The sequence below is a fragment of the Arthrobacter sp. BL-252-APC-1A genome (assembly GCF_009696625.1).
Taxonomy (GTDB): domain Bacteria; phylum Actinomycetota; class Actinomycetes; order Actinomycetales; family Micrococcaceae; genus Arthrobacter_B.
Genome location: NZ_VULS01000008.1, coordinates 1 through 57,077 on the forward strand (window position 1 = coordinate 1; position 57,077 = coordinate 57,077).

General features: G+C 64.7%; 50 protein-coding genes and 1 pseudogene (1 of these 51 running past the window's edge). 14 read left to right on the forward strand and 37 right to left on the reverse strand.

What is annotated here, in order from left to right:
* Positions 1-108: 108 nt before the first annotated feature.
* The gene (locus tag FYJ28_RS17715) at positions 109-555 is read right to left on the reverse strand and encodes a DUF1772 domain-containing protein (RefSeq protein WP_154579494.1); all 447 of its coding nucleotides are present in this window, start codon (positions 553-555) and stop codon (positions 109-111) included.
* Positions 552-1,064 carry a hypothetical protein gene (locus FYJ28_RS17395; protein ID WP_229780443.1) on the reverse strand — a complete coding sequence of 171 codons (513 nt, stop codon included), beginning with the start codon at positions 1,062-1,064 and terminating at the stop codon, positions 552-554. Before FYJ28_RS17395 ends, FYJ28_RS17715 begins: the two co-directional genes overlap by 4 nt.
* A 375-nt stretch (positions 1,065-1,439) precedes the next feature.
* Between FYJ28_RS17395 and FYJ28_RS12365 the strand changes: the two genes are divergently transcribed.
* Positions 1,440-2,426 carry an AraC family transcriptional regulator gene (locus FYJ28_RS12365; RefSeq protein ID WP_154579496.1) on the forward strand — a complete coding sequence of 329 codons (987 nt, stop codon included), beginning with the start codon at positions 1,440-1,442 and terminating at the stop codon, positions 2,424-2,426.
* 10 nt (positions 2,427-2,436) lie between these two features.
* Here the strand turns inward: FYJ28_RS12365 and FYJ28_RS12370 are convergent, their stop codons facing one another.
* Both FYJ28_RS12370 and FYJ28_RS12375 read right to left on the reverse strand, forming a co-directional pair.
* Complete coding sequence (locus FYJ28_RS12370) at positions 2,437-3,462, reverse strand: S66 family peptidase (RefSeq protein ID WP_154579497.1); 1,026 nt, start codon at positions 3,460-3,462, stop codon at positions 2,437-2,439.
* Positions 3,463-3,710: 248 nt separating this feature from the next.
* A complete protein-coding gene (locus FYJ28_RS12375) occupies positions 3,711-4,118 on the reverse strand; it encodes a VOC family protein (RefSeq protein ID WP_154579498.1) in 408 nt (135 codons plus the stop codon).
* Between the two features lie 69 nt (positions 4,119-4,187).
* Between FYJ28_RS12375 and FYJ28_RS12380 the strand changes: the two genes are divergently transcribed.
* The gene (locus tag FYJ28_RS12380; RefSeq protein WP_154579499.1) at positions 4,188-4,778 is read left to right on the forward strand and encodes a TetR/AcrR family transcriptional regulator; all 591 of its coding nucleotides are present in this window, start codon (positions 4,188-4,190) and stop codon (positions 4,776-4,778) included.
* A gap of 288 nt (positions 4,779-5,066) precedes the next feature.
* On the opposite strand, the gene FYJ28_RS12385 is transcribed toward FYJ28_RS12380, so the two are convergent.
* The 7 genes from FYJ28_RS12385 to FYJ28_RS12415 form a co-directional block, all read right to left on the reverse strand.
* Positions 5,067-6,209 (reverse strand): ABC transporter substrate-binding protein, encoded by a 1,143-nt coding sequence (locus tag FYJ28_RS12385; RefSeq protein ID WP_154579500.1) that lies wholly within the window; start codon positions 6,207-6,209, stop codon positions 5,067-5,069.
* Positions 6,210-6,281: 72 nt separating this feature from the next.
* Positions 6,282-7,133: an ABC transporter permease gene (locus FYJ28_RS12390; protein ID WP_154579501.1), complete on the reverse strand. Its 852-nt coding sequence runs from the start codon at positions 7,131-7,133 to the stop codon at positions 6,282-6,284.
* The gene (locus FYJ28_RS12395; RefSeq protein ID WP_152227728.1) at positions 7,130-7,990 is read right to left on the reverse strand and encodes an ABC transporter ATP-binding protein; all 861 of its coding nucleotides are present in this window, start codon (positions 7,988-7,990) and stop codon (positions 7,130-7,132) included. The genes FYJ28_RS12390 and FYJ28_RS12395 overlap by 4 nt, the downstream gene beginning before the upstream one ends.
* A complete protein-coding gene (locus tag FYJ28_RS12400) occupies positions 7,987-8,877 on the reverse strand; it encodes an ABC transporter permease (protein WP_152227725.1) in 891 nt (296 codons plus the stop codon). The genes FYJ28_RS12395 and FYJ28_RS12400 overlap by 4 nt, the downstream gene beginning before the upstream one ends.
* Positions 8,874-9,890, reverse strand: a complete 1,017-nt coding sequence (locus tag FYJ28_RS12405) for a TIGR03842 family LLM class F420-dependent oxidoreductase (RefSeq protein WP_154579502.1) — start codon at positions 9,888-9,890, stop codon at positions 8,874-8,876. Before FYJ28_RS12405 ends, FYJ28_RS12400 begins: the two co-directional genes overlap by 4 nt.
* Positions 9,891-9,898: 8 nt before the next feature.
* Entirely contained in the window at positions 9,899-11,320 is a 1,422-nt protein-coding gene (gene hydA / locus FYJ28_RS12410) for a dihydropyrimidinase (RefSeq protein ID WP_154579503.1), read from the reverse strand.
* Positions 11,321-11,356: 36 nt separating this feature from the next.
* A complete protein-coding gene (locus tag FYJ28_RS12415) occupies positions 11,357-12,205 on the reverse strand; it encodes a nitrilase-related carbon-nitrogen hydrolase (RefSeq protein ID WP_154579504.1) in 849 nt (282 codons plus the stop codon).
* Positions 12,206-12,592: 387 nt separating this feature from the next.
* On the opposite strand from FYJ28_RS12415, the gene FYJ28_RS12420 reads away from it, so the two are divergent.
* The 4 genes from FYJ28_RS12420 (at position 12,593) to FYJ28_RS12435 (ending at position 17,841) form a co-directional block, all read left to right on the forward strand.
* Entirely contained in the window at positions 12,593-13,564 is a 972-nt protein-coding gene (locus FYJ28_RS12420) for a putative F420-0 ABC transporter substrate-binding protein (RefSeq protein ID WP_229780444.1), read from the forward strand.
* Positions 13,557-14,615, forward strand: coding sequence for a putative F420-0 ABC transporter permease subunit (locus FYJ28_RS12425; protein ID WP_154579506.1), 1,059 nt, complete (start codon positions 13,557-13,559; stop codon positions 14,613-14,615). The genes FYJ28_RS12420 and FYJ28_RS12425 overlap by 8 nt, the downstream gene beginning before the upstream one ends.
* Positions 14,612-15,421 (forward strand): ABC transporter ATP-binding protein, encoded by an 810-nt coding sequence (locus tag FYJ28_RS12430; RefSeq protein ID WP_154579507.1) that lies wholly within the window; start codon positions 14,612-14,614, stop codon positions 15,419-15,421. The genes FYJ28_RS12425 and FYJ28_RS12430 overlap by 4 nt, the downstream gene beginning before the upstream one ends.
* 221 nt (positions 15,422-15,642) lie before the next feature.
* Entirely contained in the window at positions 15,643-17,841 is a 2,199-nt protein-coding gene (locus FYJ28_RS12435) for a S8 family serine peptidase (protein WP_326831688.1), read from the forward strand.
* Between the two features lie 118 nt (positions 17,842-17,959).
* Here FYJ28_RS12435 and FYJ28_RS12440 read toward each other — a convergent pair whose 3' ends face one another.
* From FYJ28_RS12440 to hisS, 3 genes are all read right to left on the reverse strand, one after another.
* Positions 17,960-18,901, reverse strand: coding sequence for a coenzyme F420-0:L-glutamate ligase (locus FYJ28_RS12440; protein WP_229780445.1), 942 nt, complete (start codon positions 18,899-18,901; stop codon positions 17,960-17,962).
* Positions 18,898-19,902, reverse strand: a complete 1,005-nt coding sequence (locus FYJ28_RS12445) for a TIGR03557 family F420-dependent LLM class oxidoreductase (protein WP_154579509.1) — start codon at positions 19,900-19,902, stop codon at positions 18,898-18,900. Before FYJ28_RS12445 ends, FYJ28_RS12440 begins: the two co-directional genes overlap by 4 nt.
* 63 nt (positions 19,903-19,965) lie before the next feature.
* The gene (hisS, locus tag FYJ28_RS12450) at positions 19,966-21,309 is read right to left on the reverse strand and encodes a histidine--tRNA ligase (RefSeq protein WP_154579510.1); all 1,344 of its coding nucleotides are present in this window, start codon (positions 21,307-21,309) and stop codon (positions 19,966-19,968) included.
* 212 nt (positions 21,310-21,521) lie between these two features.
* Here hisS and FYJ28_RS12455 point away from each other — a divergent pair, with 212 nt between their 5' ends.
* The 3 genes and pseudogenes from FYJ28_RS12455 (at position 21,522) to FYJ28_RS12465 (ending at position 24,205) form a co-directional block, all read left to right on the forward strand.
* Positions 21,522-21,815 (forward strand): hypothetical protein, encoded by a 294-nt coding sequence (locus tag FYJ28_RS12455; RefSeq protein WP_154579511.1) that lies wholly within the window; start codon positions 21,522-21,524, stop codon positions 21,813-21,815.
* Positions 21,816-21,964: 149 nt separating this feature from the next.
* Positions 21,965-23,449, forward strand: a pseudogene (locus FYJ28_RS12460) (DUF349 domain-containing protein).
* 216 nt (positions 23,450-23,665) lie between these two features.
* Entirely contained in the window at positions 23,666-24,205 is a 540-nt protein-coding gene (locus FYJ28_RS12465; protein WP_154579512.1) for a hypothetical protein, read from the forward strand.
* Between the two features lie 14 nt (positions 24,206-24,219).
* On the opposite strand, the gene FYJ28_RS12470 is transcribed toward FYJ28_RS12465, so the two are convergent.
* From FYJ28_RS12470 to pdxT, 9 genes are all read right to left on the reverse strand, one after another.
* Positions 24,220-26,397: a RelA/SpoT family protein gene (locus tag FYJ28_RS12470; RefSeq protein ID WP_229780446.1), complete on the reverse strand. Its 2,178-nt coding sequence runs from the start codon at positions 26,395-26,397 to the stop codon at positions 24,220-24,222.
* Between the two features lie 387 nt (positions 26,398-26,784).
* On the reverse strand, positions 26,785-27,807 hold the full coding sequence (gene secF, locus FYJ28_RS12475; protein ID WP_055240953.1) for a protein translocase subunit SecF: 1,023 nt from the start codon (positions 27,805-27,807) through the stop codon (positions 26,785-26,787).
* Positions 27,807-29,675, reverse strand: a complete 1,869-nt coding sequence (gene secD, locus FYJ28_RS12480; RefSeq protein ID WP_154579513.1) for a protein translocase subunit SecD — start codon at positions 29,673-29,675, stop codon at positions 27,807-27,809. The genes secF and secD overlap by 1 nt, the downstream gene beginning before the upstream one ends.
* An 81-nt stretch (positions 29,676-29,756) precedes the next feature.
* Positions 29,757-30,221, reverse strand: a complete 465-nt coding sequence (gene yajC, locus FYJ28_RS12485) for a preprotein translocase subunit YajC (protein WP_055240952.1) — start codon at positions 30,219-30,221, stop codon at positions 29,757-29,759.
* Positions 30,222-30,405: 184 nt separating this feature from the next.
* Positions 30,406-31,467, reverse strand: coding sequence for a Holliday junction branch migration DNA helicase RuvB (gene ruvB, locus FYJ28_RS12490; protein ID WP_154579598.1), 1,062 nt, complete (start codon positions 31,465-31,467; stop codon positions 30,406-30,408).
* 19 nt (positions 31,468-31,486) lie between these two features.
* Positions 31,487-32,116: a Holliday junction branch migration protein RuvA gene (ruvA, locus tag FYJ28_RS12495; protein ID WP_055240950.1), complete on the reverse strand. Its 630-nt coding sequence runs from the start codon at positions 32,114-32,116 to the stop codon at positions 31,487-31,489.
* A gap of 83 nt (positions 32,117-32,199) precedes the next feature.
* Positions 32,200-32,808, reverse strand: coding sequence for a crossover junction endodeoxyribonuclease RuvC (gene ruvC, locus FYJ28_RS12500; RefSeq protein ID WP_055240949.1), 609 nt, complete (start codon positions 32,806-32,808; stop codon positions 32,200-32,202).
* 7 nt (positions 32,809-32,815) lie between these two features.
* Positions 32,816-33,571, reverse strand: coding sequence for a YebC/PmpR family DNA-binding transcriptional regulator (locus tag FYJ28_RS12505; protein ID WP_154579514.1), 756 nt, complete (start codon positions 33,569-33,571; stop codon positions 32,816-32,818).
* A 3-nt stretch (positions 33,572-33,574) separates the two neighbouring features.
* On the reverse strand, positions 33,575-34,282 hold the full coding sequence (pdxT, locus tag FYJ28_RS12510; protein WP_154579515.1) for a pyridoxal 5'-phosphate synthase glutaminase subunit PdxT: 708 nt from the start codon (positions 34,280-34,282) through the stop codon (positions 33,575-33,577).
* A gap of 66 nt (positions 34,283-34,348) precedes the next feature.
* On the opposite strand from pdxT, the gene FYJ28_RS12515 reads away from it, so the two are divergent.
* Both FYJ28_RS12515 and FYJ28_RS12520 read left to right on the forward strand, forming a co-directional pair.
* The gene (locus FYJ28_RS12515) at positions 34,349-35,617 is read left to right on the forward strand and encodes a Mur ligase family protein (protein WP_154579516.1); all 1,269 of its coding nucleotides are present in this window, start codon (positions 34,349-34,351) and stop codon (positions 35,615-35,617) included.
* Positions 35,614-36,354, forward strand: a complete 741-nt coding sequence (locus FYJ28_RS12520; protein ID WP_154579517.1) for a type 1 glutamine amidotransferase — start codon at positions 35,614-35,616, stop codon at positions 36,352-36,354. The genes FYJ28_RS12515 and FYJ28_RS12520 overlap by 4 nt, the downstream gene beginning before the upstream one ends.
* A 599-nt stretch (positions 36,355-36,953) precedes the next feature.
* On the opposite strand, the gene FYJ28_RS12525 is transcribed toward FYJ28_RS12520, so the two are convergent.
* The 3 genes from FYJ28_RS12525 to FYJ28_RS12535 all read right to left on the reverse strand — a co-directional run bounded on the left by FYJ28_RS12525 (position 36,954) and on the right by FYJ28_RS12535 (position 39,694).
* A complete protein-coding gene (locus FYJ28_RS12525) occupies positions 36,954-37,496 on the reverse strand; it encodes a dihydrofolate reductase family protein (RefSeq protein WP_154579518.1) in 543 nt (180 codons plus the stop codon).
* A 99-nt stretch (positions 37,497-37,595) separates the two neighbouring features.
* Entirely contained in the window at positions 37,596-38,081 is a 486-nt protein-coding gene (locus FYJ28_RS12530; protein WP_326831689.1) for a GNAT family N-acetyltransferase, read from the reverse strand.
* A gap of 362 nt (positions 38,082-38,443) precedes the next feature.
* Complete coding sequence (locus FYJ28_RS12535) at positions 38,444-39,694, reverse strand: CapA family protein (protein WP_154579519.1); 1,251 nt, start codon at positions 39,692-39,694, stop codon at positions 38,444-38,446.
* Between the two features lie 115 nt (positions 39,695-39,809).
* Between FYJ28_RS12535 and FYJ28_RS12540 the strand changes: the two genes are divergently transcribed.
* Together FYJ28_RS12540 and FYJ28_RS12545 are read left to right on the forward strand one after the other, a co-directional pair.
* Positions 39,810-41,834 carry a M3 family metallopeptidase gene (locus FYJ28_RS12540; protein ID WP_154579520.1) on the forward strand — a complete coding sequence of 675 codons (2,025 nt, stop codon included), beginning with the start codon at positions 39,810-39,812 and terminating at the stop codon, positions 41,832-41,834.
* Positions 41,835-41,839: 5 nt separating this feature from the next.
* Positions 41,840-42,556, forward strand: a complete 717-nt coding sequence (locus FYJ28_RS12545; protein ID WP_055240940.1) for a GNAT family N-acetyltransferase — start codon at positions 41,840-41,842, stop codon at positions 42,554-42,556.
* Between the two features lie 120 nt (positions 42,557-42,676).
* Here the strand turns inward: FYJ28_RS12545 and pdxS are convergent, their stop codons facing one another.
* The 9 genes from pdxS to FYJ28_RS12590 all read right to left on the reverse strand — a co-directional run bounded on the left by pdxS (position 42,677) and on the right by FYJ28_RS12590 (position 55,041).
* The gene (gene pdxS / locus FYJ28_RS12550) at positions 42,677-43,588 is read right to left on the reverse strand and encodes a pyridoxal 5'-phosphate synthase lyase subunit PdxS (RefSeq protein ID WP_055240939.1); all 912 of its coding nucleotides are present in this window, start codon (positions 43,586-43,588) and stop codon (positions 42,677-42,679) included.
* Between the two features lie 69 nt (positions 43,589-43,657).
* The gene (gene pgsA / locus FYJ28_RS12555; protein WP_326831690.1) at positions 43,658-44,308 is read right to left on the reverse strand and encodes a phosphatidylinositol phosphate synthase; all 651 of its coding nucleotides are present in this window, start codon (positions 44,306-44,308) and stop codon (positions 43,658-43,660) included.
* 3 nt (positions 44,309-44,311) lie between these two features.
* The gene (locus FYJ28_RS12560) at positions 44,312-44,935 is read right to left on the reverse strand and encodes an HIT family protein (protein WP_154579521.1); all 624 of its coding nucleotides are present in this window, start codon (positions 44,933-44,935) and stop codon (positions 44,312-44,314) included.
* 18 nt (positions 44,936-44,953) lie between these two features.
* Positions 44,954-46,966 (reverse strand): threonine--tRNA ligase, encoded by a 2,013-nt coding sequence (thrS, locus tag FYJ28_RS12565; RefSeq protein WP_326831691.1) that lies wholly within the window; start codon positions 46,964-46,966, stop codon positions 44,954-44,956.
* A gap of 69 nt (positions 46,967-47,035) precedes the next feature.
* Positions 47,036-50,527, reverse strand: coding sequence for a DNA polymerase III subunit alpha (locus FYJ28_RS12570; RefSeq protein ID WP_154579523.1), 3,492 nt, complete (start codon positions 50,525-50,527; stop codon positions 47,036-47,038).
* A 10-nt stretch (positions 50,528-50,537) separates the two neighbouring features.
* Positions 50,538-50,849, reverse strand: coding sequence for a DUF6504 family protein (locus FYJ28_RS12575; RefSeq protein WP_154579524.1), 312 nt, complete (start codon positions 50,847-50,849; stop codon positions 50,538-50,540).
* 155 nt (positions 50,850-51,004) lie between these two features.
* Positions 51,005-52,585 (reverse strand): MDR family MFS transporter, encoded by a 1,581-nt coding sequence (locus FYJ28_RS12580; protein ID WP_154579525.1) that lies wholly within the window; start codon positions 52,583-52,585, stop codon positions 51,005-51,007.
* The gene (locus FYJ28_RS12585; protein ID WP_154579526.1) at positions 52,585-54,360 is read right to left on the reverse strand and encodes an MDR family MFS transporter; all 1,776 of its coding nucleotides are present in this window, start codon (positions 54,358-54,360) and stop codon (positions 52,585-52,587) included. The genes FYJ28_RS12580 and FYJ28_RS12585 overlap by 1 nt, the downstream gene beginning before the upstream one ends.
* A gap of 87 nt (positions 54,361-54,447) precedes the next feature.
* Entirely contained in the window at positions 54,448-55,041 is a 594-nt protein-coding gene (locus FYJ28_RS12590; RefSeq protein WP_154579527.1) for a DUF2087 domain-containing protein, read from the reverse strand.
* A 109-nt stretch (positions 55,042-55,150) separates the two neighbouring features.
* Between FYJ28_RS12590 and FYJ28_RS12595 the strand changes: the two genes are divergently transcribed.
* Positions 55,151-56,452, forward strand: a complete 1,302-nt coding sequence (locus tag FYJ28_RS12595; protein WP_154579528.1) for a CoA transferase — start codon at positions 55,151-55,153, stop codon at positions 56,450-56,452.
* Between the two features lie 13 nt (positions 56,453-56,465).
* Here the strand turns inward: FYJ28_RS12595 and FYJ28_RS12600 are convergent, their stop codons facing one another.
* Together FYJ28_RS12600 and FYJ28_RS12605 are read right to left on the reverse strand one after the other, a co-directional pair.
* On the reverse strand, positions 56,466-56,807 hold the full coding sequence (locus FYJ28_RS12600) for a chorismate mutase (protein WP_154579529.1): 342 nt from the start codon (positions 56,805-56,807) through the stop codon (positions 56,466-56,468).
* A gap of 10 nt (positions 56,808-56,817) precedes the next feature.
* Positions 56,818-57,077, reverse strand: the 3' end of a protein-coding gene (locus tag FYJ28_RS12605; protein WP_154579530.1) for an MMPL family transporter. Its footprint extends 2,011 nt past the window's final position; only the last 260 of its 2,271 coding nucleotides appear in the window; the start codon falls outside the window, past its right edge; it ends in the stop codon at positions 56,818-56,820.

Below are 57,077 nucleotides of genomic sequence, written 5' to 3' on the forward strand. Positions count from 1 at the left end.
TTGCGGGCGACCGCGACGACATCGCGTCGGAACTCTTCGGGAAAGGCTTTGGGCATGATGAACATCCTTCCACCCGCAAGGATCAAATCCTCACAGGCAAAGTGTCAATCAAACCTTCAGCAGTCCCTTTTGTATCCATTGTGTACCTGCTATGAGAACGGCGGCTGTGGCTAGGGCGGCACGTATGGTGTTTGCCGTGGTCCATCGCCGTTGATATGCCGGCCAGAAGCTGACCCCTTCGCGTTCAAGCCGACGGTTAAGCGGAACGTTGACTCCTATGGTGACGATCGTGCTGGCAATAGATGCGCTAGCAAGGACTAGATCGCCGACGGCGCCACGTGACGCCGCGGACATGGCAAGTCCGAGGGCGGAGACGGAGGCTGAGCCGAAGATCAGGATGAACGGTCCACGTTCAGCCGCGCGGTTTATCGTGATCATTGTGTTCGACGCGCCTTGGTCATCGATTCGGTGCAATGCTGGCATCACCATTACAGAAAAGGCCGTATAGACGCCTCCGACGAGCCCGGCTCCCACCACTGCGGCGGCCTGGATCATGACCACACCCCGGACATAGCCGTCGCCCTTGCGTACGCGCTAAACGATGACGCCGGTCGGCCCAGCATGTTTTCGACGCCGACGGTGAGCGACGCGTTGCGTCCATCGAGAATCTCCGTGAAGAGATGCGCGAGCGGTTCAGCTTCATCCGCCGGTACACCGTCCTGGGCGAGGTCAGCTATAAAAGTAGGGACGTCAACACTGAGGTAAGTGACCTGCCGCTTACACGCGTCGGTGAGAATGGCGGCGGTTTGAGCAAAGGTCAACAGCTCCGGGCCGGATAGCTCATAGGTGGCATCCTCAGGAATTGTGCAGGTGAGGGCCTGAACTGCGGCGTCGGCGACATCGTCCAGATCGACAAACGCCTCGGGTACGTCAGGTGCTGGCAGCTGCAGGAGGCCCCTCCGGACCGGGCCGGTGAGAAAGTGCTCGGAGAAATTCTGTTGAAACCAGGAACAGCGCAGAACTGTTGTCGGTACCCCGCCTTCGCGCAGAGCCGATTCGCTCATCCTGGCTCCTTCTTCGCCGCGGCCGGAGAGCAAAACAAGCCGTTCAAGACCTGCTGCTGCCGCAAGTCGCCCGAAATCCCTCATTTTCTCGGGGACGCCGGGGAACGCTAGATCGGGTGTGAAACACACATAGGCGGCAGTGGTTCCGTGAACGGCACCCGACCAGGTGTCTGGTTGATCCCAGTCGAACCCAGTGCGGCGTGAGGCCAACCGTGTTGGAACTCCATTGGTGGAAAGTCGGCGATGAATACGTGCCCCGGTGCGCCCGGCACCTCCGAGAATAAGGATTGTCATACCCCCAGTGAACCGCCATCTGGCTGGACGAAGAATGGCCTAGGCTCGCAAATATCTTCGCGATCGTCTAGCGTCCCGAGTATGGACCCTTTGACGCACTTCCTCGATGGGCCCCGCGCCGCAAGGGCTTTCGCGCTTTCTATGCAGATGACCGCACCCTGGGGCATCACGGTTCGAGACAACGCCGCACTAACTGTTCTCGCTGTGACCTCGGGGCAAGCCGTAGTTGATGGCGCGCTGCTTACGGAAGGTGACGTTGCCCTGATCCGCGGCCCTGAACAGTATGAGGTGACCGACACAGCGGCCAGCACACCGACGATAGACATTGGTCCCGGTCAGCAGTGCACCACCGTCGACGGACACGATCTCCGCGAGGATTTCCGTCACGGCGTCCGACGATGGGGAAACGCAGAGGACGGTGAAACAACCCTCCTCGTGGGAACGTATGCACGCCGCGATGAAGCCGGCGGTCTCGTCGCCCGCGCCCTCCCCCGGCTCGCTGTTGTCCCGCGTGAGCAAGCCGATCACACGCTTGTCGACCTGCTCGTCCGTGAAATTTCACAGGACAACCCAGCCGCCCAAGTCGTCATTGATCGCCTCCTAGACGTTCTCGTCATAACCACCATCCGCCGCTGGATCGAAAGCTCCGAGCGTTCAACCGCACCAACTTGGCTGACGACCACCGATCCCATGGTCATTGATGCACTGGAACTGCTCCACGCCGCCCCCGAGGCTCCCTGGACCGTGGAAAGCCTCGCCCGCCGCGTCAACACCTCACGGGCTTCTCTCGCCGCGCGCTTCCGAACAAGCGTCGGCGAGCCACCCATGGCCTACCTCACTCGTTGGCGCTTTACCCTCGCGAGTGACCTCCTGCAAACACCGGACACCACCGTCGCGCATGTCGCCCGCAGCGTCGGCTACAACAACGCCTTCTCCTTCAGCACAGCATTCAAAAGGCACCTGGGAATCACACCATCCGAGTTCCGCCATCATCGCCCACTCCTCTCGAACGGAATATCGGAACCAAACATGCACCCTACCCGGAGCGCCTTTATACCGATCGACTAATGGGGCGGAGTTAGCTTGCTAGGTGCTGGACGATGATGCCGTGGCCGTCGCTGAGCTTGATGTCGGCGAGAGCACCGTTAATCAGCGGCATCTGAGGGGGTTGGTGTCCGATGTCGAAGTCAAAAATGACCGGTATCTCGAGGTCTCCGAGTGCGCGGTCCAGGGCTTGTGCCTGGTTCAAGCCACTGGTTTCGGCCGCGCTACTGCGACCGATGAGGATGCCGGACGCATGACGGAACCAGCCTGCCAGACGTAAGGACCAAAGCATCCGGAGTACGGATGGCGCATCGGAGCCGGCCGACTCAAGATAAACAATCATGCCCTCCGGTGCGTGGCGCTGAGCGAATCCAGGAACGTCTCCAAACCGCGAGCCGGCTAGGAGGGAGACAGTCTCCAGACAGCCACCGATGAGTCGCCCTCGCATCCTAACTGGCCCACCATCCAGAGATCGCCACTGAGTAGGGGTTTCATAGGCGGAGTCGCGATCAAGAGGTTCATCGTTCCAATCAACCCAAGGGCGTGAGCGGCGGTGGGGAGCCGAATGCTGTATGAACGAATCGCCCTCCGTCACACCGGCGACTTCCGTCCAGCGTTGGAACTCCGTTGGTAACTCCCAGGGTTCATCCATCAAGTTCGCCCCGTGAAGCGTGGCTACTCCGGTGAGGATGGTGAGCGGCATCAGCAGGGTTGAGATGTCCGACCAGCCGACAAACCAGGTTCCTTCCTCGGCGATTGCATCCCAGTCGAGGTGTTCCACGAGCTCGATTGCGAGTTCTCCACCCCACGGCGGTAGCACTGCACCAGCAGCCCCTGCGAAAGCTGCTGCTAGATCTTCCGCCCGCTCCTGTGCCGTAGCAGGCATGAGGCCGCCGACAGTGGCGTGGGGACGCAAATGAGGGTCGAAGCCATCGCGCTTCAGCGCGTTGGTAGCGGAGTACAACCGCTCGTGCAGCTCCTTCGGGACACCCATGGATGGGGCGGGTATCTCAATTCGATCTCCGCTCTGAAGCGGCTTGGGGTCATGGATGGCAACCATCGCTCAAAGGTAGCAACCCGGGCCACGTCCTCATTCCTTTTAGCGGACCAAGAACTGACCGTGTTCGTAAACCGCTCCTTCTGCGTACACCCTCCACGGACGGCGGGCTGCGCGTTCATCCCGTGAATCCACCACAGCACCAGGAGCGGCATCTCCAGATAGCGCGGCAGGAGCGTCCGTAACGGATGGCTCAGCGTGAATGCATCGCGCTGCCGCGCATCCTGTAAGCGACTGCAGGTAGTAATGATTCACGCCGAAGCAATGAAAGCATCAGCGAATTCTGCTGCGGGCGGGATTTCTTCGATCACGTCGACCAGGATCTGACCGGGCGCCTCGACGATGAAGTGGCGTTGTCCGAAAGCCTCGTCTCGTAGCTCGAGCTTCATGGACACTCCGGCCTTCCGCAGTCGCGTGTACTCACTGGCCGCGTCATCCACCTCAATATTCAGGAGGACGCCATGGCAAGGAAGCCGGAAGCCTTCCGGGATGGTGGGGTGGGTGCAGTCAAGCACAGCAAGTTCGTGTGCTCCGTTACGGAGGCTGACATACCAGTCAGTGGTGAAAGCCACCTGGAAGCCGAAGTGGTTTGTGAAGAAGTCTGCTACGCCGGGCGGGTTCTCAACCTGTAGGACGGGATAGAAGCTTTTGATCGACATGAAGTCTCCTTACGTACAATGTGAATGTAAGGAACTATACGTACACACTGAACGTAAGGAAAGACTCCCATGCCCCGTGCTTCTGCGGTGGATGCCGCTTTCACTGCTGAGAAAGTTCTCAGCGCCGCTTCTCAGTGCTTCGCGGCTTACGGGTTCCATGCGACGTCGGTGGAGCAAATCGCGAGATCGGCAGGGGTGACCAGGGGGGCCGTTTACCACCATTTCGACGATAAGGTCGGCTTGTTGAGAGCGGTGGTGCGCGCCGGCCATAGACGCGTCGCCTCCCATATAGTCGACAATGCTGAAGTTGCTCGAGGGGACATTCTTGCGTTGCTGCGGGCAGGTTGCCATGCGTTCGTTGATGGCATTACGCAGGACGAAGCAGCCCGGGTCATTCTGGTTGATGGGCCGGCAGTACTTGGTTGGACCGAATGGCGTGCTCTTGATGCAGAGAACTCGATGCAGGAGCTCCACGAGGCCATCGCGCTTCTCGCTCCCGCTGCTGACGTCGAAGCTCTCACCCGGCTCCTATCGGGAGCTATGAATGAAGGCGTGCTGTGGCTGATCGAGCGTCCCGATGACCCTGATGCCCGCGCTGCTGTCCACCGAACTCTAGACCAGCTGGTCAACGCGGTTGGGAGACCATCTACCCGTCCGTAGACCGGTCCCTCACCGCAGCACCGCTCCGACACCCGACACCCGGCACCCGGCACCCGGCACCCAACAATCCCAGGACTCCCGAGTCGCATATACTCCGCCCGCATTGATTCGCGGTGAGGGTAGCTCAAACGCTACAGCTTTTGACCGGTGAACATCCCGACTGGCCCAGCCGCACTGCACCACAAAAAAGCCTGGCCGGCACACCACCATCAGCCACGGCCGCCCGGCGGGCGGACAAGAAGCCGAACTAGCGATGCGCCGGCCAGGCCGGCACGGGTTCAAACCGGGTCAGTTCCCTCCGGGCTGAAGCTCAACCTCAATCGGCGCGAAGTCGGCACCCTTGGTGTCTACGCCTTCTTCCTCCAGCTCGGCCAGCGCCTTCTCCACGTACTCGTTGGTCCAGGACGTGGCCGGCGGCTCCTCACTGATGATCGTTGCACCAGTTTCGTTCTTGGTGCCCAGCGCGATCTCAACCGTCTGTTCCCACGCAGCCTCATCGATCAGGCCGACGCCGTTCGTGGACGGCCAGATCAGCTTGGACGTTTCATTGGTCATCCACAGCTGGTGGCTCGTGCCCAGCGTGGACCCGGCCCCGGTCACGATCTCCGCCGCTTCCTCGGGGTTGTCCTTCGCATACGCCCAGCCTTTGATGGCGGCCTTGATGAAGGCAACCGTAGTTTTCTGGTACTCCTCGTCATCCTCGAGCCGCTGTGTGTCCGCCCAAATGGCGTCCTGGAGCATTGCGGTTCCCTCTTCGTTCCGGTCGATGACGGTGAGGTCCTCCGGCTGGTACAGCTCACCCGTATCGGGGTTCTCCGTCTCCAGCACCTGCGCGTATTCGTTGTAGGTCATGGCCTGCGCGGCGTCGATGTCCCCGGCGAGGAAACCGTTCATGTCAAAGGCCTGCTGGATCAGTTCAATGTCATCGATCTCCACGCCGGCCTGCTGCATTCCGGCGAATAGCTCCCATTCGTTGCCGTAGCCCCAGGAGCCGACCTTCTTTCCGGCCAGGTCCTCTGGACCGTCAATGCCCGAGTCCGCCATCGCGACCTGCAGGGTAGCGCTTCGTTCGAAGATCTGCGCCACGTTGGTGATGGCAGCGCCCTGCTCGATCGAGCCGAGAACCTTGGGCACCCAGGAGATAGCGTAGTCGGCGTCGCCCGAGGCCAGGACATCCTGCGGCACAATATCGGCACCGCCTTCCAGGATTTCGACGTCGAGGCCCTCCTCCTCGAAAAAGCCTTGGTCCAGGGCTGCGTAGTAGCCGGCAAACTGGGCCTGCGCGAACCACTGCAGCTGCAGCTTCACCGGGGTGAGTTCATCGGCAGCGGCCGAGCCATCCCCGGATTCCCCGCCGCAGCCTGCCAGCGCCAGGGCAGTGACGGCCAGCCCGGAGGCCAGGATGGTGAGCGGTTTCCTTCGTGTGTTCATTTGCTTCCCCTCATACGGGCGGTTAGTGCGGACGGAGTGGTGCGGTGAAACATCTATGGAGCGGCGCCCGGCTCAGGAGCCGCCGGTGTGCCGGGAAAAGTACTTCTCCAGCGCGGCCGTGACCGCGTAGAACAACAGTCCAAGCAGGACGGCGCCAAGCACGTAGGCCCAGGCCAGCGTGTAGTTGCTGCTCGACGCCGCTGAGGTCACCGACTTGCCCAGGCCACCTACCGGACCGCCGAAGTACTCGGCAATCAGTGCCGAGACGACGGCCAGCGACGACGCAATCCGCAGGCCGGTGAACATGTACGGCACTGCACTGGGCAGAGTGACGCTGCGGGTGATCTGCCACTTCCCGGCGGCATAGGAACGCATCAGGTCCCGGTGCACCGGCTTCACCTGCCGGAAACCGCGCAGCGAGTTGACGTAGACGGGGATGAAGACGGCGATTCCCGCCACGATCTGCCGGGTGGCCTGCTGGTCGGCACCGAACATTGTGTAGAGCACCGGAGCCAGCGCCACGATCGGAATGACGGAGAGCGCCACCACCAGCGGTGCCGCCAGCCGGTCCAGCACCGGCACAGCAGCTGCGGCCACAGCGGCTGCGACCCCCAGCAGGGCTCCAACCACCAGCCCGACGGCGGCGTTCACCCCGGTCACGACGGCGGCGCCCAGCACGTTCGCCAGGTTGCCGGCGAAGGCTTCGGCGATTGCCAGCGGTCCCGGAACGATGAACGGCTCAATCTGCAGCACCCAAACCGCGCCCTGCCACACCAGGAGTGCCGCTGCCCCCAGCAGCAGCGGCGCAGCGAGGTGGCGGCCAAGCCCGGACAGACGGCCGGGATCGATGCCGGCTGCTCCACGAGTTTCCGCCGGCGCACCCGCTGCCGGTGCGGCCGGCGGGTCCTGGACGATCCTGCTCATCGGGTTTCCGCTCCCCGGACCGCAGCAGGTTCGGCCCCGTGCAGCGCCTCACGCACTGTCCGGATCGCCTCGTAAAAAGAAGCCTCCTCGCGAAGTCCCGCACCGCGGGCGCCGGCTGAGCCCAGCGTGATGTCCACGATCTCCCGGATTTCACCCGGCCGTGGAGACATCACCACCACCCGGTCGGAGAGGAACACGGCCTCCGGAATTGAATGGGTGACAAAAACGACGGCGCAGCCCGTCTCCGCGCAGATGCGGACCAGTTCGTTCTGCATCTTTTCCCGCGTCATCTCATCCAGGGCTCCGAAAGGCTCATCCATCAGCAGCAGCTTGGGTGACTCAGCCAGCGACCGTGCGATGGCCACCCTCTGCTGCATACCGCCGGAGAGCTGGTCCGGGTAGTGCTCGCCGAAGTCGGAGAGGCCTACCATCTCCAGCAGTTCATCCGAGCGCGCCCGGCGGGCTGCCGGGGCGGCGCCGTGGGTCTGCAGAGGCAGCTCAATGTTGCCGCGCACGGTCCGCCAGGGCAGCAGCCCTGCCTGCTGGAAAGCGATGCCGTAATCCTGGTCCAGCCGGGCCTGCCGCGCACTCTTGCCGAACACGCTCAGCGTTCCGGAACTGGGTGCATCCAGATCCGCGATCAGCCTCATCAGGGTGCTTTTGCCACAGCCGGAGGGACCGATCAGGGAGACAAACTCACCGGCAGCTACGCTCAGGCTGACGTCCCGCAGTGCCTGCACCGGGCTGCGTCCGGCGCCAAAGATGCGGCCAACAGAGACCGCGTGAACCGCGGGGACCGGAACCGCTCCCCCGTCCGCCGTCGCCGTCCCGCCCATTGAATCCGTAGTGCTGTTCATGCTGCCTGCTCTCCTCTGCGGTAGCGGCGCAGCAGTGCGCCGATCAAAGCAACGAATCCCACCGCGGCCAGGCCCAGCACCACGGCGCCGAAGATTGGCGCCCAGGGCTTGCCCGGGTCACCTCCCGCGGCGGCGGCGAATTCGACGATCATGCGGCCAATACCGCCGCGGAGCCCGATTGAAACCTCCGCCACCACTGCCCCGATCACCGCGTTGGCGGCCGCGAGCCGCAGTGCAGGGAGCAGGTACGGCACGCTCGCCGGGAGCCTGAGCCGCAGGAAGGTCTGCCACCAGCCAAGGGCATAGGTGCGCATGAGGTCCTCGTGTGCCTTCTCCGGGGCGTTGAAGCCGCGCAGCGCACCAATGGCCACCGGAAAGAACGCCAGGTAAGCGGAGATGACGGCCACGGACATCCAGTTCTCCCACGTGAACGGGCCAAACTCGAGCTGTGACCCCCACCGGCGGACCAGCGGAGCGATCGCGATCAGCGGCACGGTCTGGCTCAGGATGATCCAGGGCAGCATCGCCGAGTTGGCGCTGCGGAAGCGCTGCATCAGCATGGCAAGCCCGAGCCCCACCACAACGCCCAGCAGCCAGCCGGCACCGGCGATGCCGAGGGTAAAACCGGCCGCCTGCAGCACGGCCACCCACATGGGTCCGGCGCCCGAGGCCGAGGATTCAGGTGCCAGGAGCCGCTCAAGCATGGTCCAGGAATGGGGCATGGCCAGGTCCGTGGTCCGGGGCAGCAGCGGCATGCCGCCGACGCTAACCCCGGACGCCGGGCCAACAGCTTTGTACCCCTCCCAGAGAAGGACCGGCAGCAGCACCCCGCCAATCCCCCACGCGATCGCGGAGGGGCGCCACCGCCGTCGTACTTCCGTTTTCATGCCTTCGCAGCCACCTGGTCCCGCAGGGCAGGAATCACCGTCTCCCCGTAGACGCGCAGGGTTTCCTCCTTGTTGTCGTGCTGGAGGTAACCGGCAAACTGCGTGACGCCGAGGGCTTTGAGCTTTTCGAGCTTTTCCATGTGCTCTTCGGCGGTGCCCAGGATGCAGAACCGGTCCACGATTTCATCCGGCACAAAGTCGGCATGGGTGTTCCCGGCACGGCCGTGCTCGTTGTAGTCGTAGCCCTGGCGCCCTGCAATGTAGTCGGTCAGCGCCTGCGGCACGGAGGAATCGGACCCGTATTTGGACACGATATCCGCCACGTGGTTGCCCACCATGCCGCCGAACCAGCGGCACTGGTTGCGCATGTGTTCCCGGTTGGTGCCGATGTACATCGGCGCTGCGACGCAGAATTCGATGCTGTCCGGGTCCCGGCCGGCGTCGGCCGCGGCCTGCCGGACAGTACGAATCATCCACTCGGCAATGTCCACGTCCGCCAGCTGGAGGATGAACCCATCCCCCACCTCCCCGGTGAGCTTCAGTGCCAGCGGACCGTAGGCCGCCACCCAGACCTCCAGTTCCGAGCCCTTGCTCCACGGGAACTGCAGGGTGGCGCCGTTGTATTCAACCGGCCGGGAGTTGGCCAGTTCCCGGATCACATGGATTGCCTGGCGAAGCGTCTTCAGCGTGGTGGGAGCCCCGTTGGTGACCCGCACCGCGGAGTCTCCCCTGCCGATCCCGCAGACGGTCCGGTTGCCGTACATCTGGTTCAGCGTGGCGTAGGTCGACGCCGTCAAGGTCCAGTCCCGGGTGGCGGGGTTGGTGACCATCGGCCCCACCTTGATGGACCGGGTTTCGGCCAGGATCTGGCTGTAGATCACGTATGGCTCCTGCCAGAGCAGGTGTGAATCGAAGGTCCACACGTAGTCAAACCCGTGTTCCTCCGCTTTCTTGGCAAGCGCCACCGTCCGCTGGGCGGGAGGATTGCACTGCAGTACCGCACCGAATTCCATGTTTCCCCCTAGACCAGGTACTGGCTGGTTGCGCGGCGGACATACTGCCCGTGGCCCTTGCTGCCCAGGTACTCGTTGTTGTTGACGACCACCCGGCCGCGGGACATCACCGTGTCCACGTGCCCTTCGATCTCGTAGCCCTCCCACGCCGAGTAGTCCATGTTCATGTGGTGGGTTTTCTCCAGCCCGATCGAGGTGTGCCCGTTCGGGTCGTAAATAACGACGTCGGCGTCTGCTCCCGGGGCAATCACGCCCTTGGTGCCATACATGCCAAACATGCGCGCCGGCGTCGTGCTGGTGATCTCCACCCAGCGCTCCAGGCTGATTTTTCCGTCCACGACGCCCTGGTACATCAGGTCCATGCGGTGTTCCACCGAGCCGATGCCGTTGGGAATCTTCGAGAAGTCCCCCACCCCCATGTCCTTCTGTCCCTTCATGCAGAACGGGCAGTGGTCAGTGGCGACCATCTGGATATCGTTGGTGCGCAGCGACTGCCACATGTGGTCCTGGTGGTGCTCGTGCTTGGACCGCAGCGGCGTGGAGCAGACCCATTTGGCGCCCTCGAACCCTTCCGCACCAAGCTGGTCCTCGAGCGAGAGGTAGAGGTACTGCGGGCAGGTTTCACCGAAGACGTTCTGCCCGTTGTCCCGGGCTGCCGCGAGCTGCTCAACTGCCTGTTTTGCGGAAACGTGGACGACGTAGAGCGGTGCTCCGGTCAGGTTGGCCAGCATGATGGCCCGGTGGGTGGCTTCCTCCTCCATCTGCCAGGCGCGTGCAACGCCGTGGTAGTAGGGGTCGGTTTTGCCCTGGGCCAGAAGTTCGGTGACCATCGCGTCAATCGCAGGACCGTTTTCGGCGTGCATCATGGTCATCAGTCCGGTCTCGGCGCCGACCCGCATGGCTTTGTAGATCTGCGCGTCGTCGCTGTAAAAGACGCCCGGGTATGCCATAAAGAGCTTGTAGCTGGAGACTCCTTCGTCCGGGAGGGTTTCCATCGCCTTGAGCGAGTCGTCGTTGACGTCGCCGATGATCTGATGGAAGCCGTAGTCGACGGCGCATTGTCCTGCGGCTTTTTCATGCCAGGCTGCCAGGCCATCCATGACCCGTTCGCCGTAGCGCTGGATGGCGAAGTCAACAATGGTGGTGGTTCCGCCCCAGGCTGCTGCACGGGTTCCGGTCTCGAAGGTGTCGGAGGCTTCGGTGCCGCCGAAGGGCATCTGCATATGGGTGTGCGCGTCGATTCCGCCGGGAATCACGTACTTGCCGGTGGCGTCCAGGACAGTGTCCACGGAACCTGCCAGGTCGTGTCCCAGCAGGGTGGATCCGGGTGCCAGGACCGCGGCGATTTTCACTCCGTCCACCAGGACATCCGCAGCGCTGCGGCCGGTGGCGGTGACGACGGTGCCACCGGAGATCAGTGTTGTTGCCATAAAGCGTTTCCTTGCCTTCCTCTGTGCTGTCCGGGCTTACGGTGCGGTGATGGGGTCGTAGGCATCCGGACGGCGGTCCCGGTAGAACTGCCAGTTGTTCCTTGCGGTGCGGACCAGTTCCATATCGAGGTCGCGGATCATCAGTTCTTCCCCGTCCCGAGCGCCCACCTCACCGACGTAGTTGCCCTGCGGGTCGGCGATGTAAGAGGTGCCGTAGAAGTCCACTGCCTCCTCGCCGAATTCGTTGGTTTCCTCCCCTACCCGGTTCGGGACCACCACAAAGTAGCCGTTGGCCGCCGCGGCAGTCGGCTGTTCAAGTTCCCAGAGACGGTTGGAGAGTCCTGGCTTGGAAGCATTCGGGTTGAAGACCAGCTGGGCGCCGTTCAGTCCCAGCACCCGCCAGCCTTCGGGGAAATGCCGGTCGTAGCAGATAGTGACGCCGACTTTTCCGACGGCGGTGTCGAAAACCGGCCAGCCGAGGTTTCCCGGACGGAAATAGAACTTTTCCCAGAACTTCTCCACGTGGGGTAGGTGGTTCTTCCGGTATTTGCCCAGATACGTTCCGTCCGCGTCGATCACGGCTGCGGTGTTGTAGTAGACACCGGGCTGCTCCTCCTCGTAGACGGGAAGGATAATCACCATGTTGTGCTCGGCTGCCAGTTTGGAAAACCGTTCCGTCAGCGGCCCCGGGACTGCCTGCGCGTATTCGTAATACTTGCTGTCCTGGACAATTCCGAAGTACGGGCCGTGGAAGAGTTCCTGGAAGCAGATGACCTGCGCACCTTCCGCTGCCGCCCGGCGGACGAAGTCCTCATGCTTGGCAACCATGGACTCTTCATCCCCGGTCCAGGTGGTTTGGGTCAGTGCGGTTCGAACGATCGTCAAAACATCCTCCACATTCCGGCGGCTCAGCCGCCCGTTTCGCAAAAGGCCGCGAGGGCTTTTCACCATCTTTTGGGCTAAACATTTCTCCTGCGTTTCGGAGGCATTAAAGCTGCGGTGCAGCCCGGTTCTCCGTGCCCGCCATCCTTGGCTACGCGGACGAGTTCTGCAAGAGTGTAGAAATCGCCGCCGGTGCGCTTTCATCCCGGCAGGCGGGCAACCGATTTCCGGCCGGATTGGCCGGGGCTCAGCAGGCCTTGATTTGGGCCCAGCCGCACCTCTTCCGCGGGCACGGCAGCCCAGCGGAACCACCGCCCGGATCACTTCCACCTGCGAGGTTTTATGATTCCCCCGTCTGATGTCCCACCCGGTTTCCTGCGCCCTGCCGCGTTGGCCGCACTCACCGTACTGGCGCTTACCGGCTGCGCCGGCCCGCCCGCAGATTCAGCGCAGGCTCAGCGCCCGGAAACTCCGGATTCCTCCCTCAATGCCGGGTTCCCGCTGGAACTGGATAACTGTGGAACCGCCGTCTCCCTGGATGCCCCGCCGGAACGGGTGGTCACCATAAAGTCCACCTCCACCGAGCTGCTCCTGGCCCTGGGCCTGGGCGAGAAGATCGTAGGCACTGCCTTCGCTGACGGTCCGGTGCCCGAAGCGTGGGCAGACGCCCACGTTCCCCCGGTCCTTGCAGAGAAGGTGCCTTCCCATGAAGCTGTCCTGGGCCTCGCCCCGGACCTGGTTTTTGCCGGCTGGGAATCTAACTTCTCAGCCGACGGCGCTGGGGAACGCGCCCAGCTCGATGAACTGGGCGTAGCCAGCTACGTCTCCCCCGCCGCCTGCCAGGGAGACGGATACCGGCCCAGCCCGCTGACTTTCGACGACGTCTTCGCCGCCATCGAGGAGGCCGGAGACCTGTTCGGAGCTCAGGAAGCAGCCGCTGACCTGGTTGAGGCACAGCGTGCGGAACTCGAGGGGCTCACGCCCTCGGACAAGGGACTAAGCGCCCTCTGGTACAGCTCCGGGTCCGACACCCCCTACGTAGGTGCGGGAAGCGGTGCACCGCAGCTGCTGATGGAATCCGCAGGCCTTGAAAACATTGCTGCCGGAATCGATGCGGGCTGGAGCCCCTACTCCTGGGAGGCCGTTGCCGAGGCGGACCCGGACGTCATTGTGCTCGTTGATTCTGCCTGGGGCAGCGCAGAGAAGAAGAAGTCCGTGCTCGAATCCCATCCCGTCATTTCCCGGCTCTCTGCCGTTCAGGAAGGGCGCTACCTGGTTGTGCCCTTCGCCGCATCGGAAGCGGGAGTCCGCAACGTTGAGACCGTACGTTCCCTGGCCGAGCAGCTGGCTGCCCTTGACTGAGACCATCGCCCGCCCCGGCGCACCCGCCGTCGAACAGCCCGCCCGGAGACCACGCTCCCGCCGTCCCTGGCTGGTCGGCGCGGCCCTCTGCCTGGGGCTTGCCGGTGCCGGGCTCTGGGCACTGACCGTCGGACCTGCCGGGCTCGGGGTGCGGGATGCATGGCTGGCGCTGACTGCTCCGGGCAGCGGATCGCTGACGCCGCTGCAGGAGGCGATTGTCCGGGACCTGAGGCTGCCCCGGGTCCTGACGGCCGCGGCCGTTGGCGCGGGACTTGCCCTGAGCGGGGCCGTGATCCAGGCACTGACCCGCAATCCGCTGGCAGACCCGTACCTGCTGGGGCTAAGTTCCGGGGCCAGCCTGGGAGCTGTTTCGGTGCTGCTGCTGGGCGCCGCCGTCGTCCTTCCCGTTGCGGCGTTCGCCGGAGCCATGCTGGCGATGGCCGCCACGCTGACCCTCGCCGGCGCGTTGGGCTCCATCACTCCAACCCGCACCGTCCTAGCCGGACTGGCGGTCTCTTCGCTGGCTGCAGCCGCGGCGTCGTTTGTAGTGTTCTGGACAGCGCAGGGCGACTCCTACCGCGAAGTGCTCGGCTGGCTGATGGGATCCCTTGCCGGAGCCACCTGGTCCAGTACGGCGATCGCCCTTCCGGCACTCGCCGTCGTCGGGATTCCGCTGATGTTCTGCGGCCGGCTCCTGGACGCTTTCTCCTTCGGTGACACCGCTGCCTCGGCGCTTGGCGTGCCGGTGCCGGCCGTGCGGTGGACCCTGCTGGGGGCCACTGCCCTGCTGACCGGGGCGATGGTGTCCGTGAGCGGGTCCATTGGGTTTGTGGGCCTGGTCCTGCCGCACGCCGTGCGGATGCTGGCCGGAGCGTCCCACCGTTCCCTGCTCCCGCTTTCCGCCCTTGCCGGTGCCCTGTTCCTCGTGCTGGCAGACACCGCGGCCAGGACGGTATTCGATCCCCGGGAGATACCGGTGGGGATCGTGACGGCCCTGATCGGAGCCCCCTTCTTTATCCTGCTGCTGCTACGACGGCGGAGCGGGGCATGAGCGCCCGGACGCCGGGAACCGTCGTCACAGCCCGCCGGGACCTGTCAGCTGAGCGGGTGCGGGTGGTCCGGGGCGGCAGGGTACTGGTGGATGGGGTGGACTGCACCCTTGAACCCGGCACATTCACGGGACTGCTGGGCCCAAACGGTGCAGGAAAATCCACCCTGCTTCATCTGCTGGCCGGCATGCTTGGGCCCGATGGCGGAACGGTACGGTTCGGGGACCGGGCGCTTTCGGCAACGCGGTCGCGGGAGCGGGCACGCAGCATCGCACTCGTGGAGCAGTCCCTGCCTGCCGAGACCGGTCAGTCCGTCCGTGAAGTCGTGGCGCTTGGCCGAACCCCGCACCGCGGCCTGCTCGCCGGAGACAGCCCGGAAGATTTGGACGTGGTGGAGCGCGCCCTGGTGGCGGCCGGCGTCGTCCATCTTGCAGACCGCGCCTATTCCACGCTTTCCGGCGGCGAACAGCAGCGCGCGCAGCTGGCGCGTGCCCTGGCCCAGGAACCCTCAGTGCTGCTGCTGGATGAACCCACCAATCATCTCGATGCGTCCGCCCAGCTGGAAACGCTGGAGCTGCTGGAGGGACTGGCTGCCCGCGGGACGGCCGTGGGGGCAGCGCTGCACGACATCAACCATGCGGCGGCCTCCTGTTCCCACCTGATCGTGCTTCTAAGGGGGAAGGTCGTAGCGTCCGGGCCGGTCCGGTCTGTGCTGACTCCGGAGTTGATCCGGCACGTCTACGGTGTGCAGGCTGTAATGCTCGAGCACCCTCTGACGGGACGGCCGCTGGTCGCGCTGGGCCGGTAGGCCCGTTTCGGGCGGACTTCCTGCAACTGCCCTTGTCCGCGCGGTGGGTTACAGTTTTCGATGTCCCGTCATTCAGCGGGGTGATCTAGGCTGGCCGGTTTTGACGTCACTGCTAACCGCGCCCACATTCTTGACAGGAAGACTAAATGGGGGAAAGTACGTTCTTCAGCGTGCGTCAAAGGTTTGCAGCTATTGCTGTTGCAGCTCTCGTCGGAAGCAGCGTGAGCGCCGTTCCTGCCTTCGCTACCAGCGAGGCTCTGCCGGAATCGTCCACGGAGGTGCGTGGATCAGAATCCACCGGCCCAGTAACGGACCGATTTATCATCTCCTACCGCCACATGGCAGGCATCAGTTCCACGGACCGGGCGGAGGCGTACGAATCAGCGGCTGAAGAGCTGGGCGCCGATGCCACAGTTCTTTTCGAGACCGGGACCGGCGCCTCGGTTGTTACGGTGGACAAGGAGTTGACCGAAGTCGAGTCCCAGGCGCTCATGGCCTCCATTGCTGAGAACCCTGCGGTGGAAAACATTGAGCCGGATATCCTGCTCACGCCCGCATTCCTGCCGCCGAATGACGAGTATTACGAGTCGCAGTGGAATCTTTTTGACCCGGTGGGCGGGGCGAACGTGCCCAGCGTCTGGGACACCACCCGTGGCAAGGGCCAGGTTGTAGCTGTCATTGATTCAGGCATCACCAACCACTCAGACCTAGCCGGCCGGATCCTGCCCGGCTATGACCTCATGAGCGACCCGGACATGGCCCGCGACGGTGACGGCCGCGATCCCGGTCCCAGGGACGAAGGGGACTGGTCGGACGGATCCGCCTGCCCGGCCAGAGGGTCTAGCTGGCACGGAACGCATGTTGCAGGAACTGTGGCCGCCACTGCGAACAATGGACAAGGAATCAGCGGTGTCGCCCCGGAGGCCAAGATCGTCCCGGTCCGCGTGCTCGGTGACTGCGGAGGCTACCTGTCCGACATCTCCGACGCGATCATCTGGGCCGCGGGCGGTGAACTGCCCGGCATTCCGGTCAACGCGAACCCCGCCGGTGTACTGAACCTGAGCCTGGGCGGGGTTAGCACCTGTTCCTACGCCATGCAGTCAGCGGTTGACTTCGCCAACAGCCGCAACTCCGTTGTAGTCGTCTCCGCAGGCAACGACGGCGGACCTGCCGCGAACATGGTTCCCGCCAACTGCCAGGGCGTGATCGCGGTCGGGGCGACAGGTCCGGACGGACAGCGTGCCTACTACTCAAACCACGGGCCCGAGGTGGACATCATGGCTCCGGGCGGGAACATGAGTCTAGGCGATGAGGCCGGCATCCTCTCGACCCTCAACTTCGGGCAGACAAGCCCCACCCTGGAGTCCTACGCCTTCTATCAGGGCACCTCCATGGCCGCTCCGCATGTAGCGGGTGCGGCAGCCCTCATGCTTGCGGTTTCCCCGGGCATGACGCCCGCCCAGGTGGAAGCCCGCCTGACGGAAACCGCACGGGAGCTTCCCAACGGTTGTGAGCCCTACTGCGGGCCCAGGCTGCTCGACGTAACTGCCGCCGCCACAGACCCGTTGGAGGCGGCACCCATCCCCTCGATCAAGGGCACCGCCACCGTCGGGTCCACCCTCACCGCCACACCAGGCACCTGGGCCCCGGCACCGGTAAACCTCAGCTACCAGTGGCTGCGCGGCACCACCCCCATCAAGGGCGCCACTAAGAGCACCTACATCCTCACCGGCGCCGACGCCGGAGCCACCATCAGCGTCGAAGTCACCGGCACCAAACCCGGCTACGCCACCACCACCAAACGCTCCAACCCCACCTCCAAGGTGGCCAAACCCAAGCCGCCGTTCACGGATGTGCCTGCGAACGCACAGTTCTTCGACGAGATCTCCTGGATGGCATCGCGGGGCATCTCCACCGGGTGGAAGGAAGCGAACGGGACCCGGACGTACCGGCCGCTGCAACCCGTCAACCGCGACGCCATGGCCGCATTTATGTACCGTCTGGCCGGGAGCCCGAACTACACTCCCCCGAAGAAGTCACCGTTCTCGGACGTCACCCCGAGCACGCAGTTCTATAAGGAGATCGCCTGGTTGGCTTCGGAAGGCATATCCACCGGATGGGTTCAGGCCAATGGTTCCCGGACGTACCGGCCGCTGCAACCCGTCAACCGCGACGCCATGGCCGCGTTTATGTACCGTTTTGCGGATTCGCCCAGTTACACGGCACCAGGCAAATCGCCGTTCACGGACGTCGCCAGGAACAACCAGTTCTACAAGGAGATTGCCTGGCTGGCATCAACCGGCATCTCCACGGGCTGGAAGGAAGCCAACGGCAAAGCGGCGTTCCGCCCCGTAACGCCGATTAAGCGGGACGCGATGGCGGCCTTTATGTACCGGTTCGATGCCCGCTTCGGGAACTAACAGGTAATCGGATTCAAGAAAAAGGCCTCCCGGAAGCCTGCTGCGCCAGCAGGCTTCCGGGAGGCCTTTCCGTTTGGTCGCCGTTCCGCCGGTGGCTGCGCTTTCCGTCGGCCCGGGCTTACCTCTGGGTTCCGGCGCTGCGTGCTCGACGGCGCGCCTCGGCCGCCGCAGCGGCATAGCCCGCCGCGTAGCCGTCCTCGTAGCCGGCCGCGTGACCGTCGTCGTACCCGGCGTTGTAACCGTTCCTTGTGCCCGACCGCCGGCCGTCTTCATACGCCTCAGCAGTACCCAGGCGGAACATGTCTTCATCGGCAGGACGCAGCAGAGCTCGTGCACCCGGATCCTTGTCCAGACCGCCGACATTCACGAGCATGTCCATCCCGCGGACCAGCGCAACCGGAACGCCGGCGGTCTTGCCCTTGACCAGGTCCGCTGCCGCGGCGATCTCGTCGGCTACGGCTGTGACCGTGGCGCTCATCGGGCGGCCCGAGGCGTCCGGCTGGCCACGCAGGTCCAGCAGGACACTGATGCCGGCAGTGCCTATGGCAGCGTCTGTCTGTCCCTGGCGCCACGGCCGGCCAAGTGTATCGGTGATGATCACTCCGATGTCCACGCCGAAGTCCCGCTTCAAACCGCGGCACAACTTTCGGGCTGAAGCATCCGGGTCTTCCGGAAGCAGCAGGACCGTTCCGTCAGCTGTATTGCTGGCATCCACACCTGCAGCAGCCGCGACTATGCCGAGCCGGTTCTCCACGATTCGCGTTACTCCGCCGGCGTGAGGCCGGCTTGCCACCACGCGTACGGTCTCCGACTCCACCGCTTCATCCCTGGCCTCGGCAGAAACCGTCCGGCCCTCCGCTTTTGAAACAATCTTGGATGTGACGGTCAGGATGTCGCCGCTCCTGAGTTCCTTGCCGCAGGCGTCCCCGATCAGCTCCACCAGGTCGTCTCCGGCCCTGACCTCTTTGATCCCGCGGACGGGCGTAATCACCAGACGGCGCGCAGCGGGCAGTGCCTGCCCGGAGTCAACATCGGACCGCATGAGGTTATCCAGTGTCATCGGTGCAGCTCCGGCAGAACGGAGGTGCCAAAAACATCGATCCATTCCCGCTGGTTCCGCCCCACGTTGTGGAGGTAGACGCGGTCGAATCCGAGATCGAGGAACTTCTGGATGTAGGCACGGTGGACATCGGGATCCTCAGAGATCAGCAGCCTGCCTTCGAAGTCCTCAGGACGCACCAGCCGGGCCATCTGTTCCAGCTCGAAGGGCGACCGGATGTCAGCCTTGGGGAATTTCATTCCGCCGTTTGGCCATTCAGTCATGGCGTTGGCCAAGGCATCCTCGTAGGTTGGCGCCCAGCTCATATGCAGCTGCAGGACCTTCGGCATGTTGTCCGGGTCCTTCCCTGCCTCGCGGGCACCGGCGTCGAACCGTGCGAAAAGCCCTTCGATCTTTTCCAGTGGCGCGCCGACAGTGATCAACCCGTCCGCGTGCCTGCCCGCGCGTTTGGCAGTAACCGGTCCGGCCGTTGCCACCAGGATCTCGGGAGCAACCTCCGGCATGGTCCAGAGCCGGGTGGATTCCATCTTGTAGAAGGTGCCGCTGTGCCGCACGTCCTTCCCGGCCAGCGACGCGGCAAAGAGCTTGGAAATGATCTCGATGGCCTCGAACATGCGGTTGATCCGCTCGGGGGCTTCCGGCCAGTACTGGGCCGTGACGTGCTCGTTTAATGCCTCGCCTGAACCAAGACCCAGCCAGTGCCGGCCCGGGTACATGGCAGCCAGCGTCGCGGAGGCCTGCGCCACCATGGCTGGATGCCAGCGGAAGGTCGGCGCGGTCACGCCCGGACCGATGTCACCCTTGGTCCGCTCACCCAGCGCCGAGAGCACGTTCCAGACGAAGGCCGACTGGCCCTGCGCCGGAACCCACGGCTGGAAGTGGTCCGCTGCCATAACACCGGAGAAGCCGCGCTCCTCCGCGTACGCAGACAGGGCGACCGCTTCACTGGGATGGAACTGCTCGAGCATGGCCGCATAGCCGATCCGCAACGGGGTTTTCATGCAGCCACTATAGGCCAGCAGCATGCCCCAAACGGAGAACGGCGTGTTTCAGCCGTGCAACATTCAGCCGCGTGCGCTGACCTGCGGAAGCAGGTCCTCCGCCGGCGGCGTCCACACGGCAGGGTCAGCCTGGACCTGATCGCCGGAACGGATGTCCTTCACCTCGTGTGTGCCGTCTGCGGAGGTGAACCAGACAAAGGGGATGCCGCGGCGGTCCGCGTACTTGATCTGCTTGCCGAACTTCTCTGCCTTGGCAGCCACCTCGACGGCGATGCCGCGCCCGCGCAGGGCGGCGGCGACGTCCTGCGCGGCGGACCAGGAGTCATCGTCGGCAAGGGTCACCAGGACCGCGGTGGGAACCGAGCGGCTGGCTTCGGCGAACTCCTGGCTGAGGATCCGCATCACCAGGCGGGTGACGCCAATGGAGAGCCCGACGCCGGGGAAGGACCGGTTGCCCTTGGTCGCCAGCGAGTCGTAGCGGCCGCCGGAGCAGATTGAACCAAGCTGTTCGTGGCCCACCAGGACCGTTTCGTAGACCGTTCCGGTGTAGTAATCCAAGCCGCGGGCGATCGAGAGGTCCGCAATCACCTTGCCCGGTGCGCGGCGGGCTGCTTCGGCGATCACCTGTTCCAGCTCATCAAGCCCGGTGTCCAGCAGTTCGTTCGAAACGCCCAGGCTGCGGACCTGCTCCACGAAGGACACGTCATCGGTCCGGATGGAAGCAAGCTTCAATGCAAGGGATGCCTGTTCCGGTGTAGCGCCAAGTTCTTCCTCCAGTAGCTCAGCGACCCGGTCTGCACCGATTTTCTCCAGCTTGTCGATGCTGCGCAGCACTCCGGCCGTGTCTTCCAGCCCAATACCGCGGTAGAAACCTTCAGCGAGTTTGCGGTTGTTCACACGGATCCGGAAGTCAGGGATGGGCAGAGCGCCAAGAGCCTCGGCGATCACCAGCGCCAGCTCGACGTCGTACCGGAACGGCAGGTCGCCGTCGCCCACCACGTCAATATCCGCCTGGGTGAATTCGCGGGCACGGCCCTCCTGCGGCCGTTCCCCGCGCCACACCTTCTGGATCTGGTAACGCCGGAACGGGAAGGCAAGGTGTCCGGCGTTCTCCACGACGTACCGGGCGAACGGAACGGTGAGGTCAAAGTGCAGGGCCAGCTGATTCGGATCCTGTTTGCCGGATGCCTCGCCTTCTTCGGCCTGGAGGCGGCTCAGGGCATAGACTTCCTTGTCGATTTCCCCCTTGCGCAGCAGCTGTCCGACGGTCTCTACAGCCCGGGTCTCAATATTCGCGAAACCGTGCAGCTCAAAGGTGCGGCGCAGCACGTCCAGCACATGGAGTTCCACGAGGCGTTCCTGCGGCAGCCATTCGGGGAAACCGGACAGTGAGGCCTTGCGTGCCATGCGGGCAGACTCCTTCAGGATCAAGCGGCCGGCGCACGGCGCTGTGCAGCGCGCGGCGGGCCGAATACGGGGAAAACACACAGGATAAGTGCCTAAACTGTGTGCGGCACCCATTTTAGCCGCATCCGGCTTCCGGCCGTGCCGTCCGCAGTCCGGTGCCGCAGGTACCGATCCCCAAGAATCCAAAGAAGCGTCCATTGAGGAGGAAGCCCGTGAAAGCCTCCAACCGAACCAGCCGCACGGCGCGGCAGCGCCAGGCCCGGATGGCCGCCCGGCAGGAACTGGCCGCCGAGCAGAGCAGGCGCCGGCTCCGTGACAATGTCTACGCCGGAGCGGCCGGAGCACTTGTCCTCGCGCTGGCGACGGCACTGCAGGTCTTTTGGTTCTCCTCCAACCCCACCGCCGATGACCTTGAACTCCTCCGCGAACAGAGCCGCGTGCCGGCGGTGACGGAGACACCTGCCCCCGTACCGTCTGCTTCTCCCCTGCCTTCCGGCACTCCGTAACAACACGGGAATCCGGCGGTACCCGATAATGGGTAAGCTAACGTCAGGGCTTGGGGTTTTTGGAGGCGATGCCGCCCGCGGGGCGGCGGACGCACCCGGGACGGCACGCCTGCAACGCCGGGAACGAGAGATTCGTTTACCCTGAAGTAATGGCTCTGCGGGATTCGCTCAGCGGCCATCCATCGAGTGAAAGACTTTTAGCGGTGACAGACAGTCAGAAATCCGACGAAACTACCGGGACTGCTCCGGAAAACCAGCGGCCCACAGCGCCGAGCCCGGCAGCATTTGCAGCCCGGCGCCCGGCTCCCGCTCCTGCGGCGCCCCGGGCCGGCTCCAACGCCCCGGCTCCTGCCGTAGCCGCACCGGCTGCCCACACCACTCCGCTGGAAGAGGCCGCCAAATTCGCCCGGGTCGAGGAAGACGGACATGTCTTCCTGATTGTTGAGGGCGAGGAGTTCGCCGTTGGACAGTACCCGGATGCCACCCGTGAAGAAGCGCTTGGCTACTTTGTGCGAAAGTACGACGACGCCGTCAGCCAGGTCATCCTGCTGGAGCAGCGCCTCGCAGCCAAGGCACCCGCCTCGGACATGCACAAGACGCTCAAGCACCTCGCTGCCCAGGTAGCCGAGCGCAAGATGGTCGGAGACGTCCTGGCACTGGATGCCCGCATCGCTGCCCTCGAAGCCGGCATCAAGGAGGCCGAGGCCGCTGAGCGTGCCGAAGCTGAAGCTGTGCGCGCCCGTGAACTGGCCGCCCGGGAAGCGATCGTGGCTGAAGCCGAAGAGATCGCGGCAAAGGACCCCGCCACGGTTCAGTGGAAGACCAGCAGCAACCGGATGAACGAACTGTTCGAAGCGTGGAAAGCAGCGCAGAAGAACGGTCCGCGCCTGGGCCGCAGCAACGAAGACGCGCTCTGGAAGCGCTTCCGTTCCGCCCGCACGGTCTTCGACCGTCACCGCCGCGCCTACTTCTCGTAGCTGGACAATGAGAACGCTGAAGCCAAGCGGGCCAAGGAAGCGCTGATCGCCCGGGCCGAGGCGCTTTCAACCTCCACAGACTGGGGCAACACTGCCGCCGACTACCGTCAGCTCATGGACGAGTGGAAGGCCTCCAAGCGTGCCAGCCGCAAGGACGACGACGCACTCTGGGCACGCTTCCGCGCAGCACAGGACAAATTCTTCGCCGCCAGGCAGGCAGCGAACGAGGTCATTGACGAAGAGTTCGCGGCCAACCTCGTTGTGAAGGAAGCCCTGCTGAAGGAAGCACAGGAAATCCTGCCCGTCACCGACCTGAATGCTGCCCGCAAGGCGCTCCAGTCGATCCGCGACCGCTGGGAAGAGGCCGGCAAGGTCCCCCGGGCAGACATGGGCCGGATGGAAGCCGGGATCCGCAAGGTGGAAGAGGCCGTCAAGGCCGCTGAGGACGAGCACTGGCAGCGGAGCAATCCGGAAACCAAGGCACGCACCAACAGCGCCCTGGCCCAGCTTGAAGCTGCCATTGCCACCCTGCGCGAGGAACTCGCGGCAGCTGAGAAGGACGGCGACGCCAAGAAGATTGCCAACGCCAGGGAAGCCCTTGAGGCACGCGAGCAGTGGCTGGAAACCCTGCGCCGGTCGGCACAGGACTTCTCCTAGCAGAAGGCCCGTCGGGCCTGGGCCCGGATTCCGCTTTTCCACAGGCGGGGTCCGGGCCTTTTGCTTTGCCCGCTCGACAGGGAGTCTTGGGCCATGTCCCACCCCTTCCCAAGCCCCGGCAGCCTTCCCCAAATCACTTCCACGGGCGGCGCCATTTTTCATGCCGGGGAGGTGTTCTCGCTACCGGAGCTGCAGGGAATGTGCCGGGACGGACTGGTGAGTTGGGTTTTTGGGCAGACCTATGTCCGCTGGGACGTAACGCCGGGCCCGCTGGCCCGCGGCCTCGCGGCTCACCACAGCCTCCCGGAGCAGGTGCGCGGACGGTATGTCTTCGGACGGCTGACGGCAGCCTGGATCTACGGCTGTGCACCGGCGCCGCAGCGTCTGGCCCTGCTCGCCGACCACCGGCGCCGCAGCACTGCCCTGCCAGCCTTCAGCGGAGCTGGACTGCATGAAGTCGCGCTGGGCCCCTCGGACCGGCTGGCACTGGGTCCGGCATGGGTGACACGGCCGCTGCGGACAGCGCTCGACGTCGCGCTCCATACCCCCGCTGAGGTGGCGGCACCGGTGCTGCTGGCGATGTCACGGGACAAGTCGCTGAACTGCCCCACTACGTACGTCCGGACCCTGCTGCAAAGCGGCCACCGGGTCCCGGGGACCCGGCGCGCGCTGCAGGCCGTGGCTTCGGCCGAGACCGCTGCCGGTCAGGCAGAACCCGCCGCTGCCGGTCAGGCAGAACCCGCCGCTGCCGGCTAGGCAGCCCTTGCCGGCTAGACGCGGCGCTGGTCTCCGGTGGTCCGGTAAACGTCGTAGACGCCGTCGATCCGGCGCACTGCGCTGAGTATGTGGCTGAGGTACTTCGGATCGCCCATCTCGAAGACGAACTTGGACATCGCCACCCGGTCGCTGGAGGTGTTGACGCTGGCGGAGAGGATGTTCACGTGGTTCTCCGAAAGCACACGGGTGACATCGGAGAGCAGCGATTTCCGGTCCAGCGCCTCAACCTGGATTTCCACCAGGAACACGGAGGACTGGGTCGGGGCCCAGTCCACCGGGACGATCCGGTCCGGCTGGTCCCGAAGCTCCTGCACGTTGCGGCAGTCGGTCCGGTGCACGGATACACCGGAGCCACGGGTCACAAAGCCCACGATCGGATCCGGCGGCACCGGGGTGCAGCAGCGGGCGAGCTTCACCCAGACGTCACCGACGCCGCGGACCGTGACCCCGGAATCGGAGAACTTCGGCCGCTTGGCATTCGCAGAGGAAACCGGAGTTTCCGCGAGATCCTCTTCCGCGCCCTGGTGTCCGCCCATCAGGGCCACCAGGTGCTCAATAACGTTCTGGGCCGAAGTGTGGCCGTCACCAACAGCCGCGTAGAGCGCGGAGATGTCCTGGTGGTGCAGGTCCTGCGCCACCGCGATCAGCGCGTCATGGGTCATCAGACGCTGCAGCGGCAGGTTCTGCTTCCGCATACCGCGGGTGAGCAGGTCCTTGCCCTTTTCAATCGCTTCTTCGCGGCGTTCCTTGGTGAACCACTGGCGGATCTTGTTCCGGGCCCGGGGGCTCTTGACGAAACCCTGCCAGTCCTGGCTGGGGCCTGCGCCCTCGGCCTTGGACGTGAAGATCTCCACCCAGTCACCGTGCTGCAGCTCGCTGTTCAGCGGAACCAGTTTGCCGTTGACCCGGGCACCGATGGTGCGGTGCCCCACCTCGGTGTGGACGGCGTAGGCGAAGTCGACCGGGGTGGATCCTGCCGGCAGCGCCATCACCTCGCCCTTGGGTGTGAAGACGAAGACCTCGCGGGCATTGATTTCGAAGCGCAGGGAATCCAGGAACTCGTCCGGGTCCGACGTTTCCTGCTGCCAGTCGACCAGTGAACGCAGCCAGCCCATGTCCGAATTGTCCGGGGCCGCCGAACCGTTCTTCGCGCCGTCCTTGTACTTCCAGTGCGCTGCCACGCCGTATTCGGCACGGCGGTGCATGTCGTGGGTGCGGATCTGGATTTCCACCGGTTTGCCGCCCGGACCGATCACAGTGGTATGCAGCGACTGGTACATGTTGAACTTCGGCATGGCGATGTAGTCCTTGAACCGCCCGGGAAGCGGGTTCCAGCGGGCGTGCAGTGCGCCCAGGGTGGCGTAGCAGTCGCGGACCGAATCGACGAGGACGCGCACGCCCATCAGGTCATGGATGTCGTCGAAGTCTTTGCCCCGCACGATCATCTTTTGGTAGATCGAGTAGTAGTGCTTGGGGCGGCCGGTAATAGTGGCCTTAATCTTGACGTTGTGGAGGTCTTCGGCGATCTGGCTGCGGACCGTGGAGAGGTACTTTTCCCGCTCCGGTGTCCGGTCGCCGACCATCCGGACGATCTCGTCGTAAACCTTCGGGTGAAGAGCTGCGAAGGAAAGGTCTTCAAGCTCCCACTTGATGGTGTTCATGCCCAGCCGGTGGGCCAGCGGAGCGAAGATCTCCAGGGTTTCGCGCGCTTTCCTTGCGGAGGATTCCGGGGAGACGAAGCGCCAGGTTCGTGCGTTGTGAAGCCGGTCCGCCAGTTTGATGACCAGCACACGGATGTCCTTGGCCATGGCCACGACCATCTTGCGCACGGTCTCCGACTGCGCTGCGTCACCGAAAGTCACCTTGTCCAGCTTGGTGACACCATCCACCAGCATGGCCACTTCCGGGCCGAACTCGCTGCGCAGCTCATCAAGGGAGTAGGCGGTGTCCTCAACCGTGTCATGCAGCAGCGCTGCAGCGAGGGTTGTTCCGGTCATGCCCAGTTCGGCGAGGATTGTTGCGACGGCAACGGGGTGGGTGATGTACGGGTCGCCGCTCTTGCGCTTCTGCCCTTCGTGGCACCGTTCGGCAACCACGTAGGCGCGCTGGATCAGTTCAAGGTCTTCGCGCGGGTTGTTGGCGCGGACGGTGCGCAGTAGGGGTTCAAGCATGGGCGAGTAGGATGTCCCGCCGCGTCCGGCCAGCCTGGCCAGGCGTGCCCGGGTACCGTGCCGGCGCACCGGAACCGGTTTCTGGACGGGCTTCGGCGCCGGCTTGGGCGCAGGAGTGATGGCCTGCTCAGGCCCAGGCTTAACCTGGACTGAAGCTGGCTGGCTCTTCTCCGAACCCTGTGCCGGGGTGTTCACGGCACCCGGGGCAGGATTGCTGCTCCGGTCTTTTCCTGCGTTTTCGGCAGGCGTCGCACTATCGGCCAACTGCTGCCCTTTCTTTCCAGATATTTGACCAGTCTATGCCCCCAAACTGCTGGTCTTACACCACCGGTTCCGTTCTTCCCCTGCGGGAAGTAACGGAACCGGTGGATGAAAGCCGTTTGGGACCTACGTCGCGGCCACCTGAGCGGCAGTACCCTTCGAGTCGTGCTCGCGGCGTTCCATCACACGCTTGGTGTGCTTGACGATTTCCGGTTCCCCCCGGCGCAGCAAGGCGTACAGCGGGGCTGCCACAAAGATGGTGCCCAGGGTGCCAAGGATGATGCCGATGAACAGGGCAAGCGAAAGATCCTTTAGCGTTCCGGCGCCCAGCAGGTAGGCACCAATGAACAGCACTGAGGCAACCGGGAGAACGGCAACCACCGACGTGTTGATCGATCGGACCAGGGTCTGGTTCACGGCAAGATTCACCTGTTCGGCGAAGGTCCGTTTGGTCTGCTTAGCCAGATTTGCCGTGTTTTCCCGGATCTTGTCAAAGACCACCACCGTGTCATAGAGCGAGTAGCTCAGCACGGTCAGGAACCCGATGATGGCCGACGGCGTCACTTCGAACCCGCTGAGCGAGTACAGGCCGGCGGTAACAATCATCACGGCCATCAGGCCGGTGATCGCTGCCAGGGACATCTTCCAGGTGCGGAAGTACAGGGCCATCAGCAGAGCTGCCAGCGCAACGAACACCACAAGCCCAATGAGGGCCTGGCGGCTGACGTCGTTACCCCAGGTCGGGCCAATAAACGTGGATGTCACCTGGTCTTCGTTGACGCCGTAGCTTTCCGCCAGGGCAGTCTTCACATCCAGGGTCTGGTCATCACTGAGTTCCTCGGTCTGAATCCGCATAGTGCCCGGGGAAATGTTGGTAACACGGGGGTCGGAGCCTGAAACAATTTCAGTGACGGCTTCCTCGCCCACGGAGACCTGGGTGTCCTCGACACCGGAAACGGTGAACTCGGAACCGCCGCGGAAATCAATGCCCAGGTTGAATCCGCCCTTGACGACGGGAATCAGGATGGAGAGCAGGATGGCAGCTGCGGCAATCAGGAACCACAGCTTGTACCGGCCCACAAAGTTGTAGGACCGCTTTCCGGTGTAGAGCTCATTGCCAAACCTGGCGAACGCGGGAAGCTTACCCATCAGTTGCCCTCCTTCTCCGCGTCGCGGCCGGAGCCTGCCATTGAGTCCTCTTTGCCCTGCCCGGATGTGCCCGGTTCAGCGGACTTGTCCTTGCCGCCGCTCCCAGCCTTTCGGCGTTCGGCTTCTTCGGCCGCCCGCCGTTCGGCAATGGTCATGCGCCGCTCAGCTTCGCGGGCAGCACCCTTGTTCTTCGTCTTCGTGCTCCCGGCCGGCCGTGCAGCGGCGGCCGGCGCCGTTGCTCCGGCACCATCTGCGTCATCTGCGTCGCCGGTTACGGCTGCGGGCTCCCGCAGGCGTCCTGCTCCGCGGTAGACGGGAACGGCACCGAGGCGGGTTGCATCGAGTCCGGACCATTTATGGCCCTGGCCGAAGAACTTGGTCTTGGCCAGGAGCACCATCACCGGATGGGTGAACATAAAGACGACGATGAGGTCGGCTATGGCCGTGAGGCCCAGGGTGAAGGCGAAGCCGCGGACGTTGCCCACTGCCACGAAGTAGAGCACGACGGCGGCGAGCAGGTTCACTGCCTTCGAGGCCAGGACGGTGCGCTTGGCCCGCTTCCAGCCGGTATCCACCGCGGAGACCAGTCCCCTGCCTTCGCGGAGCTCATCGCGGATTCTTTCGAAGTACACAATGAAGGAGTCGGCGGTGAGGCCAATTGCCACAATCAAACCCGCCACGCCTGCCAGCGACAGCCGGTAGTTGTGTGACCAGCCCAGGATCGCGATGGCCAGGTACGTGAGCACACCGGCGACGAGCAGTGACGTGATGGTCACAAAGCCGAGTGCCCGGTACTGGAACAGCGAGTAGACAGCCACGAGGATAAGGCCGATTACGCCGGCGATCAGGCCCATGCGCAGCTGGTCGGCACCAAGGGTGGCGGATACCTGCTGCTCGCTCTGGATATCGAAGCTGATCGGCAGGGCACCGTACTTCAGCTGCTCAGACAGCGCCTTGGCTGATTCCTGGGTGAACTGCCCTGTGATCTGGGCGTTTCCGTCGGTAATCAGCACGTTCATCGACGGAGCCGAGATGACCTGGCCGTCCAGGACGATTGCGAACTGGTTCTGGGGTGATCCGTCGCCGAAGCCGAGCAGCCGCTCTGAAACCTCGCGGAACTTCTGGGTGCCTTCACCGTTGAAGTCCAGGTTCACGGCCCACTCGTTCAGGGACTGGCCCTGGCCGCCCTGCGCCATGCCGAAGCTGGCATCTTCGAGCATGGATCCGGGAACTTCCACCGGGCCCAGGATGTACTTGCCCGCAGTTCCGGGCTCACAGGCAACCATGGGCTCGTCTGCCGGCGCAGGCTCAATGGAGGCCTCCAGCGTTGCCGGGTCCATGCAGTTGGTCGACTCGAATTCCTTGTACAGCTCCGGGGTCACCCAGTTCATGTCGGAACCGTTCTGCGGTTCCGCCGTCGGCTGGGGCAGCGCCTCGTCCGGCGTCGGGGTTTCCACGGCAGGCGCCTGGCCCGGTCCGCCCATAATTACGGAGCGGAACTCCATGGCCGCAGAGGCCTGGATCAGTGCCCGCGTCTCCGCAGTCGGCGTGCCCGGAAGCGAAACAACAACGTTCCGGCCGGACTGCGTGGTGATCTCGGCTTCGGAGACACCGCTGCCGTCAACGCGCTGGCGGATGATCTCCACTGCCTGGTCCAGTTGTTCCTGGCTGATCTGCGAGTCACCGCCCTGCACCTTCGGGGCAAGGATCATCTGGGTGCCGCCCTCAAGGTCAAGGGCAAGCTTGGGAGTCCAGCTGGCGTTGCTCCACATGGAGCCGCCGCCGAGCAAAAGGGCCAGGGCAGCAAAAACGACGCCCAACCAAATGAGCGTCTTTTTTGCTGCCGGGCCGGAGCCGGTTCGAGGCATAAGGGTTTTCCTTTAGGGCGTGAGCGCCGGAGAAGTCCGGCAGATCTGCGGAGTCAGTAGGCCCGCAGGTCCTCGGAGAGTCTAGTTGTCTTTCTTGTTCTCGCGGTCGAGGCGCTTGAGCGTTTCGTCCGGAGTCTCATCGACCGGAGTCTCATCGGACTCGTTCGAACGATCGCGCGGAACGTCTCCGGTGAGGGAGGAAGCGTCATCGGGAACTACGGCGTCCTCGGTTTCGGCCGGCTCCGGCGAGGTGGTGACAACCTTGGTCAGCGCCTGCAGGTGGATAGTGGCGGTGTTGCCGGGAGAAAGCTCCAGAACAGCCTTGTTCTCTTCCTGATCCACGGAAACGATGGTGCCAAAGAGGCCGAACTGGGTCATGACCTCGGTGCCGGGAACCATCTGGGTGCGCTGCTCCTGGACGGTCTTCTGGGTCTTCTTCTGCTTGCGGAACATCATAAAGATGAACAGGCCAAGCAGAATCGGCAGCAGGAGGCTGGAGAACGAAAAACCGCCCTGAGCTCCCGTATCGGTGGTCGTCTGGGCCAAGACATTCAAGAACACGAAGGGTCCCGTTTCTGTTGCGGTATGTATCGGTATGCCGGATTCAGCGCACCGGCGGAGCGGACGTCAAAACAGTCTAAGGGGAAAACGGTCTGACGGCCGCTTAAGTTTCCCGCCTATGTTTATTGTGCAGTCATCTGCCTGCGATTGCATCCCGGGCCCGTACCGGTCAGGATTCGCTGCTCTCCCCCGGCTCCGGGGATGCGCTCCCGGCAAACAGCGACTCGGGAATGAGCTGCGCCGCGGCGTCGGGCATCTGCAGGCCCAGATGTTCCCAGGCTGCCCGCGTGGCGATCCGTCCCCGCGGGGTACGGCCGAGCAGTCCTTCACGGACCAGATAGGGCTCGGCAACGGTTTCCACGGTTTCGGGCTCTTCGCCGACGGCGATGGCCAGGGTGGAAAGCCCAACCGGTCCGCCGCCGAACTTGGTCACCAGGGCGTGCAGGACGGCGCGGTCCAGCCGGTCAAGTCCCCGCTCGTCCACCTCATACATATCCAGGGCGGCCCCGGCGGAGCGGGCGTCGATCTGGTCGATTCCGTGGACCAGCGCCCAGTCCCGGACCCGCCGCAGCAGGCGGTTTGCAATACGGGGAGTGCCGCGGGAGCGTCCGGCCACCTCTGCGAAGCCCGCGGAATTGACCTTCATGTCCATGAGCATGGCGGAGCGGCGGAGCACCAGTTCAAGTTCGGCGGTGGAGTAGAACTCCAGGTGCCCGGTGAAGCCGAACCGGTCACGGAGCGGTCCCGGGAGCAGCCCGGCGCGGGTGGTGGCACCCACGAGGGTGAAGGGCGGAAGGTCCAGCGGAATGGCGGTGGCGCCGGCGCCCTTGCCCACCACAATGTCCACCCGGAAGTCCTCCATGGCCATGTAGAGCATTTCCTCGGCGGGCCGGGACATCCGGTGGATTTCGTCCAGGAAGAGCACTTCGCCCTCCGTGAGGGAGGAGAGGATGGCTGCCAGGTCCCCGGCGTGCTGGATCGCCGGGCCGGAGCTGATGCGCAGCGGGGCGTTCATTTCGGCGGCGATGATCATGGACAGCGTGGTCTTGCCCAGGCCGGGAGGGCCGGAGAGCAGCACGTGGTCTGCGCTGCGGCCGCGCAGGCGGGAAGCTTCAAGGACGAGGGACAGCTGTTCGCGGACCCGTTTCTGGCCAACGAAGTCGTCGAGGTTCTTCGGCCGCAGGGCGGCTTCAATGGCCTTGTCGTCCGGATCCGGTGCAGGCGCTGTCAGCGATTCGGGGGAAGACACGTTAGCCTGCCCGCTGCGGGGACCGGGCGCGGGCGCCGTCCTGGCCCAGGCGGCGGAGGGTCAGGCGCAGGATTTCAGCTACGCTGCCCGCAGCTGCTGCTTCGGGATGCTCAGCGGCCGTGGCTTCAATGGCAGCGGCTGCGTCCTTCTCCGACCAGCCGAGCCCGGTCATCGCAGAGAGGACCTGGTCGTTCCAGGCGGGCGCTGCCGCCGGGGCCTCCTCAGTGCCCAGCGGCACCAGCTTGTCCGCCAGCTCCAGCACGATCCTCCGTGCACCCTTGGGGCCGATTCCGGGAACCTTGCTGAACGCCTTGTCATCACCGGTGGACGCTGCGATCCGGACAGCTTCCGGCGTATGTACCGCGAGGACGGCCAGGGCGATGCGCGGGCCGACACCGCTGACGCCCAGCAGCGTCTCAAACACTTCTCGCTCCCCGGGCTCGGAGAACCCGAAGAGTGTCATTGAATCCTCGCGGACGATGAGTGCCGTGTGCAGCAGGGCTTCGGCTCCGGTCCGCAGGGACATCAGCGTCTGCGGAGTTGCCTGCACGGCCATGCCGATGCCGTTGACGTCAATGACGGCGGAGGCAGTGCCGACGTAGGTTACGACGCCGCGTAGGGAGGCGATCATGGGGAAACTCCGTGCTTTGATCCGGGAACGAAATAGAACATATCTACGAACAGCCTACTGTCCCGGCCCCGGTTTGCCGGAACTTAGCGGCGCGCGCGTTTCGCTTTCGCTTCCGCTTCCGCCCACAGTCGCTGCGCCGCGGTCAGCCCCGAGGCGGCTGGTCCGCCGCCGGAGGACGCCGACCCCTGGGTCGCCGCCTGTCCGGGCCCCACCGCACCGCGCCGCCAGGCATGGGCGATGGCCAGTGCAAGGGCATCGGCGGCGTCGGCTGGACGCGGCATTTCGGTCAGCCGCAGGATCTTGGTGACCATCCGGCCCACCGCTTCCTTGTTGGCTGACCCTGAGCCGGTGACGGCGGCCTTGACCTCCGTGGGTGTATGCAGGGCCACCGGAATCCCCCGGCGCGCCGCAGCGGCGATGACCACGCCGGAGGCCTGGGCTGTGCCCATGACGGTGCTGACATTGAGCTGGCTGAATACGCGCTCCACGGCAAGGACGTCCGGAGAGTGCGTATCCAGCCAGAGCTCGATCGCCTCTGAAATAGCCAGAAGCCTCGCGTCCAGGGCTGTGCCGGCTACAGTTCCGGCAACCCCCACGGCCACCATTGTGGCGCGGCGGTTGCCTTCGACGTCGACTACGCCCAGTCCGCAGCGGGTCAGTCCCGGGTCAACCCCCAGGACCCGGAGAGGCACGCGGTGCTCAGTCTTCTTCGATCTGCGCGAGGACGTCCGCGGAGATGTCAGCGTTGGAGTAGACGTTCTGGACGTCGTCCAGGTCTTCCACCGCGTCAACCAGCTTCATGAACTTCCGTGCGTTGTCGGCGTCGAGCTCCACATGCATGGAGGGCAGGAACTCTGCTTCGTCGGTGTCGTATTCGATTCCGGCTTCCTCAAGTGCAGCAACAACTGCCCGCAGGTCAGCGGCTTCGGAAATGATCTCGAAGTTCTCGCCTGCTTCCTTGACCTCATCGGCGCCGGCGTCGAGCACTGCCATCAGCAGATCGTCTTCGGTGAGATCCTTCTTCGGAAGCGTTACAACGCCCTTGCGGGTGAACATGTAGGCAACTGACCCGGGGTCGCCCATGTTCCCGCCGTTGCGGGTGACGGCCAGACGGACCTCTGAGGCGGCACGGTTCTTGTTGTCCGTGAGGCACTCGATCAGCAGGGCCGTGCCCTGGGGTCCGTAGCCTTCGTACATGATCGTCTGGTAGTCGACGGCTTCGCCGAGCAGGCCGGCACCGCGCTTGACGGCGCGGTTGATGTTGTCGATGGGAACAGAAGTCTTTTTTGCCTTCTGAACAGCGAGTTCAAGGCCGGGGTTGCCGGCCATGTCCGCACCGCCGGCACGCGCTGCAACTTCAATGTTCTTGATCAGCTTGGCAAAGGATTTGGCACGCTTGGCATCAATTACGGCCTTTTTGTGCTTGGTAGTTGCCCATTTCGAGTGGCCCGACATGCTTTACGCGTCTCCTCTGATCATCTGGATAAATAGTTCGTGGATGCGGCGCTCCCCCGTTACTTCCGGATGGAACGAGGTGGCCAGCAGTTTTCCCGAACGCACTGCCACAATTCTAGCGACTGATTCCCGCCCGCCGTCGTCGGCGTCTTCCTCCGGTGTGGCCGGGAGGACCTTCGCCAGGACCTGCACGGTGGAGCCTACCTTCTCCACCCAGGGCGCGCGGATAAAAACTGCGTGCACCGGTGCGGCCTTCAGCCCCGGTTCCTGCGAGGGAAGTTCCTGCAGTCCGCCGAAATCCAGGCTCGTCTCAAAGGAATCCCGCTGCCGCCCAAAGGCGTTGCGGCGCACCAGGATATCCAGGCCGCCCAGGGTCTGCTGCGGCTCGCCTGCGGAATCCAGTGCGGGATCCGTAATCCGGTCTGCCAGCAGAATCATGCCGGCGCAGGAGCCATAGACAGGGAACCCGGCGGCAATCTTTGCGCGCAGCGGATCGGCAATGCCGTAGAGCCGCATCAGCTTATCGATGGTGGTGGATTCCCCGCCAGGGAGGACCAGCCCGTCCAGGGCATCCAGCTCGGAAGCCCGCCGGACCAGCACCGTGCGCGCGCCGGCCGCTTCCAGCGCCTGCACATGCTCGCGGACGCCGCCCTGCAGTGCAAGGACTCCCACCAGCGGTGCAGTGCTGCCCTGCAGCGTGATTTCGCTCATTGGATCAGTCTAGGTTGCCGGGAGCCTCCCGGTCCGGTCCGTGACGGTGGGATATATTCGGTATCCATGAGTTCCTTCTCCATTCTGGTCGGCAAACTGGTCCGCAGCGCCTCACGGCTGCGCGGCGGAGGGTCCGCCCTCCCCGGCCTGGTTGTGGAGAAAATTGATCCTGATTTTATCCGCCGGACGCTCTCAAAACTGCCCCTCGGCGTCGCCGTCGTCTCTGGAACCAACGGCAAGACAACCACCACCAAGATGGTGGTGGAGCTGCTGGAGGGCCAGGGCCTGAAGGTCTTCACGAACCGCACGGGAAGCAACTTCACCCGCGGCGTGGCTGCCGCCCTGCTCGGTGAAGTGAACCTGCGCGGCCGGCTGGATGCGGACATCGCGGTCCTGGAGCTGGACGAGGCGCACGCAGTTCACTTCGTGAAGCTGATCCGGCCCCGCTATGCCCTGCTGCTCAACGTGCTGCGCGACCAGCTGGACCGCTTCGGCGAAATCGACAAGACCACCCGGCTGCTGGAACAAATCGCACAGGCCACCACGGACACCGTCGTCCTGAACCGCGAGGACCCCCGCGTCGCGTCCATTGCCGATTCCCTTTCCAGCCAGAAAGTTACCTACTTCGGACTCGATGCGTCCCTGCGCAGCACGTTCCCGAACGATGACGAGATGCGCGGCTCCCGTTCCGAGGCAATCGCTGCTGCCCAGCCCGCCGACGTCGTACTGACCCGGGTCGCTGAAACGGAGGCTGATTTCCTCGTCGACGGTTCCCCCACCACCACCGGTCTGAAGCTGCGCGGCGTCTACAACGTGTTCAACGCCGCCGCGGCCCTGACATTTGCCCGGCAGATCCTGGGAACCAGGGCAGACCGCACCAAACTGTTCGAGTCCCTGGCGAATGTGGAGCCCGCTTTTGGGCGCGGCGAGTCCCTGACCGTGAACGGTGCGCCGCTGGAACTGGTTCTGGTGAAGAACCCCTCCGGCTTCCGGCTGGGACTGAAGTCTTTCGCCGCACACGGCTATGCGACCATGATCGCCATCAACGACAACTACGCAGACGGCCGGGACATGTCCTGGCTGTGGGACGTGGACTTTGAAACGCTTTCCGGAGGCGTGGACATGGTTACCGGGGTTCGCGCCTACGACATGGCGCTGCGTCTGCGGTACGACGACGTTCCCGTGCGTGAGGTGGTTCCTGATATTCCGGACGCACTGGCCAAGTTCATTTCCGGTGCCGGCACACAGCCCATGCGCATTTTCTGCACCTACACGGCCATGCTTGCCGTCCGCCGGGAACTCTCCAAGATCACGAAGGTTGAGGTGGTCTCATGAGCCGCGACATCCACATCGTTCAGCTCTATCCGCGGGACATGAACATCTACGGGGACTGGGGCAACGTCCTGGTCCTGAAGCAGCGCCTGAAGTGGCAGGGCTACAACCCTGTAGTCACCGAGTACAACCCGGGCGACGGGTTCCCCTCCGACGCTGACCTCATTGTGGGCGGCGGCGGCCAGGACAGCGGACAGGTGGTGATCCAGCAGGATCTGCAGGCCCTGGCACCTTCGCTGCGGGCGATGGCGGACGACGGCCTCCCCATGCTGGTGATCTGCGGTCTCTACCAGCTCTTTGGCCGGTTCTTCAAAACGCACGACGGCGTCCTCATTCCCGGGATCGGCGTGCTGGACATCGAAACCCACGGCGGACCGGAGCGCCTGATCGGCAACGTGCTCTCCGTGAGCGAAGAGTTCGGCGAGATCCATGGCTACGAGAACCACAGCGGCCAGACCTTCCTCGGTCCGGACGCGAAACCGCTGGCACTGGTCCGCAAGGGCGAGGGCAACAACTCCAAGGACGACACCGAAGGTGCCCGGTACAAGAACGTGGTGGCCAGCTACCTGCACGGTTCGCTGCTCCCCAAGAACCCGGCCATTGCGGACTTCCTGATCGAACAGGCTGTTACCCGGCGCTACGGTTCGTACGAGCCGGTACCTGTTGCCGATGCGGACCTGGCCGAGCTTGCCCGCCTTTCCGAGTTGGCCCGTTCCCACGCCGCCAACCGTCCTCGGTAGTTTCCCGGGGTAAGAGTCTCTCCTTGCGTACGTCTGGGGATGCTGCCGTTTTAGCACCAACCTATGGGGGACGTAGTGAGAAACCGTGAGAATCTAGAACTGATTGGTGTCCTTTCGGCACTTGCCGCCATCCCGCTGGCAATCCTTAGTGTCCTGATCTGGGCTCCGAATCTGTGCTACGGCTAAGCCCAGCCCACGGCCGGTAGCCGCCGCGTGTGCGCCCGCTGCGGCGGCCAATCTTCGACCCGGGGCATCTCCCGCCAGCCAGCATCCCCCTGCCGTCGGCGTTTCGTTGCCGCCGTTCCGGCTCGTCCTGCGGCTGCCCGCCCGCCTAGCCCCGCCCCGCATTCCCAGCTTCCGTTACCCCTGTGGCCGATGTGACCCCACCAGCCACCACCCGTCACAACCAGTGGGAAGCACGGGCCCCGATTCCAGCGGGACAAACAAAGGACCACAGGACGGGCAGGGTTAGGCGGCTTTAATACTCCAAAGCGAGCTTTGCGAGCCAAGGAGTTTCGTTGCCGCCGTTCCGGCTCGCCCGGCGGGCCACGGCGAGGCGGGCTGGCCGTCGGGTAGCGGGCGGGAACAGCAGACAGAATCTACCGAAGAACCCGGTACCGCAGATGCACCCCGTTGCCGAACGCCGCGTTCTCAACCAGTTCCAGGTTCACCCTCTGGTTCAGCCCCTCGAACAGCGAAATGCCGGAACCAAGCAGTATCGGCAGCACATGCAGCTGGATTTCGTCCACCAGCCCCCGTTGCAGGCATTGCCGGGAGATCCTTCCGCCGAGGAGACTGACTGCCTTGTCTCCGGCGTCGGTTTTGGCTGCTTCAACGGCCGCAACGATGTCATCGACGACGAAGGTGTATGTCACCCCATCCTTCACCAGGGGTTCCTGCGCCTCGTGTGTCATCAGGTAAACAGGGACCCCCTGCAGGCCACCATAAGGTTCCTCACCGCCCTCGACCGTCCTGGCCCGGTTCGCATCACCGACGACGGCGCCGATCTCACCGACGATCCGGTTCACCAGTTCCGTGTCTTCGCCGGTCGCATCGACGTCGAACATCCAGTCGACGCCGCCTTCCGGATCTGCCATATAACCATCCAGCGTCACCGTCGCATGTACCAGCACCTTCGCCATGACGAACTCCTTTTGCGGCAAGCCGTCGGACCAGACGGCACCTCCGTTGCAGGAAAGTTCTACAGTTTGGTGGTCGGAAGATCCAGTGCGGGAACAGGATCAGTTGCGAGCCGCGCATGTGTTTCCGAAGCGCAAGCCTCCGTACTCCAGCTTTGACCGCTCTATCCCCTCCGGCAGGAAACCAGCACGCTTTGCCACGGCACAGGACGCCGGGTTGTTCACCCTGTGCCCCAGCTCAATCCGGAACAGGTTGAGCTCTTCAGCCGCACCCGCAGCAGCCCTGCCGGCGAGTCCAAGTCCTCGGCAGTCACTGGCAATCCAGTATGAAAGCCAGGCAGTGCGGTGCCGGTAATCCATGTGGCTGAGCCCAGCATTTCCGGCTGCCCGTCCATCAACATCGATGGCGAAGCTGCACGTTCCGGCGTCGGGGTCCCAAGCCAGCGCCGAGTGGATATATTCCTCTGCAGCCTCCAGTCCATGAACGGCTGAGCGATTCATCTGGGTATCCAGATCAGGAGTCGCCTGAACAGCCGCAAGCAGGGAGGCAGCATCGTCCGGCCGCCAGGGTCGTAGCGTCACTCTCACCAGCCGAGGCTAACAGCAACTCTGCGTCCAGGTCCCGAAGATCCCGCCGGATCAGACCCCTGCGCACGGCGTGCCCCGCCCTATACGCCCCGGCGGACGGACCGGGTTAGGCACGCGGCGCGCCCCGGCCTATACACTCTGCGGCGGACGGGCCGGGTTAGGCGCACGGCGTGCCCCGGCCTACACGCCCCGGCGGACGGGCCGGGTTAGGCGGCTTTAATACTCCGAGCGAGCTCTGCGAGCGAGAGAGTTTCGTTGCCGCCGTTCCGGTCCGCCCGCCGGGGACAGCCCCGCGGTCCCCAGCCCGCCCGGCACAACCCGGCGGCACCACGCCCGCGGGCACCAGCCCGGCGGGCGAAACCTCACCGCGACGAAACATCCTCCGACACCAGCCACTCATGCGCCCCGTCCTGCCCTGCCCCCATGGCCTCTACCACCGAAATCGTCCGCTGCCGCACCTCGGCCTGCTGCGCTTCAGACGCACAAGCCCCCTGCGGCAGGTCCGCCGCTACAGAGCACCAGCGGTACGGGTCACGCACGATCACGGACGGCGCCCAGGCGAGGTCGCTGACCCGCCAGTCGGCGGCGTCATCCTCCTGCACGAACTGTGCTCGGACAATCAGGCCCTCGTTGTTCACGGCGTACCAGGGTGAAAGCTCAGTGACGGCGTTGCCCAGCCCGTAGACAATCCATGTGCCGTTGTAGTTCTCAATGGGAAGGACCGAGTGTGTGTGGTGGCCGTAGATCAGGTCGAACTGGCCGCTGTCGGCAAGGGCGTGGGCAGTTTCGATTTGCTGGCTGTTAGGCATGGAAGCGTATTCGTCCCCGGCATGCACAGCTCCCAGCACGATGTCAGCGCCCTGTTCCCGCGCGGCCTGTGCCCGGGCGATCATGTCTTCGGCGTCAATGAGGTCCACCTGCCACGGGTATTCGGCCTCAAGGCCGTTCAGCCCGTACGTGGCCTCAATGATGCCGATCCGCGCGCCGGAGGTATCCATGATGAGCGGAATCCGGGATTCGGCCTCAGTAGCATAGGAACCGGTGTGTTCAAGCCCCAGCGAGTCCAGCACAGCCAGGGTACGGTTCAGGCCCTCGGTGCCGGCGTCAACGGTGTGGTTGCTGGCAGTGGTGCACGCCTGGTAGCCGACGGCGGCAGCGCCAGTGAGGATCTGCGGCGGCACGTTGAACATCGGGTAGCCGGCATAGGGTCCGTCAGCCTCAGCGACGGGAGTTTCCATGTGGCAGACAGCCAGGTCAGAACCGTCCACATACGTGCGCATTCCCTCCAGCAGGGGAACAAAATCCAGGGGCATGTTTCCGGTGGCCGCAGCGTCTGCGCGGGCCTGGTCCCAGAGCTGGGGATGTACCAGCAGGTCACCCGCGAGCATCACGCTGGTGCACCGCAGGCCCGGACAGTCCGGTCCGGTTCCTGCGGTTACGGACGGCTCGGGTGTGGGCGAGGGTGCAGCTGCCGCGGACGACGGCGCCGCGGACGGGGATTCTCCGCCGCCTTCCTGTGTGGCGGTGCAGGCGGTCAGCACCAGCGACGTCGCCATCACAAGTGCCGCCAGCAGTCTTATGGTGCGTGGAGCAGGCCCGCTGCGTCCGTTCATGGTTCCCCCAAATGTGCAGTCAACCGGGCCCAGTGCCGGCCCGATCCGATGAGAGATGAGCATACGCGGCCCGTCGGCTGGTTGAGCAGGCCACGCTGTGAAAGTGTTTATTTCCATGAGCAATGCCCTACTTTCACCAAGCACCCTGCCGTATGGCCTGCCGGATTTCGCGGCCATCACCACCGCCGATCTTCTGCCGGCTTTCACGTCCGGGATGGAGGAACAGCAGGAGGAGATCCGTGCCATCACTTCCACCCCGGAGCCTGCGGATTTCGAGAATACGATTGCTGCCCTGGAGCGTTCCGGCCAGGTTCTGGCCCGGACGGTGTCCGTGTTCTCCAACGCTGTGATGTCCCATGCGACGGAGGACGTCCAGGCCCTTGAGCAGGAAGTAAGCCCCCTGCTGTCGGCGCACCAGGACAGCATTTACCAGGACCCCGCGCTGTTCGAGCGTGTGAACGCCGTGCCCGGGAAGGGCTTGGACGATGAATCTGCCCGGCTCCTGGCGGAATACCGGCGGCGGTTCGTGCGTGCAGGGGCGGCCCTCGACGACGCCGGGAAGGCACGGATGCGGGAGCTGAACAGCCGGTTGTCCGAGCTGGGCACCACCTACTCCCAAAGGCTGCTCGCGGACACGAACGATTCAGCACTGGAGCTGGACGATGAAGCGGAACTCCAAGGCCTGGCGCCGGAGGACATCGCTGCGGCTGCCGCTGCCGCGAAGGCAGCCGGTTCCAGTGCGAACTACCTTCTGACTCTGATCCTTCCCACTCCGCAGCCGGCCCTGGCGAAGCTGAAGAACAGGGACGTCCGGAGACGGCTCTTTGAGGCCTCCGTTCACCGCGGGTTCCGGGACAACGAGAACTCCACGCTGTCCATTGCAGCGGAAATCGCGGCCCTGCGCGCTGAACGGGCGGCCCTTCTCGGGTACGAAAACCACGCTGCCTATGCTGTGGAGGACCAGACGGCGCCCACCACCGCAGCCGTGGAGGAAATGCTCGGCAGGCTTGTTCCGCCCGCTGTCCGGAACGCAGCTGCCGAGGCCGAGAAGCTGCAGGCCGCTGCGGCCCGCGACGGAATCGACGACTTCCAGCCCTGGGACTGGGCCTACTATTCCGAACAGATCCGGCGCGAAGAATATGCAGTGGACCTGGAATCCCTGCGCCCGTGGTTCGAGCTTGAAAGGGTCCTGCACGACGGCGTGTTCTACGCCGCCAACCAGCTGTACGGCATCACCTTCACCGAGCGGAAGGACCTCACCGGCTACCATCCCGATGTCCGGGTCTGGGAAGTCAAGGACGAGGACGGCACGGGTCTGGGCCTATTCCTGGGCGACTATTTCACCCGGGACACCAAGAGCGGCGGCGCCTGGATGAACGAACTGGTCTCCCAGTCCAGGCTGCTTGGCCATCAGCCGGTGGTCGTAAACAACCTGAACATCTCCAAGCCGGCCGACGGCGAGCCCGCACTGCTCACCTTCGATGAAGTGGTGACGGCCTTCCACGAGTTCGGCCACGCCCTGCACGGGCTGTTCTCCAACGTCGGTTTCCCGCGGTTCGCGGGAACAGCTGTGCCCCGTGACTTCGTGGAGTACCCCTCCCAGGTCAACGAGATGTGGATGCTCACCGACGAGGTTGCGGCAAACTTCGCCCGGCACTACCAGACCGGTGAACCCCTGCCCGCCGGCCTGTTGCAGAAGATCCGCGATGCATCCCTGTGGGGTGAGGGTTTCCGGACCACCGAGTACCTGGGCGCCACCCTTCTGGACTGGGCATGGCATGTGCTGCCCACGGGCCAGGAACCCGTTTCGGATCCCGAAGCCTTCGAGCACAAGGCGCTGCTGGATGCCGGGATCGACCCCGCGCTGGTTCCCCCGCGGTACCGCACCGGGTACTTCAAGCACATCTTCCCCGGAGGCTACTCGGCCGGGTACTACTCCTACATCTGGAGCGAAGTGCTGGACGCCGACACGGTTCAGTGGTTTACCGAGAACGGCGGACTGGTCCGAGCCAACGGTGACGCGTTCCGCAGCAAACTGCTCTCAAAGGGCTATTCAGAGGATCCGATGCAGTCCTTCCGCAACCTGCGCGGACGGGACGCGGACATTGCTCCCCTGCTGGCCCGGCGCGGGCTGTCCTGACCGTCATGCCTACCATTGCCTCCTGCCAGCGCCTGCAGCACGCCTGGTTCACGGCCCTGGCCTCTGCCACGGGCGGGCGCTCCTTTGGGACACATGAATCGCGGTGGGTTTGGCTTCCCGCCCGCCGCCAGCTGATGCTGATGTTTCCCGAGGAGATCTCACCGGCAGGCATCCGGCCCGGCTTGGCTGAAGGCTCCAGGCTTGGAGCCTCAACGGTGACGGCCTGGCTCGGCGGGTCTGTGGATTACGCTCCGCTTGAAGCATTCGGTTTCCGCCGTGGCCCGCAGACCTGCTGGATGACTGCACCGGTACGGGCCCCGCAGGCCTGGCCGGGCGCCGGAGCATCCGTCGAGACCGAGCCGCGGGAAGTCACCGGCGCAGACGCCGAGGAGCTGCGGGTGGGCCACTCGCAGCCCCGGCAGGCATGGCATATAGCGGCCCGGGACTCCGCCCGGATGACCGGACGCGCGTACGCGTTCTATCCCAGCGGGATCGCGCTGCCGTCGAAGGTGGGCGGCATTTTCTCCCTGGCGGTTGGAACATCAAGCAGGCGACGTGGTTTCGGCACTGCGCTGCTCAGCGCCGCGGCGGCCACCGCTGAGGCTGCCGGAGCAGAGCATCTGGTTGTCAACGCGTCGGCCAACGGTGGCCAGGATCTCTGCTCGGCCCGTGGTTTCACATTGGTTGGCAGGGGACGCACGTATTCGATGGCACTCGGCTAGCCGGCAGGGTCCCGGCACTCAAAAGCGCACCTGCCCGGAAAAGCTCCGGGCAGGTGCGCTTTTTGCTGGACCGGGGTGCTGCCGGCAACAGGAGCCTGTCATCCGCGACGCGGGCGGCTGCTACCAGCCGCGCTCTGCAAGACGGTGCGGCTGCGGGATCTCATCCACGTTGATGCCAACCATGGCTTCGCCCAGCCCGCGGGATGCCTTGGCGATCTCATCCGGATCGTCATGGAAGGTGGTGGCCTTGACGATCGCTGCGGCCCGCTGGGCCGGGTTGCCGGATTTGAAGATACCCGAGCCGACAAATACGCCGTCGGCACCGAGCTGCATCATCATCGCGGCATCGGCCGGGGTGGCGATGCCGCCGGCTGTGAACAGCACCACGGGCAGCTTCCCGGACGCAGCTACTTCCTTGACCAGTTCGTAGGGGGCCTGCAGTTCCTTGGCGGCAACATACAGCTCGTCTTCGGGCAGGGAAGACAGGCGGGCGATCTCGGTGCGGATCTGCCGCATATGCATGGTGGCGTTGGAGACATCACCGGTTCCGGCTTCACCTTTGGAACGGATCATGGCGGCGCCCTCGTTGATACGGCGCAGCGCCTCTCCAAGGTTGGTGGCCCCGCACACGAAAGGAACCGTGAACTTCCACTTGTCGATGTGGTTCGCGTAGTCCGCCGGAGTCAGGACCTCGGATTCGTCAATGTAGTCGACGCCGAGGGACTGGAGGATCTGCGCTTCAACGAAGTGGCCAATGCGGGCCTTCGCCATAACCGGGATGGAGACGGCATCGATGATGCTGTCGATCATGTCCGGGTCGCTCATGCGCGAGACGCCTCCCTGGGCGCGGATGTCCGCTGGGACCCGTTCCAGCGCCATCACAGCGACGGCGCCGGCATCTTCGGCGATCCGGGCCTGCTCGGCGGTAACGACGTCCATGATTACGCCGCCCTTGAGCATTTCAGCCATGCCGCGCTTTACGCGGCTGCCCCCGGTGGAAGCAGCGGGCTGGGACGGAGTTTCTGTAGGCATGGCAGAGCTCTCTGGTAGTTCGGCTGGAAAGCTCATAGTAAGCCCACATACCGTTCCCGGAAGGATCTGCTACGTATCTTTACCCATGTCCCGGTGCAGGTCCTCGTCGGGCACCTGAGCGGCAGCCTGCCTGCGGACTGTGGCCATGCGCTGGAAGATCGTGACGCAGCTGGCGAGGCACAGCGCCACCAGCACAACCAGCAGCACAACCTCCGGCACTCCAAGCCCCACAAGCCCGGTGGCGGTCAGCAGGAAGACGAGCCGTTCGGCGCGTTCCGCAAGCCCCACGTTGGCGTCGAACCCGAGTGACTCAGCCTTGGCCCGGATGTAGGAGACCAGCATGCCCAAGACCAGGCAGATGACCGCGGCGATGCCAACGGCGTCGTTCTCTCCCCCCGTGAAGAACCAGATGCCAACACCTGCGAACAGCGCGCCGTCGGCGAAACGGTCCAGTGTGGAGTCCAGGAAGGCCCCCCACTTGCCTTTGCGCTCCTGTTGGCGGGCCATGATCCCGTCAACGACGTCGGAGAACACAAAGAGCACGATGAAAATCGTGCCCCAGAAGAGCTCTCCCAGCGGATAGAAGACCAGGCCGCCGACCATCACGCCGAGGGTTCCGATAATGGTGACTGCATCCGGTGAGACCCGGTGCCGGATCAGCCAGGAGGCAAGGGGGGTAAACAGTGCGGTAAAGAAACCGCGGGCATATTTGTTCAGCACGTTCTAAGCCTCGTCGTTTCCGGCGGCAGCGGACGCGCCGCCGGAAGAAGTTTCGTCAGCAGAGGCAGGCCAGGCGTCGGCAACCATTTGCCGTACTTCACCCAGGGTCTGCGTGATGGCCTTGGTATGGGCAATGATCGGCAGGAAGTTCCCGTCGCCGCTCCAGCGCGGCACAATGTGCTGGTGCAGGTGGGCGGCGATTCCGGCTCCGCCGGCCACACCCTGGTTCATACCCAGGTTGAAGCCCGCAGGAGCGGAGACCTTGCGCAGTACCCGCATTGCGGTCTGGGTCAGCGCGGCGATCTCTGCCGTCTCTTCCAGGTCAATGTCGGTGTAATCCGGGACGTGCCGGTACGGGCAGACCAGCAGGTGGCCTGCGTTGTACGGAAACAGGTTAAGGATCACGAAGGCATGCCTGCCCCGGTGGACAATCAGCGCTTCTTCATCCGTGTGGGACGGAGCAGCACAGAACGGGCAGTTGTCCTTGGAGGAAACCTGATCCTGCCCGCCCTTGATGTAAGCCAGCCGGTGGGGAGTCCAGAGCCGCTGGAAGGCATCGGGCACCCCGGCGAGTTCGAATTCGTCCGTGACATCGCCGTCGTGCGGATACTGATCCTGGCTTTCCATCTGGACTCCCCCGCGCCGCTACTTGTCCCGGTTCCGGACGGCTTCGACGATCCGCTTCAAGGCTTCCTCGACCGGCACGCCGTTGTCCTGGCTGCCGTCACGGAAGCGGAAGGAGACCGCTCCTGCCTCTGCATCCTCGCCGCCGGCGATCAGGACGAAGGGGATCTTTTCCTTCGAGGCGGTGCGGATCTTCTTCGGGAAGCGGTCGGTTCCCGCGTCAACCTCGGCACGGATGCCCGCGGCCTTGAGCTTGTCGACGACGTCGTACATGTAATCGTTGAACGCCTCGGCGACGGGGATGCCCACTACCTGGACGGGAGCCAGCCAGGCAGGGAAAGCGCCGGCGTAATGCTCGGTCAGCACAGCCATGAAACGCTCAACCGAGCCGAAGAGGGCACGGTGGATCATGACCGGGCGCTGGCGGGTGCCGTCGGCAGCCTGGTATTCGAGTTCGAAACGCTCGGGCAGGTTGAAGTCCAGCTGGATCGTGGACATCTGCCAGGTACGGCCAATGGCGTCACGTGCCTGCACGGAGATCTTCGGACCGTAGAACGCTGCTCCCCCGGGATCCGGAACGAGGTCCAGGCCGGATGCTTCGGCAACCTCGGCGAGGGTGCGAGTTGCTTCTTCCCACACCTCGTCGGAACCAACGTACTTTTCCGGATCCTTGGTGGAGAGTTCCAGGTAGAAGTCATCCAGGCCGTAGTCCTTGAGCAGGTCCAGCACGAAGTTCAGCGTGTTGGTCAGCTCGTCCTTCATCTGCTCGCGGGTGCAGTAGATGTGGGCGTCGTCCTGGGTCATGCCGCGCACGCGCGTCAGGCCGTGGATGACGCCGGACTTCTCGTAGCGGTAGACCGAACCGAATTCGAACAGCCGCAGCGGCAGTTCACGGTAGGACCGTCCGCGGGAGCGGAAGATCAGGTTGTGCATGGGGCAGTTCATCGGCTTCAGGTAGTAGTCCTGGCCGGGCTTGGTGACCTCGCCGGTCTCGGGATCAGTCACCTCATCCACGTGCATGGGAGGGAACATGCCGTCGCGGTACCAGTCCAGGTGGCCGGAAACCTCGTACAGGTGGCCCTTGGTGATGTGCGGTGTGTAGACGAACTCGTAGCCGGCTTCCGTGTGGCGCTGGCGGGAGTAGTCCTCCATGGCCTTGCGGATGATGCCGCCCTTGGGGTGGAACACCGGCAGGCCGGAGCCGAGCTCGTCCGGGAAGGAGAACAGGTCCAGTTCGGTGCCGAGCTTGCGGTGGTCGCGGCGCTCGGCCTCGGCCAGGCGCTCCTGGTACGCCTTGAGGGCGTCCTTGGTGGGCCAGGCGGTGCCGTAGATGCGCTGCAGCTGCTGGTTCGCCTGGTTGCCCAGCCAGTAGGCGGCAGCCGAACGGGTCAGTGCGAAGGCATTCGAGATCAGCTTTGTGTTCGGCAGGTGCGGGCCGCGGCACAGGTCGCACCAGATAACATCGCCGGACTTGCGGTCCACGTTGTCGTAGATGGTGATCTCGCCGGCGCCGACCTCGATGTTCGCGCCTTCACCTGCTTCGTCGGCCCCGTCCTTCTTGCCGAGCAGTTCGAGCTTGTACGGCTCATTTGCCATTGCCTCGCGGGCTTCTTCTTCGCTGACCACGCGGCGGGCAAACTTCTGGTTCGAGTTGACGATCTTCTGCATCATCTTCTCGAGGGTCTTCAGGTCCTCGGGTGTGAAGGGCTCAGCGACGTCGAAGTCGAAGTAGAAACCGTCCTTGATGTACGGGCCGATGCCCAGCTTGGCGTCCGGGCGCAGCTGCTGCACGGCCTGGGCCATCACGTGGGCGGTCGAGTGGCGGAGCACATTCAGGCCGTCTTCGGAATCGATGGTCACGGCTTCAATGCTCTGGCCGGGAGCCAGCGGGGTGTCGAGGTCCTTCAGGACTCCGTCAACCCGCATGACAACGACCTCGCGCCGCTCAAAAAAGAGCTGAGCACCGGTGGTGCCAGTATCCACCGTGGTCTCTTCGCCGTCGACGATGAGGGTGAACTGTTCCGGCACTGACACGTTGTCTCCTTGATTCGTTTGTACTGGCGCTTGAGCACGGGTTTGCCCATGCAGCTATGGTGCGCGCCCTTACGATGTTATCCGCTGTTCTTCAGCCCGACCAACCGGCCGCGCAGCCCGCGGGTGCTGCTTCTGTGAACCTTGTCCTGCACTCCGCGGCAGGGGTCGGGGCAGCGGCAGGGACGCAGTGTCCGTGAGGTCCCAGGCCTGGAGGGCCTGCAGGCTCATGCCCCGCGGGCCGGTACGCCGGGTGAGTCCGCGGATCAGCATCAGTTCGGTGCCGAAGAGCAGCGGGCCGGTTTTTTCCTGGGCTTCGGTGAAGAAGGTGCAGTCCACGCAGCCGGTTCCGTCGTCGAGGCTGATAAACACAACCCGGCGGCCGCCCCGCATTGGCGGAGTCTGTGTTGCTACCCGAATGCCGGCTACCAGCACTTCTGATCCGTTGCGTAGCTGCAGCAGTGATTCTGCTTTGGTGACGCCCAGGGTGGCGAGCAGCGGTTCATAGCTGTCCACCAGGTGTGCACTGACGTCGACGGCGAGCAGGTCCAGTTCGGTGCGGACCCGTTCGGGCAGCGTGGGTTCAGGCAGCTGGGGCACAAGGTTGGCCAGTTCCGTGTCTCCGAGCGGAAGTGCCAGCTGGCCCGGGATCGGATCGTATTTCCGGGTCCCGGTTTTGCCCGCGGCCTCAGCCAGGTGCTGCAGCAGATCGGCACGGCTGCCGCGGGAGCCGGTCTCCCTGGACAGTGAATCGAAGGCACCCAGCTGGGCCAGCCGCTGGAGCGAGGGCTTGGAGAGCCTGGCCCTGGCGCGCAGGTCAGCCAGGGAGTCAAAAGGCTGTCCGGCGGCGATGCGGCGGACTTCAGCCGCTGAGAGCCCGTAAATGCCGGCAAAGCTGAGCCGGATGCCCAGCCGCGGCGGTCGCGCCTCTTGGCCCGGACCTGCCGGAACAGCAGGGATCCGCTCCACCCGGTATTGCTCACCGCTGCGGTTGATGTCCAGCGGCAGGATGGGAATGCCCATCCTGCGGGCTTCGGCCACCAGCAGACGGCGCGGGTACATGCCGGGATCATGTTCGAAAATCCCGGCGAGGAACGCTTCGGGATGGTGTGCCTTCAGCCAGGCCGACTGGTAGGTGGGTACGGCGAAGGCAGCACCGTGGGCCTTGCAGAAACCGAAGCTGCCGAAGGCCTTCAATGTTCCCCAGACGTTCTCGATGGTCTGCGCGTCGTAGCCGCGCTTCCCTGCCGCCTGCCGGAAGAAGTCCTCCACCCCCTGCTCGGCCGCCGGGTTGCCCAGCAGCCGGCGCAGCTCATCGGCCTTGGCAAGCCCGCAGCCGGTGAACACGTCAAAGGTCCGCAGCACCTGTTCATGGAAGACCGTTACCCCGTGGGTTTCCGCCAGCACCGGGCGCAGCGATTCGTGCGGGTACACCGCCGGAGCCCAGCCGTGGCGGTGTTCCAGGAACGGGCGCACCATGTCGGATTTCATGGGTCCGGGCCGGAACAGGGAAATGTCGATGATCAGGTCGTTGAAATCGCGCGGTGCCATCTTCCCAACAAGCTCACGCTGCCCGGGAGACTCAATCTGGAAGCAGCCCAGCGTGTGGGTGCTGCGGATCAGCTCAAAGGTGGGCTCATCATCGAGCGGCACAGCGTCCAGCTCGATCCGGCCGTCCTCAGCTATCCACTCCGGGCGGGGTTCGGTTTCCCGGACGTGCCCGCCGGACCGGGCCACTTCATCGCCGCCGGAATGGACGCGGACCACTTCCTTCAGCGCAAAGGCCATGGCCGACTGCATCCGCACGCCCAGCACGTCGAGTTTCAGCATGCCCATGGGATCCATGTCGTGCTTGTCGAACTGGGACATTGGCAGCCCCAGGCCGCTGGGCTGTACCGGGGTGCGGTCCAGCAGGGAGGTGTCACCCAGGATTACCCCGCACGGGTGCATGGAGATGTGCCGGGGCAGCCGGTCCAGCCGTTCGGTCAGATCCACCAGCAGGTCCAGCTGCCGGTTCTGCTGCACTGCCTCGGCAACATCCCGCAGCTCGGGTTTCTCTGCGAGCGCTTCACGGAAGTGGCTCGCCGAGAAGCGCCACAGCGCCTTGGCCACGGCGCCGACCTCCTCATCCGGCAGGCCCAGCGCCAGTCCGGCGTCGCGCACCGCTCCGCGGGCCCGGTAGCCGTTCTGCATGCTCATCAGGGTGACCCGCTGCGAGCCGAAACGTTCAAAAATGCGGTGGTAGACGTTGTGCCGCTCGGCGCTTTCGACATCAATGTCGATATCCGGGAGCGTGGAGCGGTCCCGGGAGAGGAAGCGTTCAAAGATCAGGTCGTGTGCCAGCGGGTTCACGTGGCTGATGCCCAAGAGGTAGTTCACCAGCGAGGATGCGCCCGACCCGCGGGCCGCAGCACGTACCCCCATCTGGCGGATCATCGTGGAAACTTCGGCGACCGTCAGGAAGTAGGACGCAAAGCCCAGCCGTTCGATGATGCCCAGTTCGTGTTCCAGCCGGTTGCGCATGGCTGCTTCGGCTGAACCGGCCAGGTGGCCAAAGCGCCGTCCGATCCCTGCTTCGCAGCGGCCGCGCAGTTCAAGGACGGGTTCGGCGTCGATCCCGATGACTCCCGCTTCTGGAACCACCGGCTGCTTCCAGCCCATATCCGCAGCCGGGTCGATCCGGCAGGCATCGGCGAGCGCCTCCGTGGCGGCCAGCAGTTTTGCGGCGCCCGTTCGCCCGTAACCGGCTTCGTGGCTGATTTCCGCTGCGAGCGCCGCCATCTGCTGCCCTGACTTCAGCCAGCCCTGGCCGTTGGGCTGCAGGTCTGCCAGCTGCCCCATGGACGTCAGTGCCCTGGCGGCGTCGAGCACATCCGCGGTTGCTGCGCCGTCTTCATCCACGTAGCGCACAGCGTTGGTCAGTACAGCGGGGATGTTCATCTCATCCGAGAGCCGAAGCATCCGCACAGCATGGGCCAGGCTCAGGTTGGTGCCCGGGGAACTGAGGTGGGTGACTACTTCCACGGCGAGCGCGGCGCGGGGCATAACTGCCAGCCAGCGCCGGAACAGTGTGCGGGCAACGGCGTAGCTTCGGCTGCGCATGGCACGCCCGACGTCGGTGTACGGCCCTACCAGCACGCTCAGTACCGGTTCCCCGTCCCTGCCCAATACCCGGGAGGCAAGCTGCTCCAGGGTGACGCCGGGCGGCCGGCCTGCGCGGCCCCTGGACGGGGAGGTTCCGGCATGGGCGTCGGAGATGAGCCGGCAGAGCGCGTGGTAGCCCGCTCCCCCGTTGTGCCCATGGGCCAGGATGACCGCGCGTCCGGTTACTTCTGCTTCTTTGCCTTCCCCGTCCAGGATGGCCAGGTCCACGCCGATGATCGGATCTATCCCTGCGTCCATGCAGGCACGCAGATGCTTGACCGTGCCGTAAAGACCGTCGCGGTCGGTGCAGGCCAGCGCGTCAGCGCCGTCCGCTGCGGCGGCCTGGGCCAGTTCTTCCGGCCAGGAGGTGCCGTAGTGGGCGGAGAAGGCCGTGGCGGCATGGAGGTGGGTAAAGCTCATGGCACGGGTGCTAGGCGCTTTCCCGCAGGGCGTCATGAATCCGGATCAGCCGCCAGGTGTTTGAGGCAGCCTGCCGGGAGATGTCCAGCGTGCGCAGCGGCGAGCGCGGGCTCAGGCGGGCCTGTACCCGCCAGATCTCCGAGTCCACCAGTCCGGGGCCGTGTCCGCGTTCTGCCCGGGGCTCTTCTTCCCACCAGCGGCGGCGCTCATACCAGCGAACGGGATTGGCGGCGACCTTGTAGGTCCTGCCCTGCCAGATAAGACGCAGCGGTATGCCCGCGGGTGAGCACACCACCTCAACTGCTTCACTGAAAAGTCCCATGGCTGCCCCTCGCTGTGCCTGAATCGGGGCCGGGCGGTCGCCGGAACCAGCATTCAGGACAAAACCTGATTCGAACATATATTCGAATCTCCAGTGTACGACTGCTCTCTGACAATCCGCACGGTGCCCCCTAGGAACCCGGTGGGAGTTCTGATTTACTCAGCCGCCGCCTCCACCCGGGACTGCGTCGAGAGCGGAATCTCGCGGATAAACAGGCACAGCACACCGCCTGCTGCCACCAGCGGAATGCTGAGCAGGAAGATCGGCGGCAGCGCCGTGCCGAAAGCCGCACCAATTTCCTGCTGCACCGGGCCGGGCAGGGCCTGCAGCACCGCCGGCGTGAGCGAATTGATGCCCTCCGCCGGAAGCATCCCCGCGGTCCCGGCGGGGGCATCGGCAAGCCGGTCGGTCAGCCGCTGGATGAAGATCGACCCGAAAGCAGCAATTCCGAAGGAAGCACCAATCTGGCGGAAGTAATTCGCTGCGGAGATGGCGGTTCCCATGTTCTTGGGCGGCACACTGTTCTGCACGATCAGCACCAGGTTCTGCAGCAGCGCCCCGATGCCCAGGCCCAGCACCGCCATCCCGATTGCCGTGAACCAGTACGGGGTGTCCTGGGAGATCCGGGACAGCAGCACCAGCCCCGCAATAACCGCTGCACAGCCGGCAACGGGATAGACCTTGTACCTGCCCGTGCGCGCAATCAGCTGGCCGGTGCCAATGGAGGTGAGCAGCAGCCCGGCCATCATCGGCAGCATCATCAGCCCGGATTCGGTGGCGCTGGCACCGTTGACCATCTGCAGGAAGGTGGGCAGGTAGGAGATGGTGGAAAACATCGCTATGCCGACGGCGATGCCCGCCAGCACCGGGATCAGGAAGTTCCGCAGCCGAAACAGGCCCAGCGGCAGGATGGGCTCACTGGCCCTGCGCTCTGCCCAGACAAACGCAGCACCGGCAACGACGGCGGCTGCAGACAGGCCGAGGATCTGCGGGCTCCCCCAGTCATAGGTGTTTCCTCCCCAGCTGGTCACCAGGATCAGGGCGGTGGAGGCCACGGCGAGCAGCCCGGCGCCGGCATAGTCCAGCCTCGGCCGGGACGCGGCCGCTTTGGGAAGGTGCAGGGAGGTAATGACGACGGCGAGCGCGGCAGCTCCGATGGGCACGTTGATGTAGAACACCCAGCGCCAGGACCATGAGTCAGTGATCCATCCGCCCAGCAGCGGTCCGCCGACGGAGGCCAGGCCGAAGGAAGCTCCGATCAGTCCCATATAGCGCCCGCGTTCGCGCGGTGAGACCAAATCTCCGATGATCGCCTGGGCACCGATCATCAGGCCGCCGCCGCCGATGCCCTGGATCGCCCGGAAGGCAATCAGCTGGCCCATGCTCTGCGACAGGCCGGAGAGGACGGATCCGAGGAGGAAGACTGCAATGGCGAAGATGAAGATGTTCTTGCGGCCAAAGAGGTCTCCGAGCTTGCCGTAGATGGGCAGGCCGATGGTCGCGGCCAGGATGTAGGCGGTCACTACCCAGGACAGGTGTTCCAGCCCGTTCAGGTCTCCCACGATGGTGGGCAGGGCCGTGGCGACGATGGTCTGGTCCAGCGCCGCCAGCAGGACGGAGAGGACCAGCCCGGTGAATACCAGCACCCGTCCGCGCCGCGCGCCGTCGTCCTGCGCGCCCGCTGCAGCCTTCCGGACCGGGACCGCCGGGACTGCCGCATGTGCTCCTGAGGTCATCAGCGCTTCGCCTCCCCCTCCAGCTGCACATTCGCTGTAGTGGCCAGCGGAACCTCCCGGATAAAGAGCGTCAGCACGAAGGCGGCGCCCAGCGCTGGGATTCCGAGCAGGAAGATCGGGGGAAGTGCGGTGCCGAACGCGTCGGCAATGAAGTCGCGCGCCGGGGCCGGCAGCGCTTTGAGCTGGGACGGGCTAATGGAGTTCACCCCCTGGCTGGTCACCCCGCGTACGGCTTCAGGGGCGTTGGCCACCTGGTCGTTGAGCCGGGAGATAAACACCGAGCCGTAGACGGCGATTCCAAGCGTTCCGCCTATTTGCCGGAAGTAGTTCGCTGAGGAGACCCCTGTGCCCATGTTTTGGGGCGGAACACTGTTCTGCACGATCAGCACGACGTTCTGCATCAGCGCCCCAATTCCCAGACCGAGTACGAACATGCCCAGTGCGGTGAACAAGTACGGCCTTTCCGCGGAGATGCGCGAGAGCAGCAGCAGCCCCAGGATCATCACCAGCGACCCCAGGATCGGATAGATCTTGTACCTGCCGGTGCGGGAGATGAGCTGCCCGGTCCCGATGGAGCTGAGCAGCAGGCCCGCAGTCATGGGCAGCATCATCAGCCCCGAGTCGGTGGCGCTGGCACCGTTGACCATCTGGAGGAAGGTCGGCAGGTAGGAAATGCTGCCGAACATCGCCAGTCCGACGGCGAGCCCCACCAGGGTGCACACCACAAAGTTGCGGATCTTGAAAAGCCGCAGCGGAAGGATCGGTTCCGGGGCCCGTAGCTCCACGGGAATGAACACCGCAATGGCAACCAGGGCTGCTGCTCCGAGGCCAAGGATGGTCGGGGAGGTCCAGGCGTACGTTGTTCCGCCCCAGCTGGTAATGCCCACCAGGGCGGCGCTCGCGATGGCGAGCAGGATGGCACCGGGATAGTCCAGCTTGATCCCGGCAGCGCTGCGCCTGGGCAGGTGCAGGGAGGTGATGATCAGTGCCAGGGCAATGGCTCCGAGCGGGAGGTTGATGTAGAACACCCATCGCCAGGACCAGTATTCAGTCAGGTAGCCGCCCAGCAGGGGTCCGCTGACGGATGCGACCCCAAAGGCAGCGCCGATCAGCCCCATGTACTTCCCGCGGTCCCGGGCAGAGACGATGTCCCCGATGATGGCCTGCGCACCGATTATCAGTCCGCCGCCTCCCACACCCTGCAGTGCCCGGTATGAAATCAGCTCTGCCATGCTGTGTGCCTGCCCGGAGAGCGCCGATCCGAGGAGGAAGACGATGATCGCAAAGATGAAGATGTTCTTGCGTCCGAGCAGGTCACCGAGCTTGCCGTAGATAGGCAGCCCGATCGTGGAAGTCAGCAGGTAGGCGGTGATGACCCAGGACAGATGGTCCAGTCCCCGCAGGTCGCCCACAATCGTGGGAAGGGCGGTGGAGACGATTGTCTGGTCCAGGGCAGAGATGAGCACCGCCATGATCAGGCCGCTGAAGACCAGGGCCAGCTCGCGGCGGGTGTGCGGCGCCTGGGCCTGTTCTGCACCCGCTGGCGGAGGTCCTGACGGGGGAACCTTTCCCGGAGCAGTCCCTTCCGTATCCGGAGCCGCATCCGCCCGGGTACGGGTGGCAGCCGCGGTGGTGCCGTATGGGACGGCACCATGCCCGGTGCCCGGAGAACCGGCGTCGGAATGCCGGTCACACGGCGCAGGCGAACCGAGATCTGTGGCTGTCTTCGTCGCCGTGTGGGCAGGCCGTGTGTTGCGGGCAAAGAAATGAGCCATGACGCCTCCTGGAACGGGCGTGGGCGCTGCCGCGGCAGGGTCCGGGTTAAGAGCCACCTTCCATCAGAAGCCCGCAGAGGCCGGGAGTCAACGCCGGGCGAACTCCATTCCCGGACCGGGGCGCGGGTTGCTGAGCCAGTAGCTGGAACCGTCCGGGCTGCGCCGGACGATTCCTTCGTCGACCATGGCACGCCGGAACATCGCCGGATCCTCAGTAAAGGCGGCCAGCCGGCCGGTGACCTCGGCTTCCGTCAGCCGGGCAGGACTGGCGGCCGGATCCCCGGCACCGGCACCCAGTAACCCGTGCCGGGAAAAGACCTCACCGGCCAGATAGTGCAGGACTTCAAGTCGGTCGGCCCGTTTGGAAGGCAGGCTGCCGGAGCTTCCCGGACCCAGGTGCCGCAGCGGGGACTCATCCCGGGGCTGCCGGTCTGCGGCGAGCAGGCGGGAGAAGATCTCCGGAACAGGATGCAGCCCGTCCTCCCCTTCCCGGAGCAGCCCGGCTTTGAGGAGCGCGGCCAGCGACTTGTTCCCGGCGCGGTCCAGGTCCTTTCCGGAGAGCGGTTCGCCCTGCGCCGCAGCGGTAATAATCCGGGCGTACACCTCCAGCCTGCGGGAATCTGCGAGCGCAGCGGCCACCGCTTTCCAACTGGAGCTGCCGGGCGTGTCCTGGTCCTTCAACTGCCGTGCCTTTCACCTGGTGTATTTGGGTGTGGGCCGGATCTGTCCGGGCTCCGTTCCGTGACGTAGCCTACTGCAACAGGAATCCGGACCCGAGGGGAGCTGCCGCATGGAGTCGTGCTACCCCGTGCGCTCCTTCGCGGCCGCTTCCATTGCTGCTGCGGGCAGCGCGGTTGCGGAACTTGCGTCCCGGCTCTCCGGAGCCCCGGTGCAGGCTGAAGCCGATCCGGATCTTGCCCGTGCCTGGTTTGGCGGCTCCTTCCGGCCTGCCGGCTGGGAGATTCCGCCGCCCTGGGACCCGCTTTCCCGGGACTACCCGTGTACTGACGGCTGGATACGCCTGCATACCAACGCCCCGCACCACCGCCGGGCTGCGCTCGCCGTTCTGGGCCTGCCCGCAGATACCGGCCCTGAGACAGCGGCCGTGGCAGTCAGGGCGTGGAAAGGCGGCGAGCTGGAAGAAGCTGTGGTGGACGCCGGCGGCTGTGCGGCGCAGCTGCGGACAGCGGAACAATGGCAGCTGCACCCGCAGGGACAGGCCGTCCGGGCCGAACCCCTGATTGGCTGGTCCCGGCGCGCGGCCCGGCTCCCCGCGGAAACCTCCGGGACCCCTGAACGGCCGCTGGACGGCGTCCGGGTACTGGACCTCACCCGCGTCATCGCCGGCCCGGTGGCTACCCGTTTCCTTGCCGGGTTTGGAGCAAGGGTCCTCCGCATTGATCCGCCGGGCTGGCAGGAACCGGCGCTGGAAGCTGAAATGACGGTGGGCAAGAGCTGCACCCGTCTGGACCTGCGCACGCCCGACGGCACGGCGAAGGTACGCGAACTGGTCTCCACGGCAGACCTGGTGGTACACGGCTACCGTCCCGGCGCCCTTGCCGGACTGGGACTGGACGAACACCGTCTCCAGCAGCTGCGCCCCGGCGTCGTGACTGTGGCGCTCAATGCCTGGGGATGGACCGGGCCTTGGCGCGGCCGCCGCGGGTTTGATTCGCTGGTACAGACAGCGTCGGGAATTGCCGACGCCGGTATGGCGTGGGCTGCAGCGGATGCACCGCTGCCGCTGCCTGTCCAGGCGCTGGACCACGCCACCGCATACCTGGCCGCTGCGGCCGCCGTCCGGGCCTGGACCCGCCGGCTGGACGGTGAGGTCAATGCCGCGCGGCTTTCCCTGGCCCGGACCGCGGTGGAACTGCAGCGGGCCGCGGACGCCCGCCGGCCTGTTCCACCGCCCTGGGAATTGCCGAACGAGCGGTCAGAACGCGCCCTGCCCCGGACTGCGGAACAGACCTGGTGGGGGCCGGGCGAGCGGCTGGTGCCTCCGCTGGACTTTCGCTCTGAAGGACCGGTTCCTTCGATGGTGTGGGACCGGCCCGCGGCACCGCTGGGATCAGCTCCCGCAGCCTGGTAGCTGGTGAGCCGGGCTAACTGCGGCTGAAAGCGTCCAGCCGTGCCTGCACTTCGTCCTCGTGCCGGGTGCGCAGTTCATAGTCGATGAACGCGTCGATCATGGCCCGGTAGGTTTTTTCCACCACTGTGGAGTCCTGCTCCTGAGCCTTGGCGGCTTCCCGCACGTGGTTGATGACTTCCTCAACCCGGTCCCGGGCGCGGACCTGGGCGTCGTCGTCCTTCAGTCCACCCGCCAGCCGGACCAGGCGTTCGCGGCGCCAGATCAGCGCAACTATTTCTTCGTCTATCTCGTCAATGGCCGTGCGTACGGCCCCAAGCTGTTCGGTGGTCGGGTCTGTTTCCACTGTTTCTCCCATGGGTTCCAGTTTACCGGGACCGTGCTTCGGACTTTTCCGGCTGGGCCGCCCGGCCCAGTTTCGAGGGCCACCAGATCCGCGGGCCAATGTCATAGGACAGCGCCGGAACCAGCAGCGAGCGCACCACCAGGGTGTCCAGCAGCACGCCAAAAGCCACGATGAACGCCAGCTGGGCCAGGAACAGCACGGGGATTACCCCCAGCGCCGCGAAGGTCGCAGCGAGCACGATTCCGGCGGAGGTGATCACGCCGCCGGTGATCATCAGTCCCC

What these genes read in the sequence shown, in the direction of transcription:
- FYJ28_RS17715 (WP_154579494.1), bottom strand. Translation starts at nt 555, where the DNA reads ATGATCCAGGCCGCCGCAGTGGTGGGAGCCGGGCTCGTCGGAGGCGTC.
- FYJ28_RS17395 (WP_229780443.1), bottom strand. Translation starts at nt 1,064, where the DNA reads ATGAGCGAATCGGCTCTGCGCGAAGGCGGGGTACCGACAACAGTTCTG.
- FYJ28_RS12365 (WP_154579496.1), top strand. Translation starts at nt 1,440, where the DNA reads ATGGACCCTTTGACGCACTTCCTCGATGGGCCCCGCGCCGCAAGGGCT.
- FYJ28_RS12370 (WP_154579497.1), bottom strand. Translation starts at nt 3,462, where the DNA reads ATGGTTGCCATCCATGACCCCAAGCCGCTTCAGAGCGGAGATCGAATT.
- FYJ28_RS12375 (WP_154579498.1), bottom strand. Translation starts at nt 4,118, where the DNA reads ATGTCGATCAAAAGCTTCTATCCCGTCCTACAGGTTGAGAACCCGCCC.
- FYJ28_RS12380 (WP_154579499.1), top strand. Translation starts at nt 4,188, where the DNA reads ATGCCCCGTGCTTCTGCGGTGGATGCCGCTTTCACTGCTGAGAAAGTT.
- FYJ28_RS12385 (WP_154579500.1), bottom strand. Translation starts at nt 6,209, where the DNA reads ATGAACACACGAAGGAAACCGCTCACCATCCTGGCCTCCGGGCTGGCC.
- FYJ28_RS12390 (WP_154579501.1), bottom strand. Translation starts at nt 7,133, where the DNA reads ATGAGCAGGATCGTCCAGGACCCGCCGGCCGCACCGGCAGCGGGTGCG.
- FYJ28_RS12395 (WP_152227728.1), bottom strand. Translation starts at nt 7,990, where the DNA reads ATGAACAGCACTACGGATTCAATGGGCGGGACGGCGACGGCGGACGGG.
- FYJ28_RS12400 (WP_152227725.1), bottom strand. Translation starts at nt 8,877, where the DNA reads ATGAAAACGGAAGTACGACGGCGGTGGCGCCCCTCCGCGATCGCGTGG.
- FYJ28_RS12405 (WP_154579502.1), bottom strand. Translation starts at nt 9,890, where the DNA reads ATGGAATTCGGTGCGGTACTGCAGTGCAATCCTCCCGCCCAGCGGACG.
- hydA (WP_154579503.1), bottom strand. Translation starts at nt 11,320, where the DNA reads ATGGCAACAACACTGATCTCCGGTGGCACCGTCGTCACCGCCACCGGC.
- FYJ28_RS12430 (WP_154579507.1), top strand. Translation starts at nt 14,612, where the DNA reads ATGAGCGCCCGGACGCCGGGAACCGTCGTCACAGCCCGCCGGGACCTG.
- FYJ28_RS12440 (WP_229780445.1), bottom strand. Translation starts at nt 18,901, where the DNA reads ATGACACTGGATAACCTCATGCGGTCCGATGTTGACTCCGGGCAGGCA.
- FYJ28_RS12445 (WP_154579509.1), bottom strand. Translation starts at nt 19,902, where the DNA reads ATGAAAACCCCGTTGCGGATCGGCTATGCGGCCATGCTCGAGCAGTTC.
- hisS (WP_154579510.1), bottom strand. Translation starts at nt 21,309, where the DNA reads ATGGCACGCAAGGCCTCACTGTCCGGTTTCCCCGAATGGCTGCCGCAG.
- FYJ28_RS12470 (WP_229780446.1), bottom strand. Translation starts at nt 26,397, where the DNA reads ATGCTTGAACCCCTACTGCGCACCGTCCGCGCCAACAACCCGCGCGAA.
- secF (WP_055240953.1), bottom strand. Translation starts at nt 27,807, where the DNA reads ATGGGTAAGCTTCCCGCGTTCGCCAGGTTTGGCAATGAGCTCTACACC.
- secD (WP_154579513.1), bottom strand. Translation starts at nt 29,675, where the DNA reads ATGCCTCGAACCGGCTCCGGCCCGGCAGCAAAAAAGACGCTCATTTGG.
- ruvA (WP_055240950.1), bottom strand. Translation starts at nt 32,116, where the DNA reads ATGATCGCCTCCCTACGCGGCGTCGTAACCTACGTCGGCACTGCCTCC.
- FYJ28_RS12505 (WP_154579514.1), bottom strand. Translation starts at nt 33,571, where the DNA reads ATGTCGGGCCACTCGAAATGGGCAACTACCAAGCACAAAAAGGCCGTA.
- pdxT (WP_154579515.1), bottom strand. Translation starts at nt 34,282, where the DNA reads ATGAGCGAAATCACGCTGCAGGGCAGCACTGCACCGCTGGTGGGAGTC.
- FYJ28_RS12515 (WP_154579516.1), top strand. Translation starts at nt 34,349, where the DNA reads ATGAGTTCCTTCTCCATTCTGGTCGGCAAACTGGTCCGCAGCGCCTCA.
- FYJ28_RS12520 (WP_154579517.1), top strand. Translation starts at nt 35,614, where the DNA reads ATGAGCCGCGACATCCACATCGTTCAGCTCTATCCGCGGGACATGAAC.
- FYJ28_RS12525 (WP_154579518.1), bottom strand. Translation starts at nt 37,496, where the DNA reads ATGGCGAAGGTGCTGGTACATGCGACGGTGACGCTGGATGGTTATATG.
- FYJ28_RS12535 (WP_154579519.1), bottom strand. Translation starts at nt 39,694, where the DNA reads ATGAACGGACGCAGCGGGCCTGCTCCACGCACCATAAGACTGCTGGCG.
- FYJ28_RS12540 (WP_154579520.1), top strand. Translation starts at nt 39,810, where the DNA reads ATGAGCAATGCCCTACTTTCACCAAGCACCCTGCCGTATGGCCTGCCG.
- FYJ28_RS12545 (WP_055240940.1), top strand. Translation starts at nt 41,840, where the DNA reads ATGCCTACCATTGCCTCCTGCCAGCGCCTGCAGCACGCCTGGTTCACG.
- pdxS (WP_055240939.1), bottom strand. Translation starts at nt 43,588, where the DNA reads ATGCCTACAGAAACTCCGTCCCAGCCCGCTGCTTCCACCGGGGGCAGC.
- FYJ28_RS12560 (WP_154579521.1), bottom strand. Translation starts at nt 44,935, where the DNA reads ATGGAAAGCCAGGATCAGTATCCGCACGACGGCGATGTCACGGACGAA.
- FYJ28_RS12570 (WP_154579523.1), bottom strand. Translation starts at nt 50,527, where the DNA reads ATGAGCTTTACCCACCTCCATGCCGCCACGGCCTTCTCCGCCCACTAC.
- FYJ28_RS12575 (WP_154579524.1), bottom strand. Translation starts at nt 50,849, where the DNA reads ATGGGACTTTTCAGTGAAGCAGTTGAGGTGGTGTGCTCACCCGCGGGC.
- FYJ28_RS12580 (WP_154579525.1), bottom strand. Translation starts at nt 52,585, where the DNA reads ATGACCTCAGGAGCACATGCGGCAGTCCCGGCGGTCCCGGTCCGGAAG.
- FYJ28_RS12585 (WP_154579526.1), bottom strand. Translation starts at nt 54,360, where the DNA reads ATGGCTCATTTCTTTGCCCGCAACACACGGCCTGCCCACACGGCGACG.
- FYJ28_RS12595 (WP_154579528.1), top strand. Translation starts at nt 55,151, where the DNA reads ATGGAGTCGTGCTACCCCGTGCGCTCCTTCGCGGCCGCTTCCATTGCT.
- FYJ28_RS12600 (WP_154579529.1), bottom strand. Translation starts at nt 56,807, where the DNA reads ATGGGAGAAACAGTGGAAACAGACCCGACCACCGAACAGCTTGGGGCC.